The sequence below is a fragment of the Mesorhizobium sp. WSM4310 genome (assembly GCF_007003935.1).
Taxonomy (GTDB): Bacteria; Pseudomonadota; Alphaproteobacteria; order Rhizobiales; family Rhizobiaceae; genus Mesorhizobium.
This window is the reverse complement of sequence record NZ_VFTA01000031.1, coordinates 1-55,220: the sequence shown is the minus strand read 5'-3', so window position 1 is coordinate 55,220 and position 55,220 is coordinate 1. Positions and strand designations below refer to the sequence as shown.

Below are 55,220 nucleotides of genomic sequence, written 5' to 3'. Positions count from 1 at the left end.
TGACACCGCAGAGCGCGTCAAGAAGATCGTCATCGAGCACCTTGGCGTCGATGCCGACAAAGTGACGGAGCAGGCGAGCTTCATCGATGATCTGGGCGCTGACAGCCTCGACACGGTCGAACTCGTCATGGCGTTCGAAGAAGAGTTCGGCGTGGAAATTCCCGACGACGCGGCCGAGACCATCCTGACCGTCGGCGATGCCGTGAAGTACATCGACAAGGCGTCGGCCTGAAGCTTTCCGCAGTCATCACCGGGGAGGACCTGCGATGAGGCGTGTCGTCGTCACGGGCCTTGGGTTGTTGTCGCCATTCGGCATGGGCTTCGAGCACAGCTGGAAGGAACTTCTGACCGGCCGCAGCGCGGCCAAGCGCATCACCGAGTTCGAGGTGGACGATCTTGCCTGCAAGATCGCCCACGTCATTCCGCGTGGTGACGGCAGCAATGCCACCTTCAATCCCGAGGCCGTGCTCGAGCCGAAGGAATTGCGCAAGATCGGCGACTTCATCCTGTATGGGATTGCCGCCGCCGACGAAGCGCTGAAGGATTCAGGCTGGGAGCCCAAGACACACGAAGAACAATGCGCCACAGGCGTGCTCATCGGTTCTGGCATTGGCGGCATCGAGGGCATTGCCGAGAACGCGATAATCCTCAAGGAGCGCGGTCCGCGCCGCATCAGCCCCTTCTTCATCCCCGGCCAGATCATCAATCTCGTCTCCGGCCAGGTTTCGATCCGGCACGGGCTGAAAGGCCCGAACCATGCCGTGGTCACGGCCTGCTCGACCGGCGCGCACGCCATTGGCGATGCGGCCCGCCTGATCATGTGGGGCGATGCCGATGTCATGCTCGCCGGCGGCGCCGAGGCGCCGGTGACAAGGCTGTCGATCGCCGGTTTCGCCGCCTGCCGGGCGCTGTCGACCGAGCGAAATGACACGCCGCAAACGGCGTCGCGTCCCTATGACCGTGACCGCGACGGCTTCGTCATGGGCGAGGGCGCCGGTGTTGTGGTGCTGGAGGAACTCGAGCACGCCAAGGCGCGGGGCGCCAAGATTTATGCCGAGGTGACCGGCTACGGCCTTACCGGCGACGCCTATCACATCACCGCACCGGCCGAGGACGGCGATGGCGCTTTCCGTTGCATGACCGCGGCGTTGAACCGGGCCAGGCTTGCGCCCGCCGATGTCGACTACATCAACGCGCATGGCACCTCGACCATGGCCGATACGATCGAACTCGGCGCTGTCGAGCGGCTTGTCGGCAATGCCGCGTCGAAGATTTCGATGTCGTCGACCAAGTCGTCGATCGGCCATCTCCTGGGCGCGGCTGGTGCTGCCGAAGCGATCTTTTCGATCCTTGCGATCAGGGACAATGTCGCGCCGGCGACCATCAATCTCGACAAGCCGGAGCGCGAAACAGCGATCGACCTGGTGCCGAACAAGCCTCGCTCCCGCCAGATCGACGTGGCGCTCTCCAATTCCTTCGGCTTCGGCGGCACAAACGCTTCGCTTGTGTTCCAGCGCCACAATGGCTGATCGTCCGGCTGCCGGGCGATGCCTCGGCATGTCGTCAATTTTGCCATATTCGCCCCTACTCTGCCGCGGGGGATTCGTTGAGAGATCAAACGGTAGGGCGAGATGAACACAAATCCGGCGGGCAATGGAGAAGTCGGGCAACGACCGGCGAACAATACCGGACCGATCGTGCCGAAGACAGCCAGCGAAGCCTTGCGGCCGGAAGCCGGAACGCCGCCGCCGAAGCGCTCGCGCGCTTCGCGCAGCCAGGTCGTCGTGTTCATGAACTTCGTCATCTCCCTGGTGATGCTGATGGTTCTGGCCGCGGGCGCGGCACTTTACTTCGGCAAGCAGGAGTTCACTGAACCCGGTCCCTCGGCCAATGGCGACACCTTCCTGGTCAAGCCGAACACCGGCGTCCAGGACATCGCCGACCAGCTCGAGCGCCGTGGACTGATCAGCGACGCCCGCGTCTTCCGCCTTGGCGTGCGTGCTTTCGGCAACGATTCCGCGCTCAAGGCCGGCGAATACGAGATCAAGCCCCGGGCATCCATGCGCGACATCATGGAGCTTTTGAAAAGCGGCAAGTCGGTGATGTACTCGCTGACCGTTCCGGAAGGGCTGACGGTTGAGCAGGCTCTGCAGCGTATCGCCGATGAACCCGCCTTGAGCGGCGACATGCCGGCGACAACGCCTCCCGAGGGCAGCCTTGCCACCGACACGCTGCGCTTCACGCGCGGTGCGACGCGCCAGCAGATGATCGACAAGCTGGAGGCCGACCAGAAGAAACTGGTCGACGAGGTCTGGCAGCGGCGCGCGCCGGACCTGCCACTGGCCAACATCGAGGACTTCGTCACGCTGGCCTCGATCGTCGAGAAGGAAACCGGCAAGGGTGACGAGCGTTCGCGCGTCGCCGCCGTCTTCCTCAACCGCCTGGCCAAGGGCATGCGCCTGCAATCCGACCCGACCATCATCTATGGTCTGTTCGGCGGCAAGGGCAAGCCCGCGGACCGCCCGATCTACCAGTCGGACATCCAGAAGCAGACGCCCTACAATACCTATATGATCAACGGCCTGCCGCCGACGCCCATTGCCAATCCGGGCCGCGCAGCGCTTGAGGCCGTGGCCAATCCATCGAAGACCGACGATCTCTATTTCGTCGCCGACGGCACGGGCGGTCACGTCTTTGCGGCGACGCTCGACGAACACAATGAGAACGTCGCTCGTTATCGTGCGTTGCAGAAGAAGCAGGCCGATGACGCGGCCAAGGCCGCGGCTGGCGCTGGTGCAAACGGCAATGCCGACAAGCCTGCTGCCGACAACCCTGCTGCCGACAAGCCTGCCGACGGCAGCACCGGTGGCGACAATGGCGACGCCGGCGGCGATGCGGGCGATGCCCAGTAGGCGAAGAAAGGCGTTGCCCGGAAGGCGACAGCCTGACATTTGAAGGAACGCCACGCGTCCGATTTTGACGCACCTACGGCGTGGTTATTTTCAAGCAGCACTTGCCCTGTCCGGAAACTGGTTTCGGGGTGATGCGCCAGGGATGTGCAGGCGACATGAATTTGCAGAGCATGACCGGATTTGCGCGTGCCGTCGCCGAGCACGACGGCACCTCGATCGCCTGGGAAGTCAAATCCGTCAACGGCAAGAGCGTCGAGGTGCGGCTGCGGCTGCCGCAAGGTTTCGAGCGTCTGGAGCCGGCGGTCAGGCAAACGCTGCAGAAGCGTTTCGCCCGCGGCAATTTCCAGGCGACGCTGACCATCGGCCGCGCCGCCGGCGCGCAGGCGCAACCCGTCGTCAACGAGGCGTTTCTGAAGGACCTTGCGGGTCTCGCCAAGCGGCTGCAGGAACAGTTCGGCGTTGCTCCCGCGACCGCTGACGGCCTGCTGTCGCTGCGTGGCGTGCTCGACATTCCCGAAACCGTGGAAACCGAAGAGGCGCGCGCTGTGCTCGACTCCGCCATCATGGCCGCGCTCGACGTGGCGCTGAAAGGGCTCGAACAGGCACGGCAAAGCGAGGGTGCGGCCCTGGCTTTGCTGCTGTCCGCCCACATCGACGCCATCGAGGCACTGACGCTGCGCGCGGAGGCGGATCCGTCCCGCGAGACGGCGGCGATCCGTGAACGCATAGCCGAGCAGGTCAGGCTGCTGATGGACGCGTCCGCCAATCTGGATGCGAGCCGCCTGCACATGGAGGCGGCATTCCTCGCCACCAAGGCTGATATTCGCGAAGAGATCGATCGGCTGAAAACGCATGTCGCATCTGGCCGGGCGCTGCTTGAGGGCGGCGGTGCCGTCGGCCGGAAGCTCGATTTTCTGGCACAGGAATTTAACCGCGAATCGAATACGCTGTGTTCGAAGTCGAATGCCGCAGCCGTCACCGCGATCGGACTGGAGCTGAAGGCGGTGGTCGACCAGTTTCGTGAACAGGTCCAGAATCTGGAGTAGCCGATGGTCGCCAAGGAACCGATGGTTCCCAGGGATTTGGGATCCCGCATCCGCCGCCGGGGGCTGATGCTCGTCCTGTCGTCGCCATCCGGTGCCGGCAAGTCGACGATCGCGCGCAACCTCCTGGAAAGCGATTCCAGCCTCGAATTGTCGGTCTCGGTCACCACCAGGCCGCGCCGCGGCTCGGAGATCGAGGGTGTTCACTACCATTTCCGCACGATGCGCGAGTTCGAACGGTTGCGTGATTCCGATGCGCTGCTCGAGTGGGCGGAGGTGCACGGCAATTGCTATGCGACACCGCGCGAACCCGCGGAACTGGCGCTTGCGCAGGGCCGCGACATGCTGTTCGACATCGACTGGCAAGGCGCCCAGCAGTTGAAGGAGAAGATGCGCGCCGACATCGTCTCGATCTTCATCCTGCCGCCGTCGATGAAGGAATTGAAGGCCCGCCTGAAGCGCCGCGCCGAGGATCAGGAAGCGGTGATCGAGACGCGGCTGAAGAATGCCCGCAACGAGATCGAGCACTGGAAGGAATATGATTTCGTCATCGTCAATGACGATCTCGACCGCGCCTTCGCCGAGGTGCGCGGCATCGTCGTCGCCGAACGATTGCGGCGCGACCGCCGGCCGGGTCTCTTCGATTTCGTCTCGGGGCTGCTGGACGAGAAAACCGTCTGATTGGCTTCAGTGTGTCATGCCGTCGACCAGGATCAGATGGCGGCTGAGCGCGGCGTCGCGCACATCCAGCGCTGCAGCATACTCAGCGGATGCATACCAGCGCCGTGCCTGCTCAATGTCAGGAAATTCGACAACGATCAGCGGTGTGGGATGCCACTCGCCCTCCAGCGTATCCACCTGGCCGCCGCGTACGAGATAGCGCCCGCCATAGTGGGCAATGGAAGCCGCGGCACGCGAGCGGTATGTCTGGAATGCCTCGTGGTCGCGGATGGTGACATCGGAAATGATATAGGCAGGCATTTGGCCTCTCCGGCATGCTCGCCAGACTATCTATGCCTGCATCGTCGCGATTCCAGAGCTGCCTGCGCTAGGCCGCATTGGTCAGCCGCACAAATTCCTCGACACTGAGCGTTTCGGCGCGGCGGGTCGGATCGATGCCCGCACGCTCCAGCAAGGCCCCGCCGCCGAGGCTCTTCACACTCTGCCGCAGCATCTTGCGGCGTTGGCCGAAGGCGGCTTCGGTGATACGGCCGAGTTTCCTGACGTCAGCCGGCAGGGGCGTCGCGCGCGGCTCCAGATGCACCACCGAAGAGGTGACCTTGGGCGGCGGCGTGAAGGCCTGGGGAGGCACGTCGAAGGCGATCCTGGCCTTCGTGCGCCAGCCGGCCAGCACCCCAAGCCGGCCATAGGCGTCGCTGCCGGGCTCGGCGACGATGCGCTGGGCAACCTCACGCTGGAACATCAGCGTCATCGAGGCGTAGAAGGGCGGCCAGTCCACGACCGTCAGCCACCGGACGAGCAGTTCCGTGCCGATGTTGTAGGGCAGATTGGCGACGATCCGCACCTGACCGCTGGCTCCGGCGGCCGCGGAGGCGAGGGCGGCGAAGTCGGTTTTCAGCGCATCGCCGGAAACCACCTCCAGCCGGCCGGGATAGTGAGCGGAGACTTCGGCCAATGCCGCCAAGCAGCGCTCGTCGCGCTCGATGGCGACAACCCGGCGGGCGCCGTTGGAAAGCAGCGCTCTTGTCAGGCCGCCAGGTCCCGGCCCAACCTCGATCACCGCGGTGTTTGTCAGGTCGCCCGCGCTGCGTGCGATCTTGCCGGTCAAATTGAGGTCGAGCAGGAAGTTCTGGCCAAGCGCCTTTTTCGCCTGCAGCCCATGGCGCTCGATGACATCGCGCAGCGGCGGCAGCCCGTCGATGCTCATGCGTTCGGACCCCAAACGGAATCGCTCATGCGGCCGCGGCCTTTTTGTCGGTGTCGGCGAGCGTTCTGGCGAGCTTCAATGCGGCGATCAGGCTGTCCGGTCGTGCAGTGCCCCTGCCGGCGATATCAAAGGCGGTGCCATGGTCCGGCGACGTGCGGATGAAGGGCAGGCCGAGCGTGACGTTGACGGCATCGTCGAAGGCCAGCGTCTTGGCCGGGATCAACGCCTGGTCGTGATACATGCAAAGCGCTGCATCGTAGCCTGCCCGCGCCCGCGCATGGAACAGCGTGTCGGCCGCCAGGGGGCCGAAAGCATCGATGCCCTCGGCGCGCAGGATGTCGACTGCCGGCCGCACGATATGTTCGTCCTCCAGACCCATCGAACCGCCTTCGCCGGCATGCGGATTGAGGCCGGCAATGGCCAGCCTCGGCCTGGCGATGCCGAAGCGGCCGGCGAGGTCGGCCGCGGTGATGCGCGCGGTCGCGACGATCAGTTCGGTGGTCAGGGTCTTCGGCACCTCCGCCAGGGCGATGTGGATGGTGACGGGAACCGTGCGCAGGTTCGGGCCGGCCAGCATCATGACCGGCGATGCCTCGACGCCACTGTGCCGTGTCGCCAGATGCGCCAGATATTCGGTGTGGCCGGGAAAGCGGAAACCGGCATCGTAGAGCGGCTTCTTGGCGATCGGGCAGGTGACCACGGCGGCGGCGTCACCGGCAAGGCAGGCGGCGACCGCGCGATCGATCGCCTCGACGGTTCCGGCCGCGTTGGCCGGATCCGGCCGGCCGGGGCTATCGATGAACCGGGCTGCCAGTGGAACGATCGGTAAGGTGCGCGCGAAGGCCTGCGCCGCCTGTGCCGGTGTCGTCTCGACGATCGGCAACGACACGCCCAGCCGGCTTGCCCGTGAGGCGATCAGCGCCGGATCGGCCAAAAGATAAAAGGCGGGCAGGCCGACCGCCTCGCGCGCCAGGAAGGCGGCGATGGCGATTTCGGGGCCGATGCCGGACGGATCGCCGACGCTCAGCGCCAGCGCGGTCATCGCGCTCTTCACGTCAGCGCTTGACGATGCGGGCTTTCGCCTTCAGCTCGTCGACATATTTCTTGCTGAGATCGTCGGCGGCCTTGTCGTTGGAGCCTTCGCTCTGGAACACCATCTGGGCCGTCTTGTCGTCGGATACTTCGCGCGACGAGCAGATGCCGATGAACTCGACGCCGCGCTCGGTCTCGCGCGTGGTGGTTGCTCCACCGACCTTGGTCGCCTTGATCTGCTCGGCCCAGTCCGGCGGCAATTGCGGCGCCAGCACCCGGCCCAGATCGCGAACGGTGACGTCGATCAGGCCCTTGGCGAATTCGCGCGTCGTGTTGCAGCCGTTGAAGCGGGCGCGCATGGCATCGGCCTCGCGCTTGCGCTTGGCCAGCGTCGCGCTGCGTTCGGATGCCGGGACGACGAAGATGACCTGCTGCAGCATGTACTCGGTGGCGCTCGGTTTGGCACCGCCCTTGTCGAGCATGCGCCTGACCGCATCCTGCTCGGTCACGCTGCCGCCTTCACCGGAACGGTAACGCGCGCTCAAAGCCTGGTTCCAGGCCATCTGGGCGCGGATGAATTCCTTGAAATGATCCTTGCCGACGCCGGATTTTTCCATCACGCCATCAAGCTGGCCGAGCTGCATCTTGTTGTTGGTGGCAAAGCGCTGATAGGCCGCCTCGACCTGAGCGTCGCTGATGCGTATGCCAAGCCGCCTGGCTTCGGCAAGGCGCAGCGTCTGGTCGATCATTTCCTGGGCGGCATCGCCTTTCTTGCGCTGCAGCTTCAGGAAGGCGGCGCGGTGCGCGATATCGCCTGACGTGACTGGTACGTCGTTGACGACGTATTTGATCTCGCTGGCGAAAGCCGGCGGCGTCATGATCGTCATCGACACGGATGTCGCCGCCACAAGCAGCGCGAACCCTGCTGAAAAGAGGTATTTCCTCATCATTAGCATCCCAATTCTATCCCGGTTCCGCCCATTTCGTCCTCTTCCGGGTGCGCGAATCCGTGCCAGCCCTATGCGGCGAAACGATGTCTCGCCGGCTACTGGATGGAGTCGATCGCGGTGGTCGACGAGCCGAAGTCGCCGAGCGTGCGGAACGACAGGTTGAAGCCGATACTCTGCGTCACTTCCCTGGTGTTCAGGTCGCGCGACTGCGAGTACGTCATCAGATAGGTGAAGCAGGAATCGTTGTAGGCGAAGCCGACCCCATCCTTGACCAGCAGGCTTTGCTGCAGATCATAGGTCCCTGTCCCGAACACGCGCCAGTTTTCGGCAAGATGCGTGGACGCACCGAGCGTCACCTCATGCCGATCGGTCGTGAAACCGTAGAGCGGCTGGGCCTGGATGAAAGCGTACTTGGCGCTGAGCGACACCGGCAGGCCTGAATAGGCTGCCTTTACCTCGGCGCGGCGAACCTCGAAAGTCTGTTCGTCGAAGCGGCCGCTGACGGAAGCCGCGAACCCGTTCGGGCTGCTGATGCCAAACAGGCCGACATAGTCGGACTTGGTGTCCTCAAGGCCCGAATAGGCGCCGACATTGACCAGATCCGGCGCGGCGAAGGAGTTCTCGCCGCCGATCTGGTAGGACTGGCCGAAAATGGCATTGGTGCCCCAGCCGTTGATATAGGAGCCGGAGTAGCGGAAGCCGACATTGGCGCGCGAGCCGCCTTCGATGCGGTCATAACCGGAGAATTTGTCGCGTTCGAACAGGGTGGTCGCGTCGAACACCATGCTCTGGGCGTCTTCATTCGGAATGGCGAGGCCGCCGACATATTGTTCGTTCGGACGCAGGAACAGCTGCGCCATCGGCTCGACGACGTGGCTGGAGCCGCTGGCCATGGAAAACAGCAGTGGCCAACGCATCTCGAGCCCGGCGGTTGCCATGTAGCGGGCGAACGACGAACGCATATCGTCGTTGGCATTTATCAGCGGATTGTCCGCCATATGGTTGACCGCGGCGAGCGAACCCGATGACGCATTGAGATAGTCGACGTCGCCCTGCAGCGCCAGCAGCGGTGTCAGCACCAGCCCGTCGTCGGTCACGAAAGTCCGCTTCCATTCGGCCTCGGTGGTGAGGCGGCCGGATTCGCCTTCGATGCCGCGCACGCGCTGCACGGGCGTGCCGGCGTTGTAAGGAACGTTGAAAGTCTCGTCGAGATCATCGCGGCGGATGACTCGCGTATTGACATTGAGCGACAGTTGGCCGCCGGCGACCGACATGTCAGGAATATACGCGTAGTCGAGCGACGGCAGCACCCAGGGCTGCTGGCCGCTTCGCGCGGCTGCATTGTCGTTCGGCGTGTCTTCCTGCACATCGAAGTGCATGGCGCGCACGTCAAAATAGTTACGGCCGTTGAGACCAGTCAAATAAACCGACGACTGGTGGACGGCGGCGTTGTATTTGTTGATGTTGTAGGTGTTGGAGAAATTCTTGTCGGTCTGCAGCAGCACGTCCCAGCCGAAATTCCAGCGTTCGTTGATGGCGAACTGCCCCTGCGTGCCCATCATGCCACGGAGTTTGTTGGGATCGCCCGCCGTGCCCGAATCGACGTTGCGCCCGGCGCGGTCGATGAAGGCGTCCGGATCGCGCTGCTGAATTCCGGCGATCTTCAAACTGTACTGGCCATTGTTGAAACGCTGGCGCCACTCGGCCTCGCCGAGGAAACCCTGCTTGGTATAGCCGCTTCCCGACACCGTCAGGTCATATGTCGGCGAAAGCGCGAAATAGTAGGGAACCTTGACACTGTATCCCAGATGGCTGTTGTAGCTGATGCCCGGGATCAGGAAGCCGCTCTTGCGCTTCACCGTCGGGTCGGCGATCTCGAAAGCCGGTAGGTAGGCGAGAGGAAAGCCGAAGAATTCGAAATTCGCATTCTCGAAGCGAACCGTCTTCTTCTCGCCATTCCAGATGATCTTCCTGGCTTTCACGCGCCAGGTCGGAGCCTTGTCAGGCTTGTCTTCGCATGGTTCGCAGGCGGTGTAGACGCCATTGTGGAAGGTGGTCAGCACGCCGCCCATGCGCTCGGCGCTTTCAGCGGCGAAATAGGCCTTGTCGATGGTTTCGACGCGCAGCGCGTTGACGAAACCGTCGGCGAAATCGTCGGTGATATCGATATGCTGCGAATTGATCTTGGTGCCGTCGCTGTTGACGATTTCAACATTGCCGGTGGCAACCATTCGCTTGGTGTTGCGGTCGTATATGACCTTCTGGGCGACGAGGCGGTTGCCGCCATAGTCGATCTGCACAGCGCCGACGGCGGTCACCGTCTGGTTGTCGTTGTTGTAGACCAGCGTGTCGGCCGCCAGCAGCATCTGCGAGCCGGACGGAACATTTGTCGCCATCTTGCCGACTTCCTGCGCGAACGCAGGCAACGGCACGGCGCAAGCAAGCAGGCACGCCAAGGCGCTCGCCGCATAAAGGCGCGCCAAATGGGCCTGCCTGCTGCTGGGCAAGAACGCCTCCCTCACTAGCCGTCTTCCTTGTATAGCAGGAAAGTCACCCCGAAGAACATAGCTACCACGACTGGCACCGAGGCGGCTATGGCAGTCGGCACGAACCCCGCCACGCCGAATGCCTTCACCAGCACCGAAACGACATAAAGCAGAAACCCGGCAACGACGCCACCCAGAATCATCGTTGCCGATTGTCCCATCCTCGCAAATCGCATTGAAACTGTTGCCGCAATCAGCGTCATGGCGACGAGGAGGAACGGCAACGCCACCAGCGAATCAAACTGCATGGCAAACGCATTTGCCTTGAGGCCGAAGGAACGGGCAACCTCGATTTTTCCGGGCAGATCGTAGAACGGGATGGTCTCCGGGCGCGCCAGCCGCTCCTGCACGAATTCAGGCTTCAGATTGGTCGGCACACGATCGCTTGCAGCGGGCTGGATGATGCCGTTCCTGAAGGTCTTCACATCCTGCAGTTCCCAATATCCGTCCCGCAGGTAAGCGCGCGCGGCGTCCTTGCGCTCGACGATGTTGCCTTGCTGGTCGAGGACGAAAAAGACGGCGTCGGCCATCTCCATGCCTTGGTCGAGGATGGCCCGTGCGCCGATGATGGTGTCGCCGGTGCTGGTCTTCTGACGAATCCAGGGGGCGGCGTCGGCCGAAACCGTATTTGATTTGCCGGAGCGCAACTGGGTTTCGATCTGTTCGGACAAGGAGAAGGCGTGCGCGGCAAGCGGGTTGATGAGCCCGACCGACACAAGACCGAACAGCAACGCGCCGATGCAGCATGGCAAAAGGAATTGCCAAGCGGAAACACCGGCGGACCGCGCGATGACCAGTTCGTAGCGGCGGTTGAGCGAAACCAGTGTCGCCATCGCCGAGAACAGGCCGACAAACGGCACGGTCTGCAGCATGATCATCGGCATGCGAAGGCCTGAAATGGCCACCGCCGTTCCATAGGTGAAGCCGGGCAGGCCGGTGGTGCGGCCGGACAGCTCGGTGAAATCGATCAGGAACACCAGCGCCAGCAGGCCCAGGAAGAACCAGATCGTGATCGTCACGTAGCGGAAGAAGAAATAACGACCCAGCGTCCAGCCCATCAGCCGATCCCCTGACCTGAGGTGCCGCGCCTGGACCAGCGCAGTTTGAGGGCGTTCCAGCCGTCGCCGACGCGGCTGGCCAGATTTGTCATCCAGTCCGCCCAGGCCACCGGCAGTTCCATGGTCCGGTTGGAGACGATGAACCAGGTCGCCACCGCGGAAGCCACTATGGGCACGCCATAGACCATGTAGGCATATTCCGGCACTTCATCGGCTTTGCTCGCGGCAAAGAAACCCAGCCAGCGCACGAAGAGGGATATGGTGATGGCCGTGATCAAAGGATTGACGCGTGCCTCGCGATGCGAGCGCGCGTCCCCGGCGACCGCCAGCGCGATCAGCGCGAACACCATGGAATACAGCCATTCCGAAAATCGTTGGTCGATCTCGGCCCGGTATTGCTGAGGGGTCTGCTGGAAATTCTTGTCGTTGGGACTTGGATTGAGCAGATACTGGGTGGTCTGGTCCTTCGGCATCAGCGTCACTTCGGAGGCCGCCGCCATGAAGGCCGACATGTCGAAAGCGTAGGAGGTGAATCGGATGACACTGAGGTCGCCGGTCAGCGTTTTGCGGTGGATGACGCCGTCATTCATCATCAGCACCTTTTCGCCGCCCCGTTCGACGACGCTGCCGGACTTGGCATAATAGACGAGATTGACGCCTTCCTCGCGCGAATCGGCGACGAAGATACCGCCCAGCCGATTGTCCGGAAGCCGCTCGCCGATCTGCAGGAACAGCCCGTCCTCGATCTTGCGGAATGTGCCCTCCTGGATGATCAGCGACAACAGATCGGCGCGCGATTGCGCCACCAAAGCGCGGTTCTTCTGCCGTGCGTAAGGGTCTATGCCGTTGTCGACCGCAAAGGAAAATACGCTCGCCGCGAGGGCCAGAAGCATGATTGGCCGCACGATCGTCCAGCGCGATGCGCCGGCGGCGTTGACGACGGCGAGTTCGGAATCCGAATTCATGACACTGAGTGTCTGTGCGACCGCCACCACCAGCGCGAAAGGCACGACGATCGGAACGATCGAGGGAAGAATGAGCGCGGCGACCTCGAAGAAGGTCAGCGACGACTGGCCGCTGTCGGTAACCAGGTCGATCTTGGCCAGCACCTGCGTGGTCCACACGATGGCCAGCGTCCAGACCAGCGCTGCCAGAAAGACCACGAAAGTGCGGCGCATGATGTAGCGTTCAACGACCTTCATGAAGGCTTTACTCGATTTTCTCGAACGGCATCATGCCACCACGCTAAGGGTAGCTGCACGGCGACGCCCGCACAACTGGCTCCGATGGGCTCGATCAGGCAGGCGATCCGGTTCCCGTCCCACGTCGCTGCCGCAATGGATCGGAGTGTCGGAGGGAATGGATAAGAAAGGACGAACATCGATGGTTAACAACAGGTTGCGGCATGAAGCGGGGCCGTGCCGCGACGAATCGCCATCGATTCCAACTGTCATATGGGTAGCCATTTTGGCAAAGTCTTGCCAAATGCCGGAAAACGACCAAATGTCGCGGATCGCTTCAAACGCTTCGCGCGCCATCCCCGAAAGCAGGACATGATGAACCCGAGACCATCAATCGCCTTTGCGAAATTCGCCGCGCCGCAGACGGCGGCGAACAGGAAGGGCACGGTCTTCGTGCTGTCGGCGGATGACGGCGGCCTGAGCGATGCGGCCAGGGCTTACGATCCCGGCAAGACACTGGAACGGGCCTTCCCGGTGGCCGAATTCACCGGCAAGTTCGCCGGCGTCGTCGAGATACTGGCGCCGGAAGGAGCGTCGCTCGACAGGTTGGTCGCGATCGGCGCGGGCAAGGCGGCGGGGCTCGATGAATATGCCTGGCTGAAACTTGGTGGCATCGTTGCGGCGTCGATGCGCAAGGCAACCGACGTTGCCGTGGTGCTCGACCTGGTCGGCGCTTCGATTGATGGCAAGGACGCCGCCAACCTTGCGGCGGGCATCCTCCTGCGCAGCTATTCCTTCGACAAATACAAGACCAGTAAGGACAAGGATGACGCGAAGGCCGATCCGAAGAAGCCGGTCAAGATAACCATCCACACCGCCGACCCGGCAGGCGCCAAGAAGGCCTTCGCCGATGCCGGGGCGGTGATCGACGGCGTGCTTCTGGCGCGCGACCTTGTCAACGAACCGGCAAATATACTGGGACCGGTCGAGTTCGCGGCCCGCGCCAAGGAACTGGAGACGCTCGGCGTCAAGGTCGAGATCCTGACCGAGAAGGAGATGAAGAAGCTCGGCATGGGCTCGCTGCTCGGTGTCGCGCAAGGCTCGCCCCGCGGCGCGCGCATGGCCGTCATGCAGTGGAACGGCGGCAAACCCAAGGACAGTCCGATCGCCTTCGTCGGCAAGGGCGTCACTTTCGACACCGGCGGCAATTCGATGAAGCCGGCTTCGGGCATGGAGGACATGAAGGGCGATATGGGTGGCGCTGCCGCCGTGACCGGCCTCATGCATGCGCTGGCCGCGCGCAAGGCAAAGGCCAATGTCGTCGGCATTATCGGCCTGGTCGAAAACGCCGTCGATGGCCATGCCCAGCGTCCCGGCGACATCGTCACCTCGATGTCGGGCCAGACCATCGAGGTGCTCAACACAGACGCCGAGGGGCGTCTCGTGCTGGCCGACGCGCTGTGGTACTGCAACGACCGCTTCCAGCCGGAATTCATGGTCAATCTGGCGACGCTGACCGGCGCCATCATGGTCGCGCTCGGCTTGCACTATGCCGGCCTGTTCTCCAACAATGACGAATTGGCGCAGAGGCTTGCGGCGGCAGGGCAGGCGACGCAGGAGCGGCTGTGGCGCATGCCGCTCGGCGCCGAATACGACAAGCTGATCGATTCCAAGAACGCCGACATGAAGAACATTGGCGGCCGCTATGGCGGCGCCATCATCGCGGCGCAATTCCTGCAGCGTTTCGTCAAGGACACGCCCTGGGCGCATCTCGACATTGCCGGCACCGCCATGGGCTCGCCGTCGAACGAGATCAACCAGTCCTGGGGCTCGGGCTTCGGCGTGCGGCTGCTCGACCGGCTGGTGCGCGATCACTATGAGAGCTGACCCGGATCCATGGCCGACGTGCTGTTCTACCATCTGACCGAATCGACCCTGGAGGAGGCGCTGCCAGGCCTGCTCGAGCGCAGCGTCGATCGTGGCTGGCGCGCCGTGGTACAGACCGGTACCGAGGAACGGCGCGACGCGCTCGACCAGCATCTGTGGACCTTCCGCGATGATTCTTTCCTGGCGCACGCGACCGATCGCGAGGCTTATCCCGACGAGCAGCCTATTCTGTTGACCACCGGCGACGGCAATCCCAACGAGGCCAAGATAAGGTTCCTGGTCGACGGCGCCGTGCCGCCCGACCTTGGCGGGTATGAGCGCGCCGTGTTCCTGTTCGATGGCCATGACACCGCCCAGGTCGAGGCGGCGAGGGGGCATTGGAAGACGATGAAGGACGCGGGCCATGCCGTGACCTACTGGCAGCAGACTTCGGACCGCCGCTGGGAGCGCAAGGCTTGATGCTGCAGGGAACAAAGGCCCAAGCGCGCCGCATAAACCCGTATCGATGCGGCGCGCCTTCTGCGACCTGACGCTGCTCTCGTGCCTTGATTGGCCCCTCATTCGCATGGCGCGGACCAACGGTTATTTTTTCGGGAAAGGCGCCAGCGTCCATTCGATGCCGTAACATCGTATGCGCATAGCGGCACATCGGCACAACCGGTCTGGGGGCACTGCAAAACGGTCGCTTGATCCTTTGTCGATTGGGGATGGATCGACCTGGAAGCGGTCGACCGCTTCCAGGTCGAAATAGCCTACTGCCCGCCCATTTCCTTCTTGAATGTGTCGAAATCGACCTGCATGCCGTTGAAGATGGTGCTCCAATGGCGGGTCAGCGCGGCCATTGCCACGGCTTCCTGGATCTCCTCGTCGGTAGCGCCGGCGCGCTTGGCGTCCTGCGTATCCGACCAGATGCAATAGTTGCATGGGATCTGCGCCGCCACCGCAAGCGAGATCAGCGATTTGACCTTTGGCGGCAGTGCCGTCTTGTCGCTGAGCTCGATGGCCTTGACCTCGGCCCAGGCGCCGGGCAGACCGGCCTTCGGAAACTGCTTCACGAAACTCGGTACGCCGCCCATGGTCGACTGGATATCCTTGAGGGTAGCATCATAGTCGTCGGCATAGGCAGGTGCCGCGACCAGGGCCAGCGCACAGCCGGCGACAGCGAGCAGGCAGCCGTGGTGTATCGATGAAAGCACGGATGAAGGAATGCGATAGTTGGACATGACATTCTCCTCTGGTTTTTGTTAGCCTTACGATGTAAGGTGATGCGGAAAATGAACCTTACAGTGTAAGCTGTCAAGCGGCGCGATGGACACGTCAATCAAAAAAAAGCGAGTGCGCGGGCGCCTGTCGCGCGAAATGATCGAGGACGCGGCCTTCGAGGTGATCGAGAAGGAGGGACTCGCCGGCTTTTCGATGCGCAAGCTGGCGGCGGTACTCGGCTGCGAGGCGATGAGCATCTACCACCATTTTCCTTCGGTGGCGCATTTGCACGAAGCGCTGGTCGACCGGCTGGTCGGTGCTCTTGAAATGCCGGATGCCGACCTTCCGTGGCGGCAAAGAATGCGCATCGCCATCGAGGATTTTCGCCGTATCGGCCGCGACCATCCCGCCTATGCTACCTTCTTAGTTACCTACCGGATGAACTCGCCGGTCTGCCTTGCCTGGCTGAACGGCATTCTTGGTCTGTTCAGGGATGGCGGCTTCGACACCGAACTCAGCGCGCGGCTGTTTCGCGCCGTCGGCTACTATCTGATGGGTGCCGTGCTGGATGAGAATGCCGGCTATGCCAAAGGTCCGTCGGCGGTGAACACGGTCAGCGACGAGCAACTGGCCCGGGATTTTCCCGACGTCATGGCCGCCGGCCGCTTTTTCGGTACCGCCGAATTCGACAAGACATTCGAGCTTGGCCTCGACATGCTGCTGGACGAGATGGAACGCCTGCGCGACGGTGCCGGCGCTGGCCAGTTGTCCGGCAAGGTGTGAATACGAGGTGAGTGTCTGAATGCGCTTTCTGTTTGTCCTGATCCTGCTCGCCGGCACCGGCGTCGGCTTCATCTATCCCTGGGCGATGACCAATTTTTCCGGCCGCGAGATCGGCACCTGGCGGGTCTATGAGCAAGGCCGCTTCAAGCCGTTGAGCGTGTCGCTGTCAAACCGCGACGCGCCGGTCCGCGTCCTGGTCGACCTCACCGCGCGGGCCGAACGCATCGTTTCGCAGCAGCGCACGGTGTTGACGCTGACCGCCGGCACCAATGGCCGCACGGTGCTTGCCTCGACGTTGCAGTTCAACCATGTCGACAATCCGCGCCAGGCCAGCCCGCAGCTGCCCGACAAGATCTTTCGCGACGACGCAGGCGTCATCGCAAGCGTCAATTCCGGTTCATACCTTTTCACCGTCGGTCCGGGCGACGCCGAGGACATACCGATGCGGGCCGTCGATCTCATCCTGCGCTCCGGTGTCGGCGAAACCGACCGGCGTGCGCGGCCGGTCGGCTTCGCCCTGATGGCGGCCGGCTTGATCGGCTTCCTGTTGTCCCTGCGTTCCGGCGGCGGCCGGCCGGGCAATCCGAACTCGCAACCACCGCCGCCGCGTTGGGGCAGGGGTTGACGGATGTCGCCCAAAAGTGTGCAGCGGTTTTGGGGTAACGACATGCGTAACGGCAACAGATCATGAACTACCGCCACGCCTACCACGCCGGAAATTTCGCCGATGTCGTCAAGCACGTCGTGCTTACGCTTTTGCTTGAATATCTCAAGCAGAAGGACAAGGCATTTCGCGTCGTCGACACCCATGCCGGCATTGGCCGCTACGATCTATCCTCGGTCGAGGCACAGAAGACCGGCGAGTGGCTGGGCGGCATCGGCAGGCTGATGGATGCCTCGTTCGATACCAGGGCGGCCGCGCTGCTGGCGCCCTATCTGGACGCGGTGCGGTCGCTCAATCCCGGGGACAGCGTGAAGAAATATCCGGGCTCGCCGCTGCTCGCACGCCATCTCCTGCGCAAGCAGGACCGGTTGTCGGCGATCGAACTGCACCCGAAGGACGCCGCTAGGCTGAAGGCGGAATTCGCCGGCGACTTCCAGGTGCGGGTGATGGAACTCGATGGCTGGCTGGCGCTCGGAGCGCATTTGCCGCCGAAGGAGAAGCGCGGCCTTGTGCTCATCGATCCGCCCTTCGAGGAGGAGGGCGAGTTCGGCCGCCTCGTGGATGGGCTCATAAGGGCACACAGGCGCTGGCCTGGCGGCATCTATGCGCTGTGGTATCCGATCAAGGACCGCAAGGCGGTGATTGCCTTCAGGAAGGCACTGAAGCAATCCGGCATCCCGAAAATCCTCGACATGGAATTCGAGATTAGGCCGGCCTCTTTGGAACCCAGCCTCGATGGCAGCGGCATGGTGGTGGTCAACCCGCCCTTTACGCTGGAAGGCGAATTGCGAACCGTGCTGCCGGCCCTGCACAAATTGCTTGCCGTGGAAAAGCCGGCGCACTGGTCGCTGGAATGGCTGGCTGGAGAGTAGGCTGCCTTGGCTTTCGACCTCGTCGGGCGGCGCTGCTATGTTTTCGAGGAGGCGTCCGCGTGCGTCGATGGCGTGACGCCGGACAATCGCCGGCTCTCGCGTATCAGATGAGCCTGATCCGAGTAGCCGGCTTCGACCGCCAGCACCGCGGTTGAAGCATCGCCGGACATTTGCCTCAGGCGCCGGTAGCGATGAAAGCGCAGGATGCGGTCGAGCGTCTTGGGGCCATAGCCGAAACTTTCCTCGAAACGGCGACGCAGCGTCCGCTCGCTCATATGCAAGGTGCGCAGCAGGAACGGCACCAGCGGCCTGTCGGCCGGCAGTCCCTGGTCGACAACGTCAAAGGCAAAACCCATGGCCGCATCGGGCGCACGGTGGTCTTGCGTGTATGCGCCGATCGCCTTCTCCAATTGTCCCACCATGCCGGCGAGATCGGGCATGGCGCGGACACCGCCTGCCAGATGGCGCGCCCGCGCCCCCCAGAGGTCAATGAGGTCGAGGCGTTCTCCGACGATCTGGTTGGCCGGCACGCCCAGCCAACCGGCGGCCGCCCCCGGCCGGAATCTGAAGCCGACAATCGTCGCCTCTGACGGCAGTATCTCGATCTGCGGCTCCCGGTCGGGTCCCGCGATCCGGAATCTGCCGTCGATCCACTGCAGGTCGATCGTCGCATCCGGCGTTATCACGACCGGTGGAGCGTCACGGTCCCGCATGCGATGGACCCAGACGGACGCGAAAGCGGCACCCAGCCGCCTGTCTGCGGGGCGTTCCTGGAAAGAGCCGGTGGTCTGCGCCAGTACCGCTTCCATCCCTTCAGCCTTCGTCAGTCTGCTCGGCCCGGGGTCTTCTCGTCGGCTCGTCATTCTGGTCCACGGTCTCAGCCATTTTGGCCGAAATCTTCAATGCGGGAAGCTCCCGCCATGGCAAACCAGCCTTTCGGTGCCATTCGCAACCACTTCGGCACCAAGGTCACCGATACCGTGCAAGTCCAGAATATAGAAAGGAGAAACCAAAATGAAAGCTCGCATCAGTGTCATCACGCTTGGTGTCGATAATCTGGAGGCGTCGCTCGAATTCTACCGAAACGGACTGGGGTTTCCGACCGAAGGCATCATCGGCAAGGAGTTCGAGCACGGCGCCGTCGCCTTCTTCGATTTGCAGAACGGCTTGAAGTTCGCGATCTTCGAGCGCTCCAACATCGCCCATGACGCCGGCGTCGCCCAAACCGGCCGCAGCCCGACCGAATTCACCATCGGTCACAATGTCACGAGCAAGGCCGAGGTCGATGCCGTGATGGCGCAGGCCATCAGCGCCGGCGCGCGCCCCGTCAAGCCCGCCCAGGACACATTCTGGGGTGGCTATGCCGGCTATTTCCAGGATCCGGATGACCATCTCTGGGAAGTCGTCTTCAACCCTGCCTTTCTTCCCGAGGACTGAACCCCGGCAGGCATCTGGCAGGAGGTTGGCATGTTCGCTCAAACGGTTCAGGCGCTGGGCGCGCTTCTGATCGGCGGCGTGTTCGTATGGGCCGGCGTCGAACATTTCGTGAAGTTCAGGGCAATGGCCGAGTATCTGGCCGCCCGGCAATTTCCGGCCCCTGCCTTCCTGCTCGCCGCGGGTTCGGCGTTGGAGATCGTCGCCGGCTTCTTGCTTGCCATGGGCATCGCGGTGCCTTTCGCCGCCGGCGCGCTGGTCGTGTTTACGCTGGCGGCGAACATGTTCCTGCTGCGGTTCTGGGCCTGTGAGGGCCTGGAACGGCAGACGTCGCGATCCGCCTTTCTGGTCAATTTCGCCGTGATTGGCGGATTGCTGCTTGCGGCAACCGTCTAGTCTTGTTCTGGAAACCATTGTTTCGGCAACCGCTTGACCGCCGCCGAGCGAATCCGCACAGTGCGCGCAATCGACCTTGAGAGGCTGCCATGACTCGCTTCGCCAAATCCGCACTTGCCGCTCTGATTTCGCTCTGCACCCCGTTTGCCGCGCCTCTCGGTATCACCCAGGCGGCGCAGGCGGCCGACCTTGCCGTCTATTCCGACGACGATGGCGGCATCTGCGGCCAGCCCTGGGTGCTGAGCAAGATCACCAGCCGCTTCTCCTACCAGGTGCATCACGTGCCGCACCTGCCGGATGTGCAGATCACCGATTTCCGGCGCATCCACCAGCATCGCTATCTGCCGGCCAATGACACCTGGCCGATCGGCCGCCGCTATTGCGGCGCCACCGTCAGTCTCTCCGACGGGCGCGACCGGACCATCTGGTACCTGATCGAGGAAGGCCAGGGCTTTGCCTCGATCGGCGACAATGTCGAATTCTGTGTCTCGGGATTCGACCGCTGGATGGTCTATAACGGCCGCTGCCGCGTCCTGCGCTAGACGCAGCCTCCCTTCGCGATTGCTTTGGCGCCTGCGGCTCGATCGACCGTAGGCGTTTTGTCGTGTTGACAGAAGGCGCGATCCATTGCATAGATATGAGACAGACCTGTCTCATCATCAGGCAAGCACCATGGCACCGTCAACGCCCTCCGACAAACGCCAGCATGTCATCGAAACCGCCTATGCGCTGTTCAACCGCGCCGGCTTCCATGCCACCGGCATCGACCGGATCATCGCCGAGGCCGATGTGGCCAAGATGACGATGTACCGGCATTTCCCAAGCAAGGACGAGCTGATCGTCGCGGTGCTCGACCATCGCGCCAGGCGTTTTGACGATCAGCTCGACCAGCTTGCCCAAAAGAGCATCACGCCAGAGCAGAAAATCGCAGAGATTTTCGACTGGCATGGGCGCTGGTTCCGCAGCCCGGATTTCCACGGCTGTCTGTTCGCGCATGCGCTGGCCGAGTTCGGCGATCCCGGGCATCCGGTGTTCGAGGCTGTCGCCAGGCAGAAGAATGGCCTTCGGCAGCGCATGCGATCGATCCTGTCGGAGGTGATGCCGCGCGGCCGGGCCGAGAACGTGGCGACGACGCTGTCGATGCTGATCGAAGGTGCCACCCTGATGGCGCAGATGGGGCAGGCGGATACCGCATTGCGTGAAGCCCGCAAGACGGCCCTGGACGTCGTCGCCGCCTCGCGCAGACCGCAATGAGCCCGCTGGTCATCGGGCTCGCGCTCTTCGCGGCGATCCTGCACGCAAGCTGGAACGCTTTCCTGCGAACCGGCGCCGACAGGTTGTGGACCGTCACCGTCATGAGCTTCTCCAGCACGGCGCTGGCCGTTCCGCTGGCCATCTTCAACGGTTTTCCAGCCACGTCGGCCTGGCTCTATGTCGCCCTCTCGGCCTGCCTGCAGGTCGGCTACAGCGTGTTCCTGGTGGCCGCCTACAGATATGGCGAATTGGGACAGGTCTATCCGATTGTTCGCGGCAGCGTGCCTCTGCTCGTCACCCTTGGTGGCTTCCTGCTCGCCGGCCAGCAACTCACCCTTCTGGAGACCGTCGGCGTTGCCCTGGTCGGCGGCGGCATCATGGGCCTGTCGCTCGGGCGCGGAAGAGCCGCCACAACATCGATCCTCTACGCGCTGGCAACCGGAGCAATCATCGCCGCCTATGCGACGGTGGATGCGATCGGCGTTCGTGCGGCGGGCAATGTCGGCGCCTACACGGCCTGGGTGCTGCTGGCCTATGGTGCATTGCTGCCGGCGACCTTCGTTGCTTGCCGCGGCCGGCTTGCTGTCGACCCGCGGGCGCCTGAAACCTGGAAGGCACTGGGCGGCGGCCTGTTCGCGCTTGTCGCCTATGGCGTCGTGGTGGCGGCCTTCGCGCTCGGGCCGGCCGGCCCGATCACCGCGATCCGCGAGACCAGCGTCGTCTTCGCGGCCTTCATCGGGCGGCTGTTCCTTGGCGAGACGCTGACGCCCCGCCGGGTCGGCGCCTGCGCCATCGTGGCGCTCGGCGCCATCTGCCTCGGTTATCAATCGTGACGACAATCTGAACTTTCGGGCTATCGACGGCAGGCAAATCGGCTAACCTGGACACCCGAGAGCAACACGTCACTTTCGGGAAACCTTCATGGACCTTGCCACCATCCTTGCCTTCGCGGCAGCCTTCTTCGTGTTCGCCGCCAGCCCTGGCCCCGACAACATGACCATCGTCGCCCGCACGATCTCCAGCGGCGCCGCGTCGGGCATCGCCTATGGCGCCGGCACGGTGGTCGGCATTATCTTCCTGGTGCTCGCAGCCCTCGGCCTGTCGATCATTGCCGCCAAGATGGCAATCGTCATGACGGTGCTTCGCTACGGCGGAGCGGCCTATCTGATCTGGATGGGCATCAAGCTGTGGACGGCCGTGCCCGTCGTGCCGGAACTGCAGCCCGTCTCACGGCGGCGCGGGCTGCTGACGATCTTCGCCACGGGTGTCGCGCTCAATCTCGGCAATCCGAAAATGCCGCTGTTCTACGTGGCGCTGTTGCCCAACGTGGTCGGGGCTTCGCTCACACCAGCGCATCTTGGCATTCTGGTCGCGGTGATCCTGGCTGTCGAGATTGTGGTGATCGGCGGGCATGTTCTCCTCGCCGGCCGTGCCCGCAGTCTGCTGCGCACGCCCAGCATAGTGCGCCGGGTCAACCGCGCGGCAGGCGGCGTCATGATCGGCGCCGGCGTTGCCGTGATCACCACGCGCTAAAAGCAATTCCAGGAAAAGTGTGAAACGGTTTCCCGGGAAAAGCGCATGGCGCTTTCCCTAGGGAATTGCGTCAACGCAAAGTGTTAGAAGTCGCTCGGTCGCAGCGCCTATTTCCTGCGTTGCGTCACTTCGGCCTGATCGATGATCTTGCGAAGAAAAGCAATGTGGCCGCGAAAGGCCCGCCGCCCAATTGTCGTTGCCTTGACCCGGGTCTGCGGCCGTCGCCCGACGAAAAGCTTTTCGACATCGACATAGCCCGCTCTGGCCAGCGTATCGATGTGCGCTCCGAGATTTCCGTCGGTCGTTTCGATCATGGCCTTCAACTGGGTAAACTCCAGCGCCTCGCGCTTTTCCAACGTGTTCAGGATGGCCATGATCCTGAGCCGTATGCTCTGATGGATGATGTCGTCGGCGCTCACCGATAGGCTCTACTGCGGCAAGGCCCTGGACCGTCGCAACATAGCGCGGCGATTGCGGGCAACGGTCCTGTCTGTTGCCTTTGTGTGACCGAAATCAAATCGCCAGCTCCTGAATTTACGCAGAATACTCTGCCTTGCAGAGTTGTCTGTCAATCAGCCGCTGGCGATGGAACTGCGCTTGACAAGGTGATCTTCAGATTGGTCGTCGCGTCGCGCTCGTGATCCGCATGGATCGCTCACTCGTAGAAGATGATTGCTTCGATGAGGTGGCAGGTCGTGATATTCCCGGACGAAGATCATGCGTGAAGCCGCTCGCTAATCTTCGCGGCTTCATGGCGGCTTCGCATCGAGAATGCCGGTGTGAAATTGCTGGCGATATAAGAAGATCAGCAGCGGATTTTTGCGATGATGAGTGCGATCGTGTGTCGATCTCAACCAAAATTTAAGCTGAGAAAATCATACCATTGCTTCGCTGGCTAGCGAGCCGCGAGTCAGATATGCATTGCGCGCCGGGGTCATTCACGGCCAACGGCATAACGTGAAGGGGCATGACATGGCTAAGCAGTCATCTAAAGCGCCGGCATCCAAGGCATCGGCAAAGAAAGCACCCGCAAAAGCAGTCGCGGCGAAGGCCGCAACAGCAGTGAAGAAAGCAGCGCCTGCGAAGGCGGCGGCCAAGCCCGCGGCAAAGGCAGCACCGGCCAAGAAGCCGGTGGCGGCCAAGGCTGCGGCAAAGCCGGCAGTGAAGAAGGCGGCGCCCGCCAAGGCAGCGGCAAAGCCCGCAGCGAAGGCAGCACCGGCGAAGAAGCCGGCGGCCAAGGCAGCAGCGAAGCCCGTGGCCAAGAAAGCAGCGCCCGCCAAGGCTGCGGCAAAGCCTGCCGCGAAGGCAGCGGCAAAGCCTGCCGCGAAGGCAGCGGCAAAGCCGGCCATGAAAGCAGCAGCGGCCGCGACCAAGCCCGCGGTAAAGAAAGCCGCCGCGCCGAAGGCCAAGGCAGCGCCTGCGAAGGCGAAGGCTCCGGCCAAGAAGTAGATGGATCGTTGGGGCGTCGCGTATCCCTTCGGGGTCCGCAAGGACGCTCTGACGCTCTGGATCGAAGCTGTCCGGCAGCGGGTTCAGCCTTGAGGGCTGAACATCGGGATGGGATCGAGGGGCAAGCAAAGCGAGGCGCCGGTTGGCTGCCTCGCTCGCTCCTTGGATCGTCTCCTTGCCGCGGTCGGCGAAGGCCTGGGTGCGATGCCTCGGGTTCGTGAGATGCGAATGCAGGTTGAATCCCGTCAACCTGCCGTCGTCGCTCGTGTTTCCAGCGTACCAGTCCGTAGGCTTGTCCGGGATGTCTGGAGCGGAAACCGCCACCGGTTTCTGGCCGCTGTTTTCTCGCGCTCTGGCGGTTGATCGCAAGCGCCTGTCCAGTCAACACTGGACGCCTGCAAACAGGAAACCGATCATGCCGAAGCTGCTCTACGCGTCCGCCTCTCCTTACAGTTCCAAGGTAAGGATGGCCGCGGCCTATGCCGGGATCGCGATCGATCTGGTGCCGGTCAAGACCGAGGACAAGCCGGCCGAACTGATCGGCGCCAATCCGCTTGGCAAGATCCCGGTGCTGGTGCTCGACGATGGCCGTTCCATTCACGACAGCCGCGCCATCACCCAGCACCTCAACCGGATTTCGAAGAACGCGTTGTTTCCGCGCAATCCCGACAAGCGGCTGGAGGCGGAAGTGCTGGAGGCACTGGCCGACGGCATCTGCGATTGCGCGCTGTCGATGGTCTATGAACGCCGCACCCGGCCCGAAGAGATGGTCTATCAGCCCTGGCTCGACCGGCAGTGGGCGAAGATCGCCGCCGCGCTCGATCTGCTCAATGCCAACCCGCCGAAACTACCGAAGAAGATCACGGCCGGTCAGATGGCGTTGCGCGCTTGCCTCGGCTATCTCGCGCTGCGTTTCGCCGGCAAGTGGGAAAAAGGCCGTGGCCGGCTGACTCGCTGGGCAGCACGTTTCGACGAAAAATTTCCGGAGCTGAAGTCGGCGGTTCCGGCCTGAGCGGCCGACAATAAAAAAGCCGGGCGCGAGGCCCGGCTTTTTCGTGTCGTGGCTTGAACGACTTAGAACTTCATACCGAGGCCGAAGGTGACGCGGTTGTCGGTGGCCTTGACCTTGCCGATACCATCGAAGCTCTTGCTGCCGAAGTCGGTGTAGCGGTACTCGACACGGCCGAAGACGTTGTCGGTCAGCTTGATGTCGGTGCCGACGCCGGCGGTCCAGCCGATCATGGTGGCGGTGTCGCTGGCAGGAATGACCGAGTCTTCCACCTTCAGGCTTCTGCCGGCGAGACCGCCGGTGCCATAGAGCAGGATTTCCGGGGTCACGGCGTAGCCAAGACGGGCACGCAGCGATCCTTCGAAGCCGCCCTTTGAGTTGATGCCGTTGTCGTCACCCTTGACGCCGTTGTAGCCGAGTTCGGCTTCACCGCCGTACACGAAGTTCTCCTGCTGCCACTGATAGCCGCCGAAGACGCTGCCGACGAAACCCTTGGTGTCGGTCGAAACGTCGAAATCCTTCTCCTTGGTACGGCCGCTGAAGCCGTAGCCAACGTTAAGACCGACATAGGGGCCGGCCCAGGATGCGACAGGCAGTTCGGCGACCGGTGCGGGTGCCGGGGGCTCTTCCTGGACGACGTCTGCGGCATAGGCAGTACCACCGAGGGCGAAGAGCCCGAGCGCAACGGCCAGCGGCCGTGCGAATTTGAGATTGGCTTGCATTGTTCTTTACTCCTTAAGCCACAGGACACAGGCTTGTTTCTCACGATCGCCATCAACCCGTCCGGGGGGTGAAACGGATCTGGCGTTCGTCGGTTCCAAATGTCGTGTCAAAATGAGGCTGAAGCGAACCTGAACTTGGGTCATTACCCGGCGCGAATGAGGCGGAACCTTGACGTTGCATCTTCGCAACAGCGAAATGTCAGCAGCCATTTCATGCTGCGCTGCACACCGCTTGGTGCAAGGAGTCCAGCGTCCTATATTGCGTTCCGGCGCTCCCGACTCCAAGACGAGTCGGCATGCCGAACCGAGCGTTTCGCCACAATGCAGCCCCAAGTGCGAATGCCGTTTAACGCATGCCGAGCCATATTTCGTCGGCGCCGTGTTTTCGGGCCGAAATTGAGGATTGACAGCAGATGAGCAAAGCCATTGCCGCGGCCCTGGTGACCGGCGGGGCGAAACGGGTCGGCAAGGCAATTGTCGAAGACCTCGCCGGCCATGGCTTTGCCGTCGCCATCCACGCCAATCGCTCGCACGACGAGGCGGATGCCTTGGCCGCGGGGATCAATCGGTCTGGCGGCCGCGCCACCGTGGTTGGGGCGGATCTGACCGACATGAGCGCCGTCAGCGGCCTCGTCGGCCAGGCGCAGGCCGCGCTGGGTCCAATCTCGCTGCTGGTCAACAATGCGTCGCTTTTCGTCGGCGATTCCGTTGAGGATTTCGATTGGCAGGCCTGGGACCGCCACTTTGCCATCCACGTGAAAACGCCGGCGCTGTTGGCGCAGAATTTCGCTCGCGCCTTGCCTGAAGGGCGCGAGGGGCTGATCGTCAACATCATCGATCAGCGCGTCTGGCGGCCGACGCCACGCTACTTCTCCTACGCGTTGTCGAAGTCGGCTTTGTGGACCCAGACGCAGATGCTGGCGCAAGCGCTCGGCCCGCGCATTCGCGTCAACGCGATCGGGCCTGGCCCGACACTGAAGAATGTCCGCCAGGACGATACCGATTTTGACGCACAGCTCGCTGGCCTGATCCTGAAGCGCGGCCCGGAATTGCCGGAATTCGGCGCCACCATCCGCTATCTCTGGGATGCGCGCTCGGTCACCGGCCAGATGATCGCGCTCGACGGCGGCCAGCATCTTGCATGGCAGACGCCCGATGTGACAGGCATGACGGAATGAGTCCTTTGGATCACAAAAACAAGGCGCGTGGCGGCGCCGATGACCTGCCTCCCGAAATCGACCTCGAGGACGAGGCGCTCGAGGAGATCGTCGAACCGACAGGCCCGGATGTCGCCTTCACCGCCATCGACTGGACGCCGCATGCCGGCGATGCCGAAGGCATGGTCGGCGCCGAGGTGATCCAGACCTTGGTCAAGCGGCTGCCCAACGCGCCCGGCGTCTACCGCATGATGAACGCCGCGGGCGATGTGCTCTATGTCGGCAAGGCACGCAGCCTGAAGAAGCGCGTCACCAACTACGCGCAAGGCCGGTTCCACACCAACCGCATCGGCCGCATGGTGCGCGAGACGTCGACGATGGAATTCGTCGTCACCCGCACCGAGATCGAGGCGCTGCTGCTCGAAGCCAATCTTATCAAGCGCTTGCGGCCGCGATTCAACGTGCTGATGCGCGACGACAAGTCGTTTCCCTATATCCTTTTGACCGGCGACCATGTCTCGCCCGGCATCTACAAGCATCGTGGCGCGCGCTCGCGAAAAGGCGACTATTTCGGCCCGTTTGCTTCGGCCGGCGCCGTCGGCCGCACCATCAACTCGCTGCAGCGCGCCTTCCTGCTGCGCAGCTGCACCAACTCGTTCTACGAGAACCGCACCCGGCCGTGCCTGCTCTATCAGATCAAGCGCTGCGCCGGCCCTTGCACCGGCGAAATCTCGCATGAGGGCTATGCCGAACTGGTCGCCGAGGCGAAGGATTTCTTGTCCGGCCGCAGCCAGAAGGTGAAGACCGAGATTTCGGCCGCCATGCAGCAGGCATCTGAAGACCTCGATTTCGAACGTGCCGCCATCTATCGCGACCGGCTGGCCGCCCTGTCGCATGTGCAGAGCCATCAGGGCATCAACCCGGCGACCGTCGACGAGGCGGATGTCTTCGCCATCCATCAGGAAGGCGGGCAGGTCTGCATCCAGGTCTTCTTCTTCCGCACCGGCCAGAACTGGGGCAACCGCGCCTATTTCCCGAAAGCCGATCCTGCCCTGGAAGGATCGGAAGTATTGGGCTCGTTCCTGGCGCAGTTCTACGACGACAAGCCGACGCCGCGCGCCATCCTTCTGTCGCACGGCATCGAGGACCAGGAATTGCTGGCCGAGGCGCTCTCGACCCGCGCCGGCCGCAAGGTTGCGATCTCTGTGCCGCAGCGCGGCGAGAAGAAGGACCTGACCGACAATGCCTTGCAGAATGCGCGGGAGGCGTTGGGCCGCAGGCTGGCCGAAACCTCGACGCAAGGACGGCTGCTTGCCGGTTTCGCCGAGACCTTCGGCTTGGCCAAGCCGCCGGTGCGCATCGAGGTGTACGACAACTCGCACATCATGGGCACCAATGCCGTCGGCGCCATGGTTGTCGCGGGACCGGAAGGGTTTGTGAAAAACCAGTACCGGAAATTCAACATCCGCTCGACCGAGATCACCCCGGGCGACGATTTCGGCATGATGCGCGAGGTGATGGAGCGGCGCTTCTCGCGGCTGCTCAAGGAACATGGCGATGTCGCGCCCGACGACACGGCCTCGGCGCAAGCGGGCGATGATGTCGAAGACGACATCTCCGGCAGCTTCCCCGCCTGGCCCGACGTCATCCTGATCGACGGTGGCCAGGGCCAGATGACGGCGGTGCGCAAGATTCTCGCCGATCTCGGCATCGAGGACCGCGTCGTGGCCATCGGCATCGCCAAGGGCCAGGACCGCGATGCCGGCCGCGAGCGTTTTTTCGTCAAGGGCAGGGATTCCTTTTCACTGCCGGTGCGCGACCCCGTGCTCTATTTCGTCCAGCGGCTGCGCGACGAGGTCCATCGCTTCGCCATCGGCTCGCACCGGGCGCGGCGCAAGAAGGAGATGGTCAAAAGCCCGCTCGACGAGATCGCCGGCATCGGCCCCGGCCGCAAGCGCGCGCTGCTGCTTGCATTCGGCACCGCCAAGGCGGTCAGCCGTGCCGCGATCGAGGATCTGAGGAAAGTCGACGGTATTTCCGAACAGGTCGCCAAACTGGTCTACAATCATTTTCACGAAAGTTAAAAAATTCAGCACTTTCAGCTGGCCAGTCGAATCTGGCCTGTTGACCCCCTACATTCGCTTCTGATTTGAGTACGCAGGCAGAAAGAGTCCACCAGATATGGCCCAGCGCGCGTTCAACCTGCCCAACATGCTGACCTATGCCCGCATCATTGCGGTGCCGCTGGTGGTGCTGTGCTTTTTTCTCGAAGGCCATCTGAAATCGAGCGACTTCGCCCGCTGGTCGGCGCTGGTCATTTTCCTGCTGGCGTCCGTCACCGATTATTTCGACGGCTATTTTGCGCGCGCCTGGCAGCAGACCTCCAATATCGGCAAGATGCTCGACCCGATCGCCGACAAGCTGCTGGTCGCGACCTGCCTTTTGCTGCTTGCCGCCGACACCGATCGCCATGCCGGCATTGCCGGCTGGTCGCTGTGGGCGGCCATCATCATCCTGTGCCGCGAGATCCTGGTTTCTGGCCTGCGCGAATATCTGGCGGCGCTCAAGGTCTCGGTGCCGGTGACGCAGCTTGCCAAGTGGAAGACCACCATCCAGATGGTCGCTATCGCTTTCCTGCTGGCGGGACCGGCCGGTGACAAGATCTTCCCGCTGACGACGCAGACCGGCCTTGTGCTGCTGTGGATCGCGGCACTCGTCACACTCTACACAGGCTACGACTATTTCCGCGCCGGCCTCAGGCACATCATGGATGAGTGAAATGACGACCCGCCTCATCTATTTTGCCTGGGTACGCGAACGGATCGGCATGCCTGAAGAGCATGTCGAATTGCCCGCCGGCATCGAGACGGTCGCCGATCTCTTGCGCTGGCTGCAATCGCGCGGCGAGGGCTACGAACATGCGCTGCAATATCCCGACGTGATCCGCGTTGCCATCAACCAGGAACATGTCGACCACCGCGAAAAGATATCGGGCGCGCGCGAGATCGCGCTGTTCCCGCCGATGACCGGGGGCTGACACCGTGTCGGCCGTCCTGGCGCTGACCGTGCGCATCCAGCGCGAGGATTTCGACGTCGCCGCCGAGATCGCCGGACTGACGGCGGGCCGCACCGACATTGGCGCGGTGGTTTCTTTCTCCGGGCTCTGCCGCGATGAGCAGGGCGCGCTCACGGCACTGGAGCTCGAACATTATCCTGGCATGGCGGAGGCCGAGATCGGCCGTATCGCCGCCGAGGCGGTTGAGCGCTGGCCGCTGCAGGGCCTCACCGTCATCCACCGCCATGGCCGGATTCGTCCGGGCGAGAATATCGTGCTGGTGGTGGCCGCCTCTGCCCATCGCCAGGCCGCGTTCGAAGCGGCGAACTTTCTCATGGATTACCTCAAATCGCGCGCGCCCTTCTGGAAGAAGGAGCATCGCGCCGATGGTTCTGAAGGTGGCTGGGTCGAGGCCAAGGAAACCGACGCGCAAGCGGCAGAGCGCTGGAAGTCATCGTCCGAATAAATCCCGTCGCAGCCATGTATTGACCGCAATCCTTTGGCCAATTGCGTGAGGTTGATCAGCCCCGGGGATTGGCAGTCCGGGCAAGGGAGGCGGTCATGCTGGACAGGCTCGCGGAGTTCTTCGTCTTCGGTTTCGTGCCTCTGGTCGTCGGCATCCTGGCGGTGCCGGAATTGTCCGTGGCCGCTGAAAACGCGGTGAGGGGCGAGGTGATCTATCGCGAGCGCATCGCCCTGCCGCCCAGCGCCGTGCTTTCCGTCCAGCTCGCGGATGTTTCAGTAGCCGATGCACCGGCCAGGATCATCGGCGAGCAGACTATCAAGCCGGCCGGCCAGGTGCCGATCAGCTTCGAGATCAAATTCGATCCGTCGGTGATCCGGTCACAGATGAGTTATGCGCTGCAGGCGCGGATCACCGTTGACGGCAAGTTGATGTTCATTTCCGATGTGCGCCATCGGCTCGACTCGCTGACCGACGCGCCGCAGACCATCATGCTGAAGTTGGTGGCGTCAGGCACCGAGCCGGCGGCTTCCATCTTTGGCCAGCTCTGGGTGGTCGACTATGTCGATGGCATTGGCGCCATCACCGCGCCGCAGGCGACGTTCAGGATCAGCGAGGCCGGCAAGGCCGGCGGCAGCGGCCCCTGCAACACCTATTTCGCCACCGCGAAAGTCGATGGCCAGGCGATCGCCATCAGCGACGTCGGCTCGACCTACAAGGCCTGCGCGCCGGAGGTGATGGCCGAGGAAAAGGCCTTGTTCGATGCCTTGGCCAAGGCGGCGTCATACAAGGTCGACGCCGGCAAGCTCGCCATATCGGACAAGGACGGCCACGAAATCCTGCGCTTCAGCGCCGCGAGTTAGCGCTTAATTCGATCGCCCGACACTTTCCGGAATAATTCGGGCAGGAGAAGCGTTTCTCTCCCAGACATGGCGGGTAGGGCAAAAGGGATATTTTCGAATGTCCCTTCGTTGAAGCCGCCAGACCTGCTGCGGCTTGTTCTGGCCTTAATTCAAAGGAGTCCAGAGATGAAAACGCACGCGCTTATCCTTGCTGTCACAGGCGTATCGCTCCTTGCTCTCACCGGCCTTGCGAAGGCGGACGACCATCTGTTCAATGCCCTTCAGCATGGCCTCAGCGCCGATGGCCGACCCTTCCAGACCAACAAGGCCGGCCACAGCGGCGATCTGGCGCCTGGGCAGGGTAGTCCGTTTGCAGGTGCCGACACCCAGACACCGGCCACCGACACGGCGGCAGCGAACGCCCATGCGAACGTAAAAGATCGTCAGCCGAAGTGACCAGCACCGCCACTGCGATGCGCAGCGGCGTTGGCAGCGAGACCTGACCATTGCGTCAATGAAAAAGGCCGGCGAAATGCCGGCCTTTTTACGGGGTACAAGGTGCGACTGTCGGCTCAGCCGACGATCTCGGTGTCCGAGAACCAGTACTTGATCTCCTGCGCGGCGGTTTCCGGCGCGTCGGAGCCGTGCACCGAATTTTCGCCGATCGACAGCGCGTGCACTTTGCGGATGGTGCCTTCGTCGGCGTTGGCCGGGTTGGTGGCGCCCATCACTTCGCGGTTCCTGGCAATGGCGTTCTCGCCTTCCAGCACCTGGACGATCGTCGGAGCCGACGACATGAACTCGACCAGTTCGCCGAAGAACGGACGGTCCTTGTGGACGGCGTAGAAACCTTCCGCCTCACGGCGGCTCATCCAGACGCGGCGCGAAGCGATGACGCGCAGGCCTGCATCTTCTAGCATCTTGGTGATGGCGCCGGTGAGGTTGCGCCGGGTTGCGTCCGGCTTGATCATGGAAAAGGTGCGTTCGAGCGCCATTGGTCGTCCTTGTCTGAGAATGGAATTGAGAGTGGCGGGCTCTATACAGGCCGCCCCGCCCATTGCCAAGGGGTGAGGAGCGGTCCCGAAGCGGACGGAAAGCCAATTGCCTGGCGTTCCGAGCGACGAATGGTGAAGCCCTGTCGGCCTTTGGGCGGATTGAAAGGTCCAGTGCATCTTTCAAGGGGTTTGAACGCCCGAAGGGCAGGGACCGCGAGCGAAGGACCGGAGCAGTGGGCGCTTCCATGTCAGGCCGGCAAGCCGCCAGGGCGAGATCAGACGGCTGCACAGCAACGCTTTGCTTGCTATAGTCACGCGTCGGCGCCGCGCTGAAGTCGGCCCGAATGGAGACAACACGACCATGGCAGACGATCGTCAGGACCGCATTCGCAACCGCGCACACCAGATCTGGCAGGAAGAGGGGCAACCGGCCGGTCACCACGAACGCCATTGGCACCAGGCGGCCGCCGACATCGATCGGGAGGATGCGGGTAAGCCGTCGGCAGCCACGAAGCCGGCCAAGAAGGCCCCTGTCGCCAGCAAGGCCAAAGCCGCTCCCAAGGAAGAAAAAGCTGCCGCGAAAGCCAGCAAGCCGAAGACCAGCAAGCCAAAGAAGGCGGCCAAGTAGGCCGGCTATCCCGCCGCTGATTTCCGCCACGGATTGATGGCGCGTCCAACCTGCCTCGCGGGCAGGGCAGGCGCTTGCGGTCGTCAGGCGGCTGCCGCTACCTTTCGTCCCAGCCCGCCATGCAGGTTGAGGCAACGCGCGAACCATTGCGTCACGACATCGCTGTCTTCAAGCAGCTGGTAGGGCGTGGCGATGCGCGCCCATTGCAGCGCGCCGAAGACGATGTAGTCCGCAAACAGCGGCGAGGCGCCGCCGATGAAAGGCTGGTAGCCCAGCATCGAGCGCAGCGGCTCGAGCGAAGCCCGAAACGCCGCCAGGCCGGCATCGCGCGCCGCGACGACATCTTCCAGCTGCTTGCCGAAGCGCTGCTCCCGGCTCGGCCGGAAATACACGGCGTTCTCTTCGTCCTGCATGGCATGGAGATCGACGAGCGCCGCAGTGGTGACGTAGGGATGGATGGTCAATTGCGACCAGCGCTCGATGAAGCGCGCCATCGCCTTGCCGCCTTCGCCGCCAAACAGCGTCGGCAGATCCGGATAGGCTTCCTCCAGATAGAGCGCGATGGCGAAGGAATCGATGACGACCTTTTCGCCGTCGCGGATCACCGGAACGGTTCTCGAAGCGCCGCCCTCGATGGTGGGCACCTCGAGAAAACGCGTCGGCGCGGTCGAGATATCGAGCCCCTTGTGGGCCAGCGCCATCGTCGCCTTCCAGCAATGTGGACTGAACGGACGGCTCTCGTCACGCCCGACGAGCTCATAAAGCAGAATGGTCATTGGCGCGGGTCTCTTTGCGGTCTAGGTATCGCTCGCGACACCCCGAAACGGGGCAGCTGGAGAAAAGATGAAACAGCATTTCATGATGTTTGCGGCGTATAATCAATGGGCCAATGGCCGCATCTATGATGCCGCCGCGGACCTCGATGAAGAGGAGTTCAATCGCGACGTCGGCGCCTTCTTCGGCTCGCTGATGGGCACCCTCAACCATCTGCTCGCTGCCGATCGCATCTGGATGAAGCGCTTCACCGGCGAGGGCGACGCGCCGACGGCGCTGGATGCCATACTGCACCGGGCCTTGCCCAAGTTGAGGACGGCGCGCGAGGTGGAGGACCGGCGGATCATCGACTGGCTCTCTGGCCTGAGCGACAAGGCGCTGTCGGGCCGCTTCACCTACATGACCCTGTCGGACATGCGCACCGTCTCGCAGCGTCTCGCGCCCGCGCTGGCGCATGTCTTCAACCACCAGACCCATCATCGCGGCCAGGCGCATATGATCCTGACGGTCCTCGGCCGCCCTTCCGTGCCGCTCGATCTGGCGCATTTCCAGCGTACCGAAGAGGGCAGGGCTTTCGCCTGATCCGGGCGAGCTGCCTGCGCCGACTACCGCCGCATCTTCTGCAGAAGCATGGCCTTCACGTCAGGCCATTCGGAATCGATGATGCTGAACCGCACGGAATTGCGTTTCCTGCCGATACGAATTTCAGACAGCTTCGGTAGCCAGATCGCGGATTTCACTGTCCAATTGGCGTTGCGTCAAAGCCGCTTCCGCCATGACCCATTGTTTGAACAGCAGCACCTTGCGTGCGGCAAGGCACTTGTGGGGGGAGACGAAATACCAGCCGGCGGTATTCGGATGGTGGACGGCAAAGGGAGCGACCAGCCTTTCGGCGCGGATGTCGCTGGCCATATAGGCACGGTTGGCCACGGCAAAGCCCATTCCGGCATTGGCGGCCTCATAGGACATCATGCACGAGTCGAAGTAGATGCTTTTGGTCTCGCTGAGCACGAAACTGGCGCCGGCAAAGCCAAGCCAGGACTGCCAGTTCTGGGTGCAGGTGTCGGAATGCAGAAGCGTGAAGTGCCTGAGGTCGTCGGGCGTCACCTTTGACACCGGCTTGTTGCCAAGAATCTCATGGAACAGTTTGCGGCTGCACACCGGTGTCAGGTCTTCCCGAAACAGCAGATCGGATGGCAGCCCGTTGAAATGGCCGTCTCCATAGCGGATTTCGAGATCGAAATCGGAGGCCGTGAACTCATGCGTCGCGTAGGAGGTCGACACCCGCATCACGATGTCGGGATGGCGCCGCTGGAATTCCGGCAGGCGCGGAAACAGCCAGCGCGCGGCGAAGGTCGGCAGCACGGATATTTTCAGCACATGTTCCTGCGATTGTCCGGTCGCTTCCATGCTGGCGGCGACGATCCGCTCCAACGCCTCGCGAACACGCGAGACATAGGTCTCGCCTTCCGGCGTTAACGACACCGCATTGCCACCGCGCTGGAAAATCTTGAAACGCAGCTGATCCTCCAGGCTCTTGACGCGCTGGCTGACCGCTGAGGCGGTGATGAACTGCTCCTCGCCGGCCCGCGTGAAATTCCCGTGGCGCGCAGCACTCTCCACGATTTTCAGCGAATTGAGGTTGACCTGACTGAGCAAACGCACGGGCTTCGACCTTAAGCTGGGCTTACACTAGCACCAGCATTCCTAATTTTACAGGGGGGGCTAATTTAATCGACTGTTAATCAAGTGTTTGCCCCCCACTTGGAGAAGTACAATGAACGCACATACCATACCCGAACTGCGCTATGCGATGAGCCGTGAGGCCATTATCGGCCACGAAACCGCCTGGAAAGTGTCGAGTTTCGGCGTTGCACAGTATCTGCATGGCTATGACCCGGCACTGCTCGCCGCAATCGAGGAGGCCGCTTTGAAGCTCAAGGACAGTCATGCCGTGCACAAGCACCTCGACCTGACCTTCATCACCGGCGCCGACCGTTTCATCCCCGAAATCAAGGAATTGCTGCACGACAAGCGGCGTCTGGAGCGGCTGTCCGACATGATGGGCACGAAGCTGGAGCCCTATCCGCTGTCGATCGTCGGCTCGACCGTCACCTTCATGAATCCCAGGGACGGCGCCGTCGAATGGCATTGCGACGGCGTCCCGGTCACCGAACTCATTCCTTTGTCGATCAGCAACCCGCTGGTCGGCGGCCATCTCGAAATCTATTGCGACGATTCCGAGACGGGCCGCGCCATCCTCGAATCCGGCCGCGAGATCCCGCGCAACCGCATCATGCGCATCGATCACAAGATGAATTACGCGACCCTCGGGCAATTCCTTGGCGTCCTGCATCGCACGGCGCCGATCCAGTATGGCGAGCGCGTCACCCTGGTGCTCAACCAGCGTTCGGTGGCCAAGCCCTATGTCGACGACAACCGCATGTTCTATCTTGCCGCCGACAATGATCACGACCGCGACTGGGTCAACGAATTGGCCGAAGACGTCTGGACCAACCAGCTGCCGGCCTATCGCCGGTTCGAGGCGGAGCATCCGACGCCCGCCCCGTCCGCCGAAGCACAGGTTTCGGGCGGAGCCAGGGAATCATGGTAGTCAACCATGATCCCGAAAAGTGGGAGCCGGTCTTCGGGCAAGATCATGGTCCAACACAGGGATAGAGCCCCAGGCCGATTGTTTCGGCACGGATCAGGTTCGATATCCGCGCTGGTCTTTGCCGCCGGCGCGGTGGCTTTGTGGTCGACCAATGCTTTGGTCGGCAGAACCCTGCTGGCAACACATCCGGTGTCGCAAGTGCAGTTCCTGCAATTTGCGGGAGCTGCACTGGTCTTCGCCTTGATCCGGCTCATGAACCGTGAGGAAGCGCGGCCGATGGCGCCGAGGGCGACCCTCGCTCCTCTCGCTGTCGGATTCATCGGTCTGGTCGGCACCATGGTGCTGCAATACGTCGCCTTCGCCTCGATGCCGGTAATCGAAGCCAATCTCGTGGCCTATACCTGGCCCTTGATGGTCGCCGCGGCAGTGATCGCCTTCGACAATCCCCGGCGTCCGGTCATGCTGGGGCTTGCCGCGGCCCTTGGCTTCGCCGGCGTTGCGCTGGTGATTTCGGGAGGGCGTGAGAGCAACTGGTTCCAGGGCAATCTCCTCGGCTATTTCGCCGCATTCGGGTCCGCGCTGTGCATGGCTTTCTATTCGGTGATGGTTGGACGGCTCGCCACTTCACCCGATCGGCTGCTGCTGCCTTCGTCGCTGGTCGGCGTCGCGTTGACGCTTCTATGGTCCGCTGGCGACGGCGTCGCCTGGCCCTCCGGCGTCGATCTCGCCCTGGGGCTCTATCTCGGCGCCGGCCCAATGGGACTGGGTTATTACTTCTGGTCGCGCGCCTTGAAGCTCGAAGGCAGCGGCAAGGTCGCGGTCGTCGCCTATCTCACGCCGATTGGCTCGACATTGCTGCTGACCCTGTCCGGTGAGCGGTTGACGACAACCGCAATTGCCGGCGCCGTCCTCGTCATCGGCAGTTGTATCGCGGTCGGCCTGGAGCGCTCGGAGGTGCAAGACTATGTTTGACGACAATGAACGTCTCGCCAGGCAGGAAGCGCATTGGCTGATCAAGGAATTTGGCGCCGAAGCACCGCTCTACGCGGCGATGAAGGCCGAAAAGGCGATTGAGCAGAAGGATTTCGGGCGCTGTGCCCGTTGGCGGCGTATTCTTGAGATATTGGCCGACGCTCGGACGACCAAGTCTGCTGCTTCCAAGTATTAGATTTTCTAATTTGCGCAGCGTCGATTTTCCATAAAAATAGTTGACGCCAAGTCTTGATTCGTTTTGGCACTTGGCGCCCGTTGGGGGACGCGGTTAAAGAGATACATCGACGAAAGTCTTCGCTGGGGTGGATGGCTTTCTCGCAAATAGGATGAAAGAATTGTCAAATATCGAGGATAAGACCGTTATAGAGCTAACGGCCGATATTGTCTCGGCCTATGTCGGCAACAATCCACTCCCAGCTTCCGGCCTACCTGACCTGATTGCCAGCGTCAGCGCCTCGGTTCGAAAACTGGCTGGCGCGGTCGTCGTGGAAAGCCCGAGCCTGGTTCCGGCCGTAAACCCCAAAAAGTCGGTATTTCCCGACTACATCATCTGCCTGGAGGACGGAAAGAAGTTCAAGTCGCTCAAGCGACACCTCAGGACAGACTATGGTCTGAGCCCGGACGACTATCGGGCCAAATGGAGCCTGCCGCCGGACTATCCGATGGTCGCTCCGAATTACTCGGCGACCCGGTCGGCACTGGCAAAGTCGACGGGACTTGGCCGCAAACCGGCAGCAGCGCCGGCCGCCGTGGCAAAGGGTGCCAAGCGCAAGGCGGCTGGCTAAGCGCGAAGCGTCCCGGCCAACCGGCCTGGACGCGACAGCCAATGGAACCCGGAAAGCGGCTTTGCCCTTCCGGGTTCACCGTCTGATTTGCGGTTGATCGCGCAGAACCACGTTCAGCAACGAACTGTGCACCACGAGTTTCCCATTGTACTCGATGAATCCGAGGTCGCGGAACTTGTTCATGAAGTGCTGACTCCCGGTCGCGTTGTGCCGATCATTTCGGCAAGCGTCTCCTGGTTGACCTTGCCGAGAAAGGGTTCGGGCTTTTCCTCCTTGCCGAAATTTGCCAGCAGCAGAAGTGCCGTGCCAGGCGCTTTTCGCTGAAGCCGCGACATCGCCTTGCGAGAATATCTTCTGGTGGCCACCAATTCGCCTCGCGCTCCCGCCTGTGTTTCAGGCCTTGTGCGGCCAACTGGCCCGCAAGGTCTTGCGAAGAGTTGATGTCCGGTGCAAAAGCGCGGCCATGCTGATCATCAACGACCTTTCGCTCCGCATGGCCGGGCGCCTGCTTCTCGACCATGCCTCGCTGACCTTGCCGGCCGGCACCAAGGCCGGCCTTGTCGGCCGCAACGGCACCGGCAAGACGACGCTGTTCAAGGCCATCACCGGCGATTTTCCCTCCGAGACCGGTTCGATCAGCCTGCCGAAGAACACGCGCATCGGCCAGGTGGCGCAGGAAGCGCCGGGAACCGAGGAGCCGCTGATCGAGATCGTGCTCAAGGCCGACCTCGAACGCACGGCGCTGCTCGAAGAGGAAAAGACCGCGGCCGATCCGCACCGCATCGCCGATATTCACATGCGGCTGGCCGACATCGACGCGCATTCGGCCGAGTCCCGCGCGGCCACCATCCTCGCCGGCCTCGGCTTCGATGACGCAGCGCAGCGCCGGCCGGCCTCGTCCTTCTCCGGCGGCTGGCGCATGCGCGTGGCGTTGGCCGCCGTGCTGTTTTCAGAGCCTGATCTGCTGCTGCTCGACGAGCCGACCAACTATCTCGACCTCGAAGGCACGCTGTGGCTGGAAAATTACGTGTCGAAATACCCGCACACGGTTCTGCTGATTTCGCACGACCGCGACCTGCTCAACCGTGCCGTCAACTCGATCGTTCATCTCGACCAGAAGAAGCTGACCTTCTGGCGCGGCGGCTACGATCAGTTCGAGCGCCAATACACCGAGCAGAAGGAATTGCAGGAAAAGGGCCGCGTCAAACAGGAGGCCGCCCGCAAGCACATGGAATCCTTCGTCGAGCGGTTCCGCGCCAAGGCGTCCAAGGCCAGACAGGCGCAGTCACGCATCAAGGCCCTGGAAAAGATGAAGCCGATCGCGGCGATCGTGAACGATTCGGTGCGGCCGTTCTCTTTCCCCGAACCGGTGAAGACTGTGGCATCGCCGATCGTGGCGCTGAACAACGTCAATGTCGGCTACACCGAAGGCCAGCCGATCCTGAAGAAGATGACGTTGCGCATCGACGCCGACGACCGCATCGCGCTGCTTGGCGCCAACGGCAACGGCAAGTCGACCTTCGCCAAGCTGCTGTCGGGCCGCCTCAAGCAGGAGAGCGGGACCATGACGGTGGCGCCCGGGCTGAAGGTGGCGATCTTCGCCCAGCACCAGCTCGACGATCTGCGTCCGGACGAAAACGCCTATGAGCATGTCCGCCGGCTGATGCCCGAGGCGCCGGAATCCAAGGTGCGCGGCCGCGTCGCCCAGTTCGGTCTGACGACCGAGAAGATGAATACGCCCGCCAAGGACCTGTCCGGTGGCGAGAAGGCGCGCCTTTTGATGGGCCTGTCGGCCTTCGAGGGGCCGAACCTGTTCATTCTCGACGAACCGACCAACCATCTCGACATCGACAGCCGTGAATCGCTGATCCATGCGCTGAACGAATTTCCCGGGGCCGTCATCCTGATCTCGCACGACCGCCATTTGCTTGAGGCGACCGCGGATCGGCTGTGGCTGGTCAAGGATGGCGCGGTCAACGCCTATGATGGCGACCTGGAGGACTACAAGACGCTGGTCACCGGCGTGTCCGGCGACCGCCGCGGCAAGCGCGAGGCCGACAAGGCGTCAAAAGCCGACCGCCGCCGCGATGCGGCGGCGCGCCGTGCCGCCTTCGAACCGCTGGCCAAGGAAATCCGCGCCACAGAAGCGCTGATGGACCGCCTCCGCAAACGCATCGACGGCATCGAGGACGAACTGGCCAATCCGGCGATCTATGAAAAGGATCCCTCGACGGCGACGCGCCTGGCCAAGGAGCGCTCGCAACTCGCCCAGACGCTGGCCGGCCACGAAGAAAAATGGCTGACCATGTCGGCCGAGTATGAGGAAGGCACGGCGGAGTAGGGGGAGCGTTCTTTCGTTTGGGAGAGAAGGAAGGGCGCTATCTGGCCCTACACGCCACGTGCGAAACTCGCTAGACATGCGTCATGAACCAGCACGCCAAGCTCCGCATCGGCCATTCGGCCTGTCCGCATGATTGCCCGTCCACCTGCGCGCTCGAGGTCGAGTTGCTCGACGGCAACCGCATCGGCCGTGTCCATGGCGCCAAGGCCAACAGCTACACATCCGGCGTCGTCTGCGCCAAGGTCGCGCGCTATGCCGACCGCGTCCACCACCCCGACCGCTTGCTGAAGCCGCTGATCCGCGCCGGCGCCAAAGGCGACGGCGTCTGGCAGGAAGCGAGCTGGGAGGCGGCGCTCGACCTCGTCGCCGAAAAGTTCATCGCGGCCGAAGACAAATACGGCTCGGAGACGGTCTGGCCCTATTTCTATGCCGGCACGATGGGGCTGGTGCAGCGCGACGGCATCGACCGGCTGCGTCACGCCAAGAAATATTCGGGCTTCTTCGGGTCGATCTGCACCAATCTCGCCTGGACCGGCTGGATGATGGGGGCGGGCGCCCTGCGTGGGCCCGACCCGCGCGAAATGGCGAAATCCGACTGCGTGGTGATCTGGGGCACCAATGCCGTGGTCACGCAGGTCAATGTGATGACCCATGCCATCAAGGCGCGCAAGGAACGCGGCGCTAAGATCGTCGTCGTCGACGTCTATGAAAACGCGACGATGAAGCAGGCCGACATGGGCCTTGTGCTGAAGCCCGGTACCGACGGCGCGCTGGCCTGCGCGGTCATGCATGTGCTGTTCAGGGAAGGCCTGGCCGACCGCGCCTATCTCGAAAAATACACCGACGACCCGAAGGGGCTGGAGGCGCATCTTCGGACACGATCCCCTGAATGGGCGGCCGAGATCACGGGCCTGTCGGTCACCGAGATCGAGGCCTTTGCCCGCCTCGTTGGCACGACCAAGAAAACCTATTTCCGTCTCGGCTACGGCTTCGCCCGCCAGCGCAACGGCGCCGTCAACATGCATGCCGCCTCCTGCATCGCCGCGGTCACGGGCAGCTGGCAGTATGAGGGCGGCGGCGCCTTCCATTCGAATTCCGGCATCTTCAAGCTTAACCAGGAGGTGCTGGAAGGCACCAGGATGCGCGATCCCTCGATCCGCCATCTCGACCATTCGCGCATCGGCCCGGTGCTGACCGGCGCCGGCGACGCGCTCTACGGCGGGCCGCCGGTGACGGCGATGCTGATCCAGAACACCAACCCGGTGAATGTCGCGCCGGAGCAGCGGCTGGTAAGGCAGGGCTTTCTGCGCGACGACCTGTTCACTTGCGTGCACGAGCAGTTCATGACCGACACCGCCAGGCTGGCCGATGTCGTGCTGCCGGCGACGATGTTTCTCGAACATGACGACGTCTACAAGGGCGGCGGCAACCAGCACATCACGCTCGGTCCCAAGCTGATCGAGCCGCCGGAAGGGCCGCGCACCAACCATTTCGTCATCGAGCAACTGGCCGCGCGCCTGGGGGTCGCAGACCGCCCGGGTTTCGGCCTGACCGAACAGCAGCATATCGACATCATTCTCGGCAAGCGTGGGCTGGGCAGTTTCGACAGCTTGAAAGAGCAGAAATGGGTCGATCTGCAGCCGGATTTCGAGGCCGCGCATTTTATCAACGGGTTTGGCCATGCGGATGGTAAATTCCGCTTCCGCGCCGACTGGACCGGCCAGGCGGCTCCCAACCGGCCGCCGAAGAGCATGGGCCTGTTCGGACCGGTGGAACGGCTGCCTGAGTTTCCCGACCATGTCGACCTGATCGAAGTGGCCGACGAAGCGCATCCATTCCGGCTGACGACCTCGCCGGCACGCAACTTCCTCAACTCGACCTTTGCCGAAACGCCGGTGTCGAAGGAAAAGGAAGGCAGGCCGGCACTCCTCCTGCATCCCGACGACGCGGCGGACCTTGGGCTTGCCGACGGAGACCGTGTCGAGGTCGGCAACCGGCGCGGCGAGCTGGTGCTGCATGCCAAATTCTTCGACGGCATCAAGCGCGGCGTGGTGATAGCCGAAGGCATCTGGCCGAACAGCGCGCATGAGCGCGGCGAGGGCATCAACGTGCTGACAGGCGCCGATGCACCCGCGCCCTATGGCGGTGCTGCCTTCCACGACAACAAGGTCTGGCTGCGCAAGGCGGATTGAGCGGGGCGGAACCAGGTCGTCCGCGAGCCCATCACACCGGCAAGATCTCGGCCGCCTTCGTCCTGTTCAGCCGGTGCCTTATGTCGTCGGCGATCGCCTGGGCCTCGATCCCGATCTCGCGCAGCAATCCGGTGACTGCATTGTGGAAACCGATGAGGTAGAGGCCGAGATCCGAAGCTTTGGGGGTCACTCCACTGCGGTCCGGCTGGATGCCGGGCTCGAGAAATCTGGCATAGCCCGGCCGGTAACCGGTGGCGAAGATGATCGCGTCGAATTCGCCGTGTTTGCCGTCGGCGAAACGGGCGCCGCGTTCCGAAATCTCGGCGATATCGGGCGCGACCTTGATCGCGCCTTCGCGGATCTTGCCGATGGTGCCCACATCGATCACCGGAATGCGCGATGCAATCGCAATCTGCTCCAGCAGTCCCTGTCCCGGCCGTTTGAGCCCGTATTTTTCCAGCCTGCCCAGCGCCAGGTCGAGAATGACCGGGAAAAGAACATCGTTGAAGCGCTGCGGCCCCAGGCGCGCGGCCATGCCGACCATCTGGATGGGCACGCCGAACAGTTCGCGCGGCACGATATGAACGCCGCCGCGCACGGAAATCGTCGGCCGTGCGCCGTTTTCCGCCAGATCGAGCGCAATCTCCGCACCGGTGTTGCCCATGCCGATGACCAGCACCGACTGACCGGCGAAAGGCCTGGCATTGCGATAGTCCGCGCTGTGCAATGTCTTGCCCGTGAAGGTATCGATACCGGCAAATCCAGGCCGCAAGGGCTCGGCATTGTAACCTGACGCGATCACCACATGTTTGGCGCGCAACGGCCTGGATAGCGCGTCCACACGCCAGCCGCGACCGTCCCGGGTGACCGCCTTCACCGTTTCTCCAAAGCGGGGCTTGAGGTCGAAGCGTTGCGCGTAGGCATCGAGATAGTCGACGAAGAGCGCACGCGGCACATAACGCGGATAGTGTTTGGGGAAGGGCACGAAGGGCAGCGACGAATAGCGCTTGGTCGTATGCAGGTGGACGCGCTCGTAATGGCGCCGCCAGGCAGGCGCGGCCTGCTGCTCTTTTTCGATGATGATGAAGTCGACGCCCGCCTGCCGCAGGCATGCGGCGACTGCCAGGCCCGCCGGCCCGGCACCGATGATCGCTACTGTCGTGGTGTCGTCCAAGCGCGCCTCCCAGCTCAATTCGCGTCCTGAGAATGTCAAAAGCATGGCGGGACGGACTGGACCCTGCCCGCCGGCAAGCTCAACCCGGCAACGGCACGGTCAGCCCGACCTTGACGCGGTCCATGGCCACGAAGGTGCGGAATTTCCGGACATTGTTGCTGCCGAAGAACAGCTTTCGCGTCAGCGCCTCATAGGCGCCCATGTCGGCCACGGTGATGACGAGGATGAAGTCGGCCTCGCCGGTGACGTAATAGCATTGCTGCACTTCGGGCGTTTGCGAGAATTGCCGCTTGGCCGCGTCGATAAGCTCGGTGCGCTCGCTCTCCAGCTCCACCTCGACGAAGATGGTGATGGGCTGGCCGACCGCCGCGGGTTCGATGATCGCGACATTGCTTGCAATGACGCCCGCCTGCTCCATGCGCTTGATGCGGCGCTGCACGGCCGGTGCCGACAGGTTCACCGCTTCGCCGATCAGCCGCTGCGGTGTCGTGTTGTCTCGCTGCAGGATGGCAAGGATGGCGAGATCGAAACTGTCGAGTGAGGGCGATGATGGAGGCAACGGGCGGCATCCCGGTGAAACAAACTTGCATTTCGCAGGCCTAATTACAGCGCTCTTTGCGCCTGTCCTGCAATATGTTGTCGCTGACTGCCAAGGAGGCGCCCAGTGTTCCTGCCCAATCGCAATGCCTTGCACGGTGAGCCGCTTGATGCGACCGATGCCGAAACCCTCGGGATCGCGGGCGCGGACACGGTCGAGCGCTTTCTCGCCCATCGTGACAATCACGCGATGACGCCGCTGCACGCGCTGCCGACGCTGGCGGGCGAACTTGGCCTCGCTGCGCTGCATGTCAAGGATGAGGGCTTTCGTCTCGGCCTGGGCAGCTTCAAGGCGCTGGGCGGCGCCTATGCTGTTTTCCGCCTGGTGCTGGAAGAGGCCGGCAAGCGCCTTGGCCGCCCCGTCGATATCGAGGATCTCGATCGTGCCGATGTTCGCTCGGTCGCCGCGAAGATGACATTTGCCTGCGCCACCGACGGCAATCACGGCCGCTCGGTCGCGCAAGGCGCCGAGCTTGCTGGCGCCAGGGCCGTGATCTTTGTCCATGCCGGCGTCAGCGACGGGCGCATTGCTGCCATAGCCCGCTACGGCGCCGAGATGGTTCGCGTCGATGGCAATTATGACGATTCGGTCAGGCAAGCGGCGCAGGTCGCGGCCGAGAAGGGCTGGAGCGTGGTGTCGGATACGTCGTGGCCCGGTTATGAGCGCATCCCCGGCCTGGTCATGCAGGGCTATACGGCGATCGTGCGCGAAGCGCTGCGCCAACTCGGCGAACCGCCAACCCATGTCTTCGTCCAGGCCGGCGTTGGCGGCATTGCCGCGGCGGTGGCCGGCCATCTCGCCATCGTGCTCGGCGACGCCAGGCCGACCTTCACCGTCGTCGAGCCGGCGCGCGCGGCCTGCGTTGTCGCGGCTGCCCGGGCAGGGCATGTGGTCAAGGTGGCGCACGACCAGCCGACGGTCATGGCCATGCTTGAATGCTATGAGGCCTCTCAGGTCGCCTGGCGCGTGCTGGCGCGCGTCGCCGATGCCTTCATGACCGTGGACGAGGACGACGCCGTCGCGGTCATGCGGCGGCTGGCCCGGCCTGCCGGCAGCGATCCGGTGATCGTCGCCGGCGAGAGCGGCGGCGTCGGTCTTGCCGGACTGGTCCGGGCGATGGCCGAAAACAGGGCCGATCTAGGCCTCGACGGCAAATCCCGCGTGCTGGTGGTCAACACCGAAGGCGCCACCGACCCGCATCGCTATGCCGAACTGGTCGGCTTGAGCCCGGCCGAGGTGCTGGCCGGCAAGCTCGCTGCCGAGGCAACAGCATGATTGCTGTCGATGCACAGCGCCTGGTTGGCCGTATCCGCGAACTCGGCGCCGTTGGCCGCGACGGCGAGGGCAGGCTGACCCGGCTCGCGGCCTCCGACACCGACAGACAGGGCCGCGACCTCTTCCTCGGCTGGCTGCGGCAGGCCGGGCTCGATGTCGCTATCGACCGCATTGGCAACATTTTCGGCATCTGGCAAAGTGCCGGCAATGCGGGCGAAGCGCCGCTGCTCATCGGCTCGCACATCGATACAGTCATCGACGCCGGCATCTATGATGGCTGCTACGGCGTGCTTGCCGGGCTGGAGGTGATCGAGACGCTGAAGGCGTCGGGTTTCCCGCCGGCGCGCCCGCTCGCCGTCGCGGCCTTCACCAATGAGGAGGGCGTGCGCTTCTCCCCCGACATGATGGGCTCGCTGGTCCATGCCGGCGGCGTCGATGTCGAGGCGGCGCTCGCCGCTGTCGGCACCGACGGCAGCACGCTCGGGCAGGAACTCGCCCGTATCGGCTATGCGGGGGAACGCGAACCCGGCTTTCTCAAGCCGCACCTCTATGTCGAACTGCACATTGAACAGGGACCGCTCCTGGAGCGCGAAGGCATTCCGATCGGCGCGGTGGAGACCCTGCAAGGCATCTCCTGGCAGCGCATCACCCTCGATGGCGTCGCCAACCATGCCGGCACCACGCCGATGTCGATGCGCTGCGACGCCGGATATGCCGCGGCACGCGTGGTCACCTTCCTGCATGACCTTGCAGCGGCCTCCAACGCGCCGACCGTTGCCACCGTCGGCACGATGCGATTCGAGCCGAATGCCATCAACGTCATCCCATCGCGCGCCGTCTTCACCGTCGACCTGCGCGATCCCGACGAGCAGCGCCTGCAAGCACAGGAGGCGTCGCTGGCCGCCTTTCTCGAACAGCTCGCCGCCGAGGGCATCACCGTGTCGGTCGAGCGGCTGGCCCGCTTCGAGCCGGTTGTCTTCGACGGGCAGGTCGTCGAATTGATCGAGGCTGCCGCCAGGAAGCGCGGGCTTGCCTCGCGGCGAATGACCTCGGGCGCCGGCCATGACGCGCAGATGATAGCGCGCATGGCGCCGGCGGCGATGATCTTCGTGCCGAGCGCCGGAGGCATCAGCCACAGCCCGCATGAATACACCGAGGATGCCGAGCTTGTTGCCGGTGCCAACATCCTGCTTGATGTCGTCGCTGAACTCGCCGCGCTCAAGGGCTGAACAAAATGGCTGAACTCGATCCAGAAACGCTGAAGCGAGAGATGATCAATTGGCGGCGCGACCTGCACGCGCACCCCGAATTCGGCTTCGAGGAGAAACGCACTGCGGCCTTCGTCGCGGCCAAGCTGCGGGAATTCGGCCTGGACGATGTCGCCGAGGGTGTCGGCGGCACCGGCGTCGTCGGCACTTTGAAGCGCGGCACCGGCAACCGTGCCATTGCGTTGCGCGCCGACATGGATGCGCTGCGCATATCGGAGCAATCGAGCGCGCCCTACCGCTCCGGCAATCCCGGCGTCATGCACGCCTGCGGCCATGACGGCCACACCGCCATGCTGCTTGGCGCGGCAAAGCTGCTGGCGGGTGAGGGTGGTTTCGACGGCACCGTGCGCTTCATCTTCCAGCCGGCCGAGGAGTGGGGCAGGGGCGCGCTGGCCATGCTCGACGACGGCCTGATGCAGCGCTTTCCCTTCGACGAGATCTTTGGCCTGCACAACATGCCTGGCCTTCCCGTCGGGCATTTCGAGACCCGTGCCGGCCCTGTCATGTCGGCAGAGGATAATTTCGAGATCGTGCTCAGGGGGTTCGGCGGCCACGCGGCGCGGCCGCATTCGGGCAACGAAACGCTGGTCGCCGCCTGTGCGCTGGTCACCAATCTGCAGACCATCGTTTCGCGCCGCCTGAGCCCGGCCGACATAGCGGTGGTTTCGGTGACCGAACTGATCACCGATGGCACCCGCAATGCGCTGCCTGGTCTTGCCCGCATCCTCGGCGATACGCGCAGTTTTCGCCCCGAGGTCAGCGCGGCGATCGAACGCCAGATGCGCACCATCGCCGAGGGCACCGCGGCCGCCTACAACATTGCCGCCGAGGTCAACTACACCAGAGAATTCGTGCCTTTGCACAATGATGCCGAACTGGTCGAGGCGGCCTTCGCCGCTGCCAAGAAAGTCTTCGATCCCGGCAATGTCGCGGTTGCCCGCGAGCCGATGACGGCGTCGGAGGATTTTGCCCGATTCCTCGATCACGTGCCGGGCTGCTTCGTGTTCCTCGGCAATGGCGAGGCCTCGGCGCCGCTCCACAATTCCAGCTATGACTTCAATGATGACGGGCTGGTCTTCGGCGCCAGTTTTCATGCCGCCATCGCCAGGCAACGGCTCGGAATTTGACCGGCCGCAGCCCCCCTTCGGCACGCCTTTGCCGGTGGAAAACGCCTGGAAAAGGCCGAAATCCGCTACCCCACATGACGCAGCGGCAAGACTCAGCTAGGCTGTGTGGTGCGGCGGACCTGATTTATCCGCTTGGCCGGCGCCTTCTCCTCCCAAGCGGCGCCGGCCTTCTTCCCGTGCCGACCGCCTGGTAAATTAGCATTCATTAAATTTAGAATATTCGCACTTGCAGGGCGTTAGCGTCTTTCTGGCATGGAAGACGCTGGTCCTTGGCTGTTGCGGGAAGGCCAATGCGCGGGCGGAACTGGATAAGGGCGTTGCGTCAGGACGAGGCGCGGCAGGTGCGTGCGCGCATCGCCGAACTCGAAAGAAACCTTACAATGGCATTCCCGGCCCGAGGCCGTCAGCTGCAACAGGACGCCGGGCACGAATTGCGCAATGCCAAGTTCCGCCTCGAGCGGCTCGAAGAATGCATCGCGGCAATGCAATGAGGTTTCGACGGGTCCTCAGTGCACTGGATCATCTCAGTTGCCCAACACTCTCCGTGTTCATGACAGGATTGCTGGCATAGGAGCTTTGTTCGGCACCAGGAGCCTTGGTCGGTGGCAATTTGTTGTCGCAGGCCGAGACAGCCAAAGCGACCAGGACAAGGGCTAATCCTAGCTTCTTCATCGCTATCGCCTCCTTGCTTTCAACGACCCGCCATCGGTTTGGTTGCGAACTTGGCGCGATGGAACAAACCGTCATGTTTCCGGTTGACCCTCATCAGAGGAGACCGCGGCATGATCCGTTTGCTTCTGGCAGGTACTTTTGCCTTTCTCGCATACCGCCTCGCGCGCAAGATGATCGATGACGTGCCCGGCGACATCGATCCCCTGTTGCTGCCCGCGCCGAGAAGTGACCGCGAAGCTCTGCGCCGCCAATCGGCGGCCATGGGTGTCGATCCCCGGCGGTAGAGCAATTCCAGGAAAAGTGTGAAGCGGTTTTCCCTGGAAAAGCGTAGCGCTTTCCCTTGAGAGTTGCGCCAAGACCAAGGGGCCGTCGCAAAGCTTCTATGTTGCGAACAAAGCGGAAACGATGCTTGATGGGCGATGAACCTCGCCGCTCATGATTCGACCTTTGTGGAATCGACTGCCCAGCCCGCCTATCTCGCGCGGCTGAACGATGCCCAGCGCCAGGCCGTCGAGCATGGTGACGGCAAGATCGCCGGGCCGTTGCTGGTCATTGCCGGCGCCGGCTCGGGCAAGACCAACACGCTGGCGCATCGCGTCGCTCATCTCATCGTCAGGGGTGCCGACCCGCGCCGTATCTTGCTGATGACCTTTTCGCGGCGCGCCGCATCCGAAATGGCGAAACGTGTCGAACGTATTGCCGGCGAGGTGCTCGGCCGCGACGCCGCGGTGATCACCGATGCGCTGACCTGGGCCGGCACTTTTCACGGCATCGGCGCCCGGCTGTTGCGCGACTATGCGCTGGAGATCGGCCTCGACCCGGCCTTCACCATCCATGATCGCGAGGATTCCGCCGACCTGATGAATCTGGTGCGCCACGAACTCGGCTTCTCGAAAACGGAAGCGCGCTTTCCGACCAAGGGCACCTGCCTTGCCATCTATTCGCGCGCCGTCAACGCGCAGGCGCCGCTCGGCGAAGTGCTGGGGTCGGCCTTCCCCTGGTGCGCCGGCTGGGCCGAGCAGTTGAAGCAGTTGTTCGCCGGCTATGTCGAGGCCAAGCAGGCGCAGAACGTGCTCGACTATGACGATCTGCTGCTCTACTGGGCGCAGATGGCGGCCGAGCCGGACATAGCGGCGCATCTGGGCGGGCGTTTCGACCATGTTCTGGTCGACGAATACCAGGACACCAACCGCCTGCAGGCTTCGATCCTGATGGCACTGAAACCCGACGGCGCCGGGCTGACGGTGGTCGGAGACGATGCGCAGTCGATCTATTCGTTCCGCGCCGCCGAGGTGCGCAACATCCTCGATTTTCCAAAACAGTTCGCGCAGGCCGCCGATGTGGTGATGCTGGAGCGCAATTACCGCTCGACGGAAACCATTCTGGCCGCCGCCAATGCGGTGATCGGCGAGGCCTCGGAGCGCTTCACCAAGAACCTTTGGTCGGAGCGCAAATCATCAGACAAGCCAAGGCTGGTCAGCGTCCGCGACGAGGTCGAGCAGGCCAACTTCGTCTGCGATACCATCCTCGCCGAGCGCGAGGCCGGTACGGCACTGAAATCGCAGGCGGTGCTGTTTCGCGCCTCGCACCACAGCGGGCCGCTGGAGATCGAGCTGACGCGGCGCAACATTCCCTTCGTCAAGTTCGGTGGCCTGAAATTCCTCGATGCCGCCCATGTCAAGGATGTGCTGGCTGTGCTGCGCTTTGCCGAAAACCCGCGTGACCGCGTCGCCGGCTTTCGCGTTCTGCAGCTGATGCCGGGTATCGGCCCTTCGGCTGCCGCGCAGATCGTCGAGACGATGACGACAGCGCTGGATGAAGCGATGGGCTTGGCCGGATGGCGGCCGCCGCAGCGCGCGGCGGACGACTGGCCCGGTTTCGTCTCGCTCTATTCCGGCCTGCGGGCCGGCGCCAAATGGCCAGCCGATCTCGAACAGGTCAGGCTCTGGTACGAACCACATCTGGAACGCATCCATGAGGATGCCATCACACGCCGCGCCGACCTGTTGCAACTCGAGCAGATCGGCTCGGGCTACGCCTCGCGCGAGCGCTTCCTGACCGAGCTCACGCTCGATCCGCCTGATGCAACCAGCGACCAGGCTGGACCGCCGCATCGTGACGAGGACTATCTGATCCTTTCGACCATCCACTCGGCCAAGGGCCAGGAGTGGAAGAACGTCTTCGTGCTCAACACCGTCGATGGCTGCATCCCGGCCGATCTCGGCGTCGGCACCAAGGAAGATATCGAGGAGGAGCGCCGGCTGCTCTATGTGGCGATGACGCGGGCCAAGGACAGCCTCAACCTCGTCATGCCGCAGCGCTTCTTTCCCCATGGCCAGGCCGCGCGCGGCGATCGCCATCTCTATGCCTCGCGCACGCGCTTTATCCCGGCCTCGATTCTCGCCGCGTTCCAGCAGATGTCGTGGCCGGGCGCACAGGCGGCACAGGGCAGGGCGCCCCGGCCGGACGTGCGCGTCGATATCGGCGCGCGCATGCGCGGCATGTGGAAATAGCTGAAACCATGGTGCAGCCGTCGATCAGGATCGCCATCGCCGGGGCGCGGGGCCGCATGGGGCGGCAGATGGCCGAGGCCGTTCTGGCCGATCCGCGGCTGGCGCTTGCCGCCCGCTTCCATCGCCCGGGCAGTGTCGGCGACCGGCTGGTGAGCCGCGACGAGGCGCTCGCCGTGGCCGATGTGGTGATCGATTTCACCACGCCGGCGGGCTCCGCCGATCTGGCGAGGGTTTGCGCAAACCGGGGCGGCCCCGCTTTGGTGATCGGCTCGACCGGTTTCGATGCCGCCGAACTGGCTGATATAGCCGATGCCGCGAAAGCGGTTCCCATCGTCCGCTCCGGCAGTTTTTCGCTCGGGCTCAACATGCTGGTCGGGTTGGTCGAGCGGGCGGCGAGAGCGCTCGCCCCCGAAGATTGGGACGCCGAGATCTTCGAGGCGCATCATCGCCACAAGATTGATGCGCCGTCGGGCACCGCGCTGATGCTGGGACAAGCCGTCGCCGGTGGACGCGGCGTCGAACTGGACGCGGTCGCAAGGCGCGCCCGCGACGGCGTCACCGGCGCGCGGCCGGCCGGCGAGATCGGTTTTGCGGTGGCTCGCGGCGGCAGCATCGTCGGCGAACACAGCGTCACCTTCTGTGCCGAAGGCGAGCTTGTTACCGTGTCGCACGCTGCCGGCGACCGCATCATGTTCGCTCGTGGCGCCATCGCCGCGGCACTTTGGCTGCCGGGACGCAAGCCCGGCGAATACGATATGCGCGACGTGCTGGGATTTAATCGCTGAACTTGGCACGGCGTGCATTTTCACGCCGCCGCTATTGTCCGCCGGCCGCGGCTTGCCGATCCGCAAGCCTTGCCGTCATTTTCGGCTTTACCCTGAAAGCTGGATGAAAGGTTGGTGCCATAACTCTTGTCCGGCGCCCCCATATTGTCGCGCAAAAGCGATGGGAGAGAGAGGGGCGCGGGAAACGAACAAAGGGAAGAGGCCATGTCGCTCGCGCGAATTCTGCTCGATTCAGCCGCCACAACCGCACTCGTCGCCACCATGGCCTTGTCAGCGCCGTCCGTACACGCTGCCGACAAAGTTTCCATCATGGTCGGCGGCTACGAGAAGCAGATTTACCTGCCAGCCAAACTGACCGAAGCACTCGGTTACTTCAAGGACGAGGGTCTCGACGTCGAGTTGCTGAATGAGCCGGCCGGGGTCGACGCCGAAAACGAGATGCTTGCCGGTGCCGTGCAAGGAGTTGTCGGCTTTTATGATCACTGCATCGATCTGCAGGCCAAGGGCAAATTCGTCGAATCCATCGTCCAGTTCAGCCAGGCGCCGGGCGAGGTCGAGCTCGTTTCGACCAAGCATCCCGAGATCAAGTCGCCCGCCGACTTCAAGGGCATGAGCCTGGGCGTGACCGGTCTAGGCTCATCGACGAATTTTCTTACGGAATATCTTGCCGTCAAGAACGGTTTGAAGCTCGGCGAATTCACCTCGGTTCCGGTCGGCGCCGGCAACACCTTCATTGCCGCCATGCAGCAGGACAAGATCCAGGCGGGCATGACGACCGAGCCGACGATCACGCGGCTGCTGAAGACAGGCGAAGCGTCCGTTCTCATCGACATGCGCACGATAGAAGGTACCAAGGCTGCTCTCGGCGGCACCTACCCGGCCGCCTCACTCTATATGCAGACAGATTGGGTCGAAGCGCACAAGGACATCGTGCAGAAGCTGGCCAATGCTTTCGTCAAGACGCAGAAGTTCATCAATTCGCATAGCGGCGCCGAGATCGCCGACAAGATGCCGAAGGACTATTATGTCGGCGACAAGGAAGGCTATGTGAAGGCCCTCGATGCCGGCAAGGCGATGTTCACCCCCGACGGGATCATGCCCGAGGGTGGACCTGAGACAGTGCTGACGGTTCTTTCAGCCTTCAAGAAGGAACTGCAGGGCAAGCAGATCGACCTTGCCAAGACCTACACCTCGGAATTCGTCAAGAACGCCAAGTAGCAGACAGTACCGGCGCGATGAACGACCAGCCGACCGGGGCCGGCTGCCCTCAGTTTTCACCTCCGGCGACCTTGGGGCCGACGGCGGGCGTCTGCTCTTATCCAGGAGTTCCACCATGGCTATTGAAAAAAATGCACCGGCTATCGAGCTGATCAACGTCAGTCGGCGTTTCCTTTCACCCACCGGCAAATCGCTGACGGCACTGCGCGACTTCACCATGACCGTACAGCGCGGCGAATTCGTCGCCGTTGTCGGCCCGACCGGCTGCGGAAAATCCACCACACTCAATCTCGTCACGGGGCTGGCAAGCCCAAGTGCCGGCGAGGTTCGTGTCATGGGCGCACCGGTCAAGGGTATAGACCCGCGCATCGGCTTTGTTTTCCAAAGCGATGCCCTGTTTCCGTGGCGAACCGTGATCGACAACGTGATGGCTGGTCCGCTCTTTCGCGGCAAGGCCAAGTCCGAAGCCACGGCCGCGGCGCGCGACTGGCTGGCGCGCGTCGGGCTGTCGCGTTTCGAGCAGCATTATCCGCACCAGCTTTCAGGCGGTATGCGCAAGCGTGTGGCGTTGGCGCAGACTTTCATAAACGGTCCGGAGATCCTGCTCATGGACGAGCCGTTTTCAGCGCTTGACGTGCAGACCCGCGTGCTGATGCATGAGGAACTGCTGCGCCTTTGGTCCGAAGCAAGGGCTTCCGTGGTCTTCGTAACCCATGACCTGGAAGAGGCGATTGCCTTGGCCGACAAGGTCTATGTCCTGACCGCCGGGCCGGCCACCGTGAAGTCGGTCTACACGATCGACCTGCCGCGCCCACGCGTCGTCGCCGACATCCGTTACGAACAAAGCTTCATCGATTACTCGCGCACCATCTGGGCCGACCTCAAGGAAGAGGTCGAGACCAGCTATGCACGCGCGGCAGCCTGAGGAGGAAAGCCATGACCGATGCCGCAATCGACATCAGAGCGGGCGCTTTCAAGCCTGGCACTTCCGACGCGGAAATCGAAGCGGCCGCGGCAAAAGCATCGCAGCGCCGCCGCCGCACCGTCATATTCTGGCGGGTCGCCATACTGGTCGCCTTTCTCGGCCTGTGGGAGATTGCCGCGCGCCTGGCGTGGATCGATCCGTTCTTCTACGCGATGCCGAGCGCGATCGCGCAGCGGCTCTATGAATGGACGACGGAAGGAACATCCGAGGGGCCGCTGTGGTATCATCTCTATGTTACCATGGAGGAGTCGGTCATTGGCTTCGTGACCGGTTCGGTAGCTGGCATCATCATCGGTGTCGCGCTCGGTCGCAACCGGATGGCCGCAGACATTTTCTCCATCTACATCAAGGTGATCAATTCCATCCCTCGCGTGGTTCTGGCGCCGATCTTCATCATGATCCTCGGCCTTGGCCTCGCTTCGAAAGTGGCGCTTGCCTTCGTCATGGTTTTCTTTGTTGTCTTCCACAATGCATTCCAGGGCGTGCGGGAGGCCGACAGGGCAATGATTGCCAATGCCCGTATCCTCGGGGCTTCCAACTGGCAGTTGACGCGCTCGGTGATCGTCCCTTCGGCGATGAGCTGGATCTTCGCCAGCCTGCATGTCAGCTTCGGCTTTGCCATCATCGGTGCGATCGTCGGCGAATTCGTCGGCTCGCGCTATGGCATCGGCCTGCTGATCAATATCGCCAAGGGATCCTTCGACGCTGCCGGCATGTATGCCGCCATCGTCATCGTCATGGTGGTGGCGCTCGGCGCCGAATATCTGATGACCATGGTCGAGGATCGCCTGGCGAAATGGCGCCCCCAGCCGCTGCATGAGACGCAGTGAGCGGCGACATGGGCTAGCTGCTTGCCAGCGGCAACCTCACGTCAACCACCAGACCGCCGGCCCCCCCCAACCCCCCGGTGGCGCGGCCCCCCGCGGTTTAGACGCCCACGCGCCCCCAGG

At 63.1% G+C, this 55,220-nt stretch carries 59 protein-coding genes and 1 pseudogene (1 of these 60 running past the window's edge); 42 read left to right on the top strand and 18 right to left on the bottom strand.

Going from position 1 to position 55,220, the window contains the following annotated elements; translation table 11 throughout:
• The 5 genes from FJV80_RS26870 to gmk all read left to right on the top strand — a co-directional run.
• Positions 1-232, top strand: the 3' portion of a protein-coding gene (locus FJV80_RS26870; protein WP_006203723.1) for an acyl carrier protein. The gene continues 5 nt to the left of window position 1, outside the view; 232 of the gene's 237 nt are visible here — the last part of the coding sequence; the start codon falls outside the window, past its left edge; the stop codon is at positions 230-232.
• A 34-nt stretch (positions 233-266) separates the two neighbouring features.
• Entirely contained in the window at positions 267-1,529 is a 1,263-nt protein-coding gene (gene fabF, locus FJV80_RS26865) for a beta-ketoacyl-ACP synthase II (RefSeq protein ID WP_142877877.1), read from the top strand.
• Between the two features lie 102 nt (positions 1,530-1,631).
• Positions 1,632-2,912, top strand: coding sequence for an endolytic transglycosylase MltG (gene mltG, locus FJV80_RS26860; protein WP_095788286.1), 1,281 nt, complete (start codon positions 1,632-1,634; stop codon positions 2,910-2,912).
• Between the two features lie 155 nt (positions 2,913-3,067).
• Positions 3,068-3,958: a YicC/YloC family endoribonuclease gene (locus FJV80_RS26855; RefSeq protein WP_095788287.1), complete on the top strand. Its 891-nt coding sequence runs from the start codon at positions 3,068-3,070 to the stop codon at positions 3,956-3,958.
• A gap of 21 nt (positions 3,959-3,979) precedes the next feature.
• Positions 3,980-4,636, top strand: coding sequence for a guanylate kinase (gene gmk, locus FJV80_RS26850; RefSeq protein ID WP_027053294.1), 657 nt, complete (start codon positions 3,980-3,982; stop codon positions 4,634-4,636).
• Positions 4,637-4,642: 6 nt separating this feature from the next.
• On the opposite strand, the gene FJV80_RS26845 is transcribed toward gmk, so the two are convergent.
• The 7 genes from FJV80_RS26845 to lptF form a co-directional block, all read right to left on the bottom strand.
• A complete protein-coding gene (locus FJV80_RS26845) occupies positions 4,643-4,936 on the bottom strand; it encodes a DUF1330 domain-containing protein (protein ID WP_095770672.1) in 294 nt (97 codons plus the stop codon).
• Between the two features lie 67 nt (positions 4,937-5,003).
• Positions 5,004-5,843, bottom strand: a complete 840-nt coding sequence (gene rsmA / locus FJV80_RS26840) for a 16S rRNA (adenine(1518)-N(6)/adenine(1519)-N(6))-dimethyltransferase RsmA (protein ID WP_142877876.1) — start codon at positions 5,841-5,843, stop codon at positions 5,004-5,006.
• 25 nt (positions 5,844-5,868) lie between these two features.
• On the bottom strand, positions 5,869-6,885 hold the full coding sequence (gene pdxA, locus FJV80_RS26835; protein WP_185975274.1) for a 4-hydroxythreonine-4-phosphate dehydrogenase PdxA: 1,017 nt from the start codon (positions 6,883-6,885) through the stop codon (positions 5,869-5,871).
• A gap of 13 nt (positions 6,886-6,898) precedes the next feature.
• Positions 6,899-7,831, bottom strand: a complete 933-nt coding sequence (locus FJV80_RS26830; protein ID WP_179296325.1) for a peptidylprolyl isomerase — start codon at positions 7,829-7,831, stop codon at positions 6,899-6,901.
• Positions 7,832-7,920: 89 nt separating this feature from the next.
• Positions 7,921-10,347, bottom strand: coding sequence for an LPS-assembly protein LptD (locus FJV80_RS26825; RefSeq protein WP_185975273.1), 2,427 nt, complete (start codon positions 10,345-10,347; stop codon positions 7,921-7,923).
• Positions 10,347-11,432, bottom strand: a complete 1,086-nt coding sequence (gene lptG / locus FJV80_RS26820; RefSeq protein ID WP_179295932.1) for an LPS export ABC transporter permease LptG — start codon at positions 11,430-11,432, stop codon at positions 10,347-10,349. The genes FJV80_RS26825 and lptG overlap by 1 nt, the downstream gene beginning before the upstream one ends.
• A complete protein-coding gene (lptF, locus tag FJV80_RS26815) occupies positions 11,429-12,631 on the bottom strand; it encodes an LPS export ABC transporter permease LptF (RefSeq protein ID WP_142877873.1) in 1,203 nt (400 codons plus the stop codon). The genes lptG and lptF overlap by 4 nt, the downstream gene beginning before the upstream one ends.
• A 354-nt stretch (positions 12,632-12,985) precedes the next feature.
• Here lptF and FJV80_RS26810 point away from each other — a divergent pair, with 354 nt between their 5' ends.
• Both FJV80_RS26810 and FJV80_RS26805 read left to right on the top strand, forming a co-directional pair.
• Positions 12,986-14,497 (top strand): leucyl aminopeptidase, encoded by a 1,512-nt coding sequence (locus tag FJV80_RS26810; RefSeq protein WP_142877872.1) that lies wholly within the window; start codon positions 12,986-12,988, stop codon positions 14,495-14,497.
• Positions 14,498-14,506: 9 nt separating this feature from the next.
• A complete protein-coding gene (locus FJV80_RS26805) occupies positions 14,507-14,956 on the top strand; it encodes a DNA polymerase III subunit chi (protein WP_095770667.1) in 450 nt (149 codons plus the stop codon).
• 293 nt (positions 14,957-15,249) lie between these two features.
• On the opposite strand, the gene FJV80_RS26800 is transcribed toward FJV80_RS26805, so the two are convergent.
• Positions 15,250-15,720 (bottom strand): carboxymuconolactone decarboxylase family protein, encoded by a 471-nt coding sequence (locus FJV80_RS26800; protein WP_095770666.1) that lies wholly within the window; start codon positions 15,718-15,720, stop codon positions 15,250-15,252.
• A 112-nt stretch (positions 15,721-15,832) separates the two neighbouring features.
• Here FJV80_RS26800 and FJV80_RS26795 point away from each other — a divergent pair, with 112 nt between their 5' ends.
• The 3 genes from FJV80_RS26795 to FJV80_RS26785 all read left to right on the top strand — a co-directional run bounded on the left by FJV80_RS26795 (position 15,833) and on the right by FJV80_RS26785 (position 18,019).
• Complete coding sequence (locus FJV80_RS26795) at positions 15,833-16,483, top strand: TetR/AcrR family transcriptional regulator (protein WP_246689061.1); 651 nt, start codon at positions 15,833-15,835, stop codon at positions 16,481-16,483.
• Between the two features lie 19 nt (positions 16,484-16,502).
• Positions 16,503-17,108 carry a hypothetical protein gene (locus FJV80_RS26790; RefSeq protein ID WP_142877870.1) on the top strand — a complete coding sequence of 202 codons (606 nt, stop codon included), beginning with the start codon at positions 16,503-16,505 and terminating at the stop codon, positions 17,106-17,108.
• A gap of 62 nt (positions 17,109-17,170) precedes the next feature.
• Complete coding sequence (locus FJV80_RS26785; RefSeq protein WP_142877869.1) at positions 17,171-18,019, top strand: 23S rRNA (adenine(2030)-N(6))-methyltransferase RlmJ; 849 nt, start codon at positions 17,171-17,173, stop codon at positions 18,017-18,019.
• Between the two features lie 35 nt (positions 18,020-18,054).
• On the opposite strand, the gene FJV80_RS26780 is transcribed toward FJV80_RS26785, so the two are convergent.
• Positions 18,055-18,828: an AraC family transcriptional regulator gene (locus tag FJV80_RS26780; protein WP_142877868.1), complete on the bottom strand. Its 774-nt coding sequence runs from the start codon at positions 18,826-18,828 to the stop codon at positions 18,055-18,057.
• Positions 18,829-19,033: 205 nt separating this feature from the next.
• On the opposite strand from FJV80_RS26780, the gene FJV80_RS26775 reads away from it, so the two are divergent.
• From FJV80_RS26775 to FJV80_RS26750, 6 genes are all read left to right on the top strand, one after another.
• Entirely contained in the window at positions 19,034-19,456 is a 423-nt protein-coding gene (locus tag FJV80_RS26775) for a VOC family protein (RefSeq protein ID WP_142877867.1), read from the top strand.
• A 30-nt stretch (positions 19,457-19,486) separates the two neighbouring features.
• The gene (locus tag FJV80_RS26770; RefSeq protein WP_095791810.1) at positions 19,487-19,849 is read left to right on the top strand and encodes a DoxX family protein; all 363 of its coding nucleotides are present in this window, start codon (positions 19,487-19,489) and stop codon (positions 19,847-19,849) included.
• Between the two features lie 89 nt (positions 19,850-19,938).
• The gene (locus FJV80_RS26765) at positions 19,939-20,391 is read left to right on the top strand and encodes a hypothetical protein (RefSeq protein WP_095791809.1); all 453 of its coding nucleotides are present in this window, start codon (positions 19,939-19,941) and stop codon (positions 20,389-20,391) included.
• 130 nt (positions 20,392-20,521) lie between these two features.
• Positions 20,522-21,103 (top strand): TetR/AcrR family transcriptional regulator, encoded by a 582-nt coding sequence (locus tag FJV80_RS26760; RefSeq protein ID WP_142877866.1) that lies wholly within the window; start codon positions 20,522-20,524, stop codon positions 21,101-21,103.
• The gene (locus FJV80_RS26755; protein ID WP_142877865.1) at positions 21,100-21,936 is read left to right on the top strand and encodes a DMT family transporter; all 837 of its coding nucleotides are present in this window, start codon (positions 21,100-21,102) and stop codon (positions 21,934-21,936) included. Before FJV80_RS26760 ends, FJV80_RS26755 begins: the two co-directional genes overlap by 4 nt.
• A gap of 88 nt (positions 21,937-22,024) precedes the next feature.
• Positions 22,025-22,636: a LysE family translocator gene (locus tag FJV80_RS26750; RefSeq protein ID WP_142877864.1), complete on the top strand. Its 612-nt coding sequence runs from the start codon at positions 22,025-22,027 to the stop codon at positions 22,634-22,636.
• A 107-nt stretch (positions 22,637-22,743) separates the two neighbouring features.
• Here FJV80_RS26750 and FJV80_RS26745 read toward each other — a convergent pair whose 3' ends face one another.
• On the bottom strand, positions 22,744-23,055 hold the full coding sequence (locus FJV80_RS26745; RefSeq protein ID WP_095770656.1) for a transcriptional regulator: 312 nt from the start codon (positions 23,053-23,055) through the stop codon (positions 22,744-22,746).
• Between the two features lie 519 nt (positions 23,056-23,574).
• The gene (locus FJV80_RS34700; RefSeq protein ID WP_185975272.1) at positions 23,575-24,045 is read right to left on the bottom strand and encodes a hypothetical protein; all 471 of its coding nucleotides are present in this window, start codon (positions 24,043-24,045) and stop codon (positions 23,575-23,577) included.
• A gap of 455 nt (positions 24,046-24,500) precedes the next feature.
• Between FJV80_RS34700 and FJV80_RS26735 the strand changes: the two genes are divergently transcribed.
• Positions 24,501-25,097 carry a glutathione S-transferase gene (locus tag FJV80_RS26735; RefSeq protein WP_095770926.1) on the top strand — a complete coding sequence of 199 codons (597 nt, stop codon included), beginning with the start codon at positions 24,501-24,503 and terminating at the stop codon, positions 25,095-25,097.
• 62 nt (positions 25,098-25,159) lie between these two features.
• Here the strand turns inward: FJV80_RS26735 and FJV80_RS26730 are convergent, their stop codons facing one another.
• A complete protein-coding gene (locus tag FJV80_RS26730) occupies positions 25,160-25,816 on the bottom strand; it encodes an outer membrane protein (RefSeq protein WP_095770654.1) in 657 nt (218 codons plus the stop codon).
• Between the two features lie 413 nt (positions 25,817-26,229).
• Here FJV80_RS26730 and FJV80_RS26725 point away from each other — a divergent pair, with 413 nt between their 5' ends.
• The 7 genes from FJV80_RS26725 (at position 26,230) to FJV80_RS26695 (ending at position 31,789) form a co-directional block, all read left to right on the top strand.
• Entirely contained in the window at positions 26,230-26,994 is a 765-nt protein-coding gene (locus FJV80_RS26725) for an SDR family oxidoreductase (RefSeq protein WP_142877863.1), read from the top strand.
• On the top strand, positions 26,991-29,057 hold the full coding sequence (gene uvrC, locus FJV80_RS26720; RefSeq protein ID WP_095770652.1) for an excinuclease ABC subunit UvrC: 2,067 nt from the start codon (positions 26,991-26,993) through the stop codon (positions 29,055-29,057). The genes FJV80_RS26725 and uvrC overlap by 4 nt, the downstream gene beginning before the upstream one ends.
• Positions 29,058-29,154: 97 nt before the next feature.
• Complete coding sequence (pgsA, locus tag FJV80_RS26715) at positions 29,155-29,751, top strand: CDP-diacylglycerol--glycerol-3-phosphate 3-phosphatidyltransferase (protein ID WP_142877862.1); 597 nt, start codon at positions 29,155-29,157, stop codon at positions 29,749-29,751.
• A 1-nt stretch (position 29,752) separates the two neighbouring features.
• A complete protein-coding gene (gene moaD / locus FJV80_RS26710; RefSeq protein WP_095770651.1) occupies positions 29,753-30,010 on the top strand; it encodes a molybdopterin converting factor subunit 1 in 258 nt (85 codons plus the stop codon).
• A gap of 4 nt (positions 30,011-30,014) precedes the next feature.
• A complete protein-coding gene (locus FJV80_RS26705; RefSeq protein ID WP_095770650.1) occupies positions 30,015-30,494 on the top strand; it encodes a molybdenum cofactor biosynthesis protein MoaE in 480 nt (159 codons plus the stop codon).
• A 95-nt stretch (positions 30,495-30,589) separates the two neighbouring features.
• Entirely contained in the window at positions 30,590-31,354 is a 765-nt protein-coding gene (locus FJV80_RS26700; RefSeq protein ID WP_142877861.1) for a YbaY family lipoprotein, read from the top strand.
• 165 nt (positions 31,355-31,519) lie between these two features.
• Positions 31,520-31,789 carry a hypothetical protein gene (locus FJV80_RS26695; protein ID WP_095770648.1) on the top strand — a complete coding sequence of 90 codons (270 nt, stop codon included), beginning with the start codon at positions 31,520-31,522 and terminating at the stop codon, positions 31,787-31,789.
• 116 nt (positions 31,790-31,905) lie between these two features.
• On the opposite strand, the gene ndk is transcribed toward FJV80_RS26695, so the two are convergent.
• Entirely contained in the window at positions 31,906-32,328 is a 423-nt protein-coding gene (gene ndk / locus FJV80_RS26690; RefSeq protein WP_095770647.1) for a nucleoside-diphosphate kinase, read from the bottom strand.
• A gap of 361 nt (positions 32,329-32,689) precedes the next feature.
• On the opposite strand from ndk, the gene FJV80_RS26685 reads away from it, so the two are divergent.
• On the top strand, positions 32,690-32,956 hold the full coding sequence (locus tag FJV80_RS26685; protein ID WP_095770646.1) for a DUF2934 domain-containing protein: 267 nt from the start codon (positions 32,690-32,692) through the stop codon (positions 32,954-32,956).
• Between the two features lie 83 nt (positions 32,957-33,039).
• Here the strand turns inward: FJV80_RS26685 and FJV80_RS26680 are convergent, their stop codons facing one another.
• Complete coding sequence (locus FJV80_RS26680) at positions 33,040-33,732, bottom strand: glutathione S-transferase family protein (protein ID WP_142877860.1); 693 nt, start codon at positions 33,730-33,732, stop codon at positions 33,040-33,042.
• A 67-nt stretch (positions 33,733-33,799) separates the two neighbouring features.
• Here FJV80_RS26680 and FJV80_RS26675 point away from each other — a divergent pair, with 67 nt between their 5' ends.
• Positions 33,800-34,312 (top strand): DinB family protein, encoded by a 513-nt coding sequence (locus FJV80_RS26675; RefSeq protein WP_142877859.1) that lies wholly within the window; start codon positions 33,800-33,802, stop codon positions 34,310-34,312.
• A gap of 123 nt (positions 34,313-34,435) precedes the next feature.
• Here FJV80_RS26675 and FJV80_RS26665 read toward each other — a convergent pair whose 3' ends face one another.
• Positions 34,436-35,395, bottom strand: a complete 960-nt coding sequence (locus FJV80_RS26665; protein ID WP_095770643.1) for a LysR substrate-binding domain-containing protein — start codon at positions 35,393-35,395, stop codon at positions 34,436-34,438.
• A 112-nt stretch (positions 35,396-35,507) separates the two neighbouring features.
• Here FJV80_RS26665 and FJV80_RS34695 point away from each other — a divergent pair, with 112 nt between their 5' ends.
• The 4 genes from FJV80_RS34695 to FJV80_RS26640 all read left to right on the top strand — a co-directional run bounded on the left by FJV80_RS34695 (position 35,508) and on the right by FJV80_RS26640 (position 38,122).
• Positions 35,508-36,344 carry a hypothetical protein gene (locus FJV80_RS34695; RefSeq protein WP_179295916.1) on the top strand — a complete coding sequence of 279 codons (837 nt, stop codon included), beginning with the start codon at positions 35,508-35,510 and terminating at the stop codon, positions 36,342-36,344.
• Between the two features lie 45 nt (positions 36,345-36,389).
• The gene (locus FJV80_RS26650) at positions 36,390-37,316 is read left to right on the top strand and encodes a DMT family transporter (protein ID WP_095788448.1); all 927 of its coding nucleotides are present in this window, start codon (positions 36,390-36,392) and stop codon (positions 37,314-37,316) included.
• The gene (locus FJV80_RS26645) at positions 37,309-37,512 is read left to right on the top strand and encodes a hypothetical protein (protein WP_010915223.1); all 204 of its coding nucleotides are present in this window, start codon (positions 37,309-37,311) and stop codon (positions 37,510-37,512) included. The genes FJV80_RS26650 and FJV80_RS26645 overlap by 8 nt, the downstream gene beginning before the upstream one ends.
• A gap of 151 nt (positions 37,513-37,663) precedes the next feature.
• Complete coding sequence (locus tag FJV80_RS26640; RefSeq protein ID WP_019857325.1) at positions 37,664-38,122, top strand: MucR family transcriptional regulator; 459 nt, start codon at positions 37,664-37,666, stop codon at positions 38,120-38,122.
• Between the two features lie 75 nt (positions 38,123-38,197).
• On the opposite strand, the pseudogene FJV80_RS26635 reads toward FJV80_RS26640, so the two are convergent.
• A pseudogene (locus FJV80_RS26635) lies at positions 38,198-38,444 on the bottom strand (helix-turn-helix domain-containing protein); the annotation flags it as partial.
• 141 nt (positions 38,445-38,585) lie between these two features.
• Here FJV80_RS26635 and FJV80_RS26630 point away from each other — a divergent pair.
• Both FJV80_RS26630 and FJV80_RS26625 read left to right on the top strand, forming a co-directional pair.
• Entirely contained in the window at positions 38,586-40,463 is a 1,878-nt protein-coding gene (locus FJV80_RS26630; protein WP_095788304.1) for an ABC-F family ATP-binding cassette domain-containing protein, read from the top strand.
• Between the two features lie 83 nt (positions 40,464-40,546).
• The gene (locus FJV80_RS26625) at positions 40,547-42,655 is read left to right on the top strand and encodes a molybdopterin oxidoreductase family protein (protein ID WP_142877858.1); all 2,109 of its coding nucleotides are present in this window, start codon (positions 40,547-40,549) and stop codon (positions 42,653-42,655) included.
• A 31-nt stretch (positions 42,656-42,686) separates the two neighbouring features.
• On the opposite strand, the gene FJV80_RS26620 is transcribed toward FJV80_RS26625, so the two are convergent.
• Entirely contained in the window at positions 42,687-43,874 is a 1,188-nt protein-coding gene (locus FJV80_RS26620; RefSeq protein ID WP_185975271.1) for an NAD(P)/FAD-dependent oxidoreductase, read from the bottom strand.
• Between the two features lie 34 nt (positions 43,875-43,908).
• Positions 43,909-44,388 (bottom strand): Lrp/AsnC family transcriptional regulator, encoded by a 480-nt coding sequence (locus FJV80_RS26615; protein ID WP_142877856.1) that lies wholly within the window; start codon positions 44,386-44,388, stop codon positions 43,909-43,911.
• A 105-nt stretch (positions 44,389-44,493) separates the two neighbouring features.
• On the opposite strand from FJV80_RS26615, the gene FJV80_RS26610 reads away from it, so the two are divergent.
• The 10 genes from FJV80_RS26610 (at position 44,494) to FJV80_RS26570 (ending at position 55,100) form a co-directional block, all read left to right on the top strand.
• Entirely contained in the window at positions 44,494-45,702 is a 1,209-nt protein-coding gene (locus FJV80_RS26610; protein WP_142877855.1) for a diaminopropionate ammonia-lyase, read from the top strand.
• Positions 45,699-46,931: a Zn-dependent hydrolase gene (locus FJV80_RS26605; RefSeq protein ID WP_095770638.1), complete on the top strand. Its 1,233-nt coding sequence runs from the start codon at positions 45,699-45,701 to the stop codon at positions 46,929-46,931. The genes FJV80_RS26610 and FJV80_RS26605 overlap by 4 nt, the downstream gene beginning before the upstream one ends.
• Before the next feature lie 5 nt (positions 46,932-46,936).
• Positions 46,937-48,097: a M20 aminoacylase family protein gene (locus tag FJV80_RS26600; RefSeq protein ID WP_142877854.1), complete on the top strand. Its 1,161-nt coding sequence runs from the start codon at positions 46,937-46,939 to the stop codon at positions 48,095-48,097.
• 317 nt (positions 48,098-48,414) lie between these two features.
• Positions 48,415-48,588 carry a hypothetical protein gene (locus FJV80_RS26595; protein WP_245437719.1) on the top strand — a complete coding sequence of 58 codons (174 nt, stop codon included), beginning with the start codon at positions 48,415-48,417 and terminating at the stop codon, positions 48,586-48,588.
• Positions 48,589-48,879: 291 nt separating this feature from the next.
• Entirely contained in the window at positions 48,880-49,053 is a 174-nt protein-coding gene (locus FJV80_RS34690; RefSeq protein ID WP_095788308.1) for a hypothetical protein, read from the top strand.
• Positions 49,054-49,188: 135 nt separating this feature from the next.
• Positions 49,189-51,282 carry an ATP-dependent helicase gene (locus FJV80_RS26590; RefSeq protein WP_142877853.1) on the top strand — a complete coding sequence of 698 codons (2,094 nt, stop codon included), beginning with the start codon at positions 49,189-49,191 and terminating at the stop codon, positions 51,280-51,282.
• An 8-nt stretch (positions 51,283-51,290) separates the two neighbouring features.
• A complete protein-coding gene (gene dapB, locus FJV80_RS26585; RefSeq protein ID WP_142877885.1) occupies positions 51,291-52,067 on the top strand; it encodes a 4-hydroxy-tetrahydrodipicolinate reductase in 777 nt (258 codons plus the stop codon).
• A 204-nt stretch (positions 52,068-52,271) separates the two neighbouring features.
• Positions 52,272-53,285, top strand: a complete 1,014-nt coding sequence (locus tag FJV80_RS26580) for an ABC transporter substrate-binding protein (RefSeq protein WP_095770922.1) — start codon at positions 52,272-52,274, stop codon at positions 53,283-53,285.
• Positions 53,286-53,400: 115 nt separating this feature from the next.
• Complete coding sequence (locus FJV80_RS26575) at positions 53,401-54,210, top strand: ABC transporter ATP-binding protein (protein ID WP_095770632.1); 810 nt, start codon at positions 53,401-53,403, stop codon at positions 54,208-54,210.
• Positions 54,211-54,221: 11 nt separating this feature from the next.
• Positions 54,222-55,100: an ABC transporter permease gene (locus FJV80_RS26570; protein WP_019857360.1), complete on the top strand. Its 879-nt coding sequence runs from the start codon at positions 54,222-54,224 to the stop codon at positions 55,098-55,100.
• The last annotated feature ends 120 nt before the right edge of the window (positions 55,101-55,220 follow it).

Bases quoted from the DNA above. Each gene is read 5' to 3' on its own strand.
- fabF (WP_142877877.1), top strand. From the start codon at position 267: ATGAGGCGTGTCGTCGTCACGGGCCTTGGGTTGTTGTCGCCATTCGGC.
- mltG (WP_095788286.1), top strand. From the start codon at position 1,632: ATGAACACAAATCCGGCGGGCAATGGAGAAGTCGGGCAACGACCGGCG.
- FJV80_RS26855 (WP_095788287.1), top strand. From the start codon at position 3,068: ATGAATTTGCAGAGCATGACCGGATTTGCGCGTGCCGTCGCCGAGCAC.
- gmk (WP_027053294.1), top strand. From the start codon at position 3,980: ATGGTTCCCAGGGATTTGGGATCCCGCATCCGCCGCCGGGGGCTGATG.
- FJV80_RS26845 (WP_095770672.1), bottom strand. From the start codon at position 4,936: ATGCCTGCCTATATCATTTCCGATGTCACCATCCGCGACCACGAGGCA.
- rsmA (WP_142877876.1), bottom strand. From the start codon at position 5,843: ATGAGCATCGACGGGCTGCCGCCGCTGCGCGATGTCATCGAGCGCCAT.
- pdxA (WP_185975274.1), bottom strand. From the start codon at position 6,885: ATGACCGCGCTGGCGCTGAGCGTCGGCGATCCGTCCGGCATCGGCCCC.
- FJV80_RS26830 (WP_179296325.1), bottom strand. From the start codon at position 7,831: ATGCTAATGATGAGGAAATACCTCTTTTCAGCAGGGTTCGCGCTGCTT.
- lptF (WP_142877873.1), bottom strand. From the start codon at position 12,631: ATGAAGGTCGTTGAACGCTACATCATGCGCCGCACTTTCGTGGTCTTT.
- FJV80_RS26810 (WP_142877872.1), top strand. From the start codon at position 12,986: ATGAACCCGAGACCATCAATCGCCTTTGCGAAATTCGCCGCGCCGCAG.
- FJV80_RS26805 (WP_095770667.1), top strand. From the start codon at position 14,507: ATGGCCGACGTGCTGTTCTACCATCTGACCGAATCGACCCTGGAGGAG.
- FJV80_RS26800 (WP_095770666.1), bottom strand. From the start codon at position 15,720: ATGTCCAACTATCGCATTCCTTCATCCGTGCTTTCATCGATACACCAC.
- FJV80_RS26790 (WP_142877870.1), top strand. From the start codon at position 16,503: ATGCGCTTTCTGTTTGTCCTGATCCTGCTCGCCGGCACCGGCGTCGGC.
- FJV80_RS26785 (WP_142877869.1), top strand. From the start codon at position 17,171: ATGAACTACCGCCACGCCTACCACGCCGGAAATTTCGCCGATGTCGTC.
- FJV80_RS26780 (WP_142877868.1), bottom strand. From the start codon at position 18,828: ATGGAAGCGGTACTGGCGCAGACCACCGGCTCTTTCCAGGAACGCCCC.
- FJV80_RS26775 (WP_142877867.1), top strand. From the start codon at position 19,034: ATGAAAGCTCGCATCAGTGTCATCACGCTTGGTGTCGATAATCTGGAG.
- FJV80_RS26770 (WP_095791810.1), top strand. From the start codon at position 19,487: ATGTTCGCTCAAACGGTTCAGGCGCTGGGCGCGCTTCTGATCGGCGGC.
- FJV80_RS26765 (WP_095791809.1), top strand. From the start codon at position 19,939: ATGACTCGCTTCGCCAAATCCGCACTTGCCGCTCTGATTTCGCTCTGC.
- FJV80_RS26760 (WP_142877866.1), top strand. From the start codon at position 20,522: ATGGCACCGTCAACGCCCTCCGACAAACGCCAGCATGTCATCGAAACC.
- FJV80_RS26755 (WP_142877865.1), top strand. From the start codon at position 21,100: ATGAGCCCGCTGGTCATCGGGCTCGCGCTCTTCGCGGCGATCCTGCAC.
- FJV80_RS26750 (WP_142877864.1), top strand. From the start codon at position 22,025: ATGGACCTTGCCACCATCCTTGCCTTCGCGGCAGCCTTCTTCGTGTTC.
- FJV80_RS26735 (WP_095770926.1), top strand. From the start codon at position 24,501: ATGCCGAAGCTGCTCTACGCGTCCGCCTCTCCTTACAGTTCCAAGGTA.
- FJV80_RS26730 (WP_095770654.1), bottom strand. From the start codon at position 25,816: ATGCAAGCCAATCTCAAATTCGCACGGCCGCTGGCCGTTGCGCTCGGG.
- FJV80_RS26725 (WP_142877863.1), top strand. From the start codon at position 26,230: ATGAGCAAAGCCATTGCCGCGGCCCTGGTGACCGGCGGGGCGAAACGG.
- uvrC (WP_095770652.1), top strand. From the start codon at position 26,991: ATGAGTCCTTTGGATCACAAAAACAAGGCGCGTGGCGGCGCCGATGAC.
- pgsA (WP_142877862.1), top strand. From the start codon at position 29,155: ATGGCCCAGCGCGCGTTCAACCTGCCCAACATGCTGACCTATGCCCGC.
- moaD (WP_095770651.1), top strand. From the start codon at position 29,753: ATGACGACCCGCCTCATCTATTTTGCCTGGGTACGCGAACGGATCGGC.
- FJV80_RS26700 (WP_142877861.1), top strand. From the start codon at position 30,590: ATGCTGGACAGGCTCGCGGAGTTCTTCGTCTTCGGTTTCGTGCCTCTG.
- FJV80_RS26695 (WP_095770648.1), top strand. From the start codon at position 31,520: ATGAAAACGCACGCGCTTATCCTTGCTGTCACAGGCGTATCGCTCCTT.
- ndk (WP_095770647.1), bottom strand. From the start codon at position 32,328: ATGGCGCTCGAACGCACCTTTTCCATGATCAAGCCGGACGCAACCCGG.
- FJV80_RS26685 (WP_095770646.1), top strand. From the start codon at position 32,690: ATGGCAGACGATCGTCAGGACCGCATTCGCAACCGCGCACACCAGATC.
- FJV80_RS26680 (WP_142877860.1), bottom strand. From the start codon at position 33,732: ATGACCATTCTGCTTTATGAGCTCGTCGGGCGTGACGAGAGCCGTCCG.
- FJV80_RS26675 (WP_142877859.1), top strand. From the start codon at position 33,800: ATGAAACAGCATTTCATGATGTTTGCGGCGTATAATCAATGGGCCAAT.
- FJV80_RS34695 (WP_179295916.1), top strand. From the start codon at position 35,508: ATGAACGCACATACCATACCCGAACTGCGCTATGCGATGAGCCGTGAG.
- FJV80_RS26650 (WP_095788448.1), top strand. From the start codon at position 36,390: ATGGTCCAACACAGGGATAGAGCCCCAGGCCGATTGTTTCGGCACGGA.
- FJV80_RS26645 (WP_010915223.1), top strand. From the start codon at position 37,309: ATGTTTGACGACAATGAACGTCTCGCCAGGCAGGAAGCGCATTGGCTG.
- FJV80_RS26640 (WP_019857325.1), top strand. From the start codon at position 37,664: ATGAAAGAATTGTCAAATATCGAGGATAAGACCGTTATAGAGCTAACG.
- FJV80_RS26630 (WP_095788304.1), top strand. From the start codon at position 38,586: ATGCTGATCATCAACGACCTTTCGCTCCGCATGGCCGGGCGCCTGCTT.
- FJV80_RS26625 (WP_142877858.1), top strand. From the start codon at position 40,547: ATGAACCAGCACGCCAAGCTCCGCATCGGCCATTCGGCCTGTCCGCAT.
- FJV80_RS26620 (WP_185975271.1), bottom strand. From the start codon at position 43,874: ATGCTTTTGACATTCTCAGGACGCGAATTGAGCTGGGAGGCGCGCTTG.
- FJV80_RS26605 (WP_095770638.1), top strand. From the start codon at position 45,699: ATGATTGCTGTCGATGCACAGCGCCTGGTTGGCCGTATCCGCGAACTC.
- FJV80_RS26600 (WP_142877854.1), top strand. From the start codon at position 46,937: ATGGCTGAACTCGATCCAGAAACGCTGAAGCGAGAGATGATCAATTGG.
- FJV80_RS34690 (WP_095788308.1), top strand. From the start codon at position 48,880: ATGATCCGTTTGCTTCTGGCAGGTACTTTTGCCTTTCTCGCATACCGC.
- FJV80_RS26590 (WP_142877853.1), top strand. From the start codon at position 49,189: ATGAACCTCGCCGCTCATGATTCGACCTTTGTGGAATCGACTGCCCAG.
- dapB (WP_142877885.1), top strand. From the start codon at position 51,291: ATGGTGCAGCCGTCGATCAGGATCGCCATCGCCGGGGCGCGGGGCCGC.
- FJV80_RS26580 (WP_095770922.1), top strand. From the start codon at position 52,272: ATGTCGCTCGCGCGAATTCTGCTCGATTCAGCCGCCACAACCGCACTC.
- FJV80_RS26575 (WP_095770632.1), top strand. From the start codon at position 53,401: ATGGCTATTGAAAAAAATGCACCGGCTATCGAGCTGATCAACGTCAGT.
- FJV80_RS26570 (WP_019857360.1), top strand. From the start codon at position 54,222: ATGACCGATGCCGCAATCGACATCAGAGCGGGCGCTTTCAAGCCTGGC.